General features: G+C 71.7%; 66 protein-coding genes (1 of these 66 running past the window's edge). 57 read left to right on the top strand and 9 right to left on the bottom strand.

Annotated features, from left to right (window positions below):
• From rplC to glmM, 35 genes are all read left to right on the top strand, one after another.
• Positions 1–375 carry the 3' portion of a 50S ribosomal protein L3 gene (rplC, locus tag OO48_RS09095; protein WP_033214020.1) on the top strand. 273 nt of this gene lie to the left of the window's left edge, so only the last 375 of its 648 coding nucleotides appear in the window; its start codon lies off the left edge, out of view; it ends in the stop codon at positions 373–375.
• 5 nt (positions 376–380) lie between these two features.
• Positions 381–1,058, top strand: a complete 678-nt coding sequence (gene rplD, locus OO48_RS09090) for a 50S ribosomal protein L4 (RefSeq protein ID WP_033214019.1) — start codon at positions 381–383, stop codon at positions 1,056–1,058.
• Positions 1,058–1,375 carry a 50S ribosomal protein L23 gene (gene rplW / locus OO48_RS09085; RefSeq protein WP_033214018.1) on the top strand — a complete coding sequence of 106 codons (318 nt, stop codon included), beginning with the start codon at positions 1,058–1,060 and terminating at the stop codon, positions 1,373–1,375. Before rplD ends, rplW begins: the two co-directional genes overlap by 1 nt.
• Positions 1,376–1,421: 46 nt before the next feature.
• Positions 1,422–2,258: a 50S ribosomal protein L2 gene (gene rplB / locus OO48_RS09080; RefSeq protein WP_033214016.1), complete on the top strand. Its 837-nt coding sequence runs from the start codon at positions 1,422–1,424 to the stop codon at positions 2,256–2,258.
• A gap of 11 nt (positions 2,259–2,269) precedes the next feature.
• Positions 2,270–2,551 (top strand): 30S ribosomal protein S19, encoded by a 282-nt coding sequence (rpsS, locus tag OO48_RS09075; protein ID WP_014136283.1) that lies wholly within the window; start codon positions 2,270–2,272, stop codon positions 2,549–2,551.
• 68 nt (positions 2,552–2,619) lie between these two features.
• Entirely contained in the window at positions 2,620–2,967 is a 348-nt protein-coding gene (gene rplV / locus OO48_RS09070; RefSeq protein ID WP_014136282.1) for a 50S ribosomal protein L22, read from the top strand.
• Positions 2,967–3,803, top strand: a complete 837-nt coding sequence (gene rpsC / locus OO48_RS09065) for a 30S ribosomal protein S3 (RefSeq protein ID WP_033214004.1) — start codon at positions 2,967–2,969, stop codon at positions 3,801–3,803. The genes rplV and rpsC overlap by 1 nt, the downstream gene beginning before the upstream one ends.
• Before the next feature lie 5 nt (positions 3,804–3,808).
• Positions 3,809–4,228 (top strand): 50S ribosomal protein L16, encoded by a 420-nt coding sequence (rplP, locus tag OO48_RS09060; protein WP_030457415.1) that lies wholly within the window; start codon positions 3,809–3,811, stop codon positions 4,226–4,228.
• Positions 4,228–4,452: a 50S ribosomal protein L29 gene (gene rpmC, locus OO48_RS09055; RefSeq protein ID WP_014136279.1), complete on the top strand. Its 225-nt coding sequence runs from the start codon at positions 4,228–4,230 to the stop codon at positions 4,450–4,452. Before rplP ends, rpmC begins: the two co-directional genes overlap by 1 nt.
• Entirely contained in the window at positions 4,452–4,724 is a 273-nt protein-coding gene (gene rpsQ, locus OO48_RS09050; protein ID WP_014136278.1) for a 30S ribosomal protein S17, read from the top strand. The genes rpmC and rpsQ overlap by 1 nt, the downstream gene beginning before the upstream one ends.
• A gap of 102 nt (positions 4,725–4,826) precedes the next feature.
• Positions 4,827–5,198: a 50S ribosomal protein L14 gene (gene rplN, locus OO48_RS09045; protein WP_030300391.1), complete on the top strand. Its 372-nt coding sequence runs from the start codon at positions 4,827–4,829 to the stop codon at positions 5,196–5,198.
• Between the two features lie 15 nt (positions 5,199–5,213).
• A complete protein-coding gene (gene rplX, locus OO48_RS09040) occupies positions 5,214–5,525 on the top strand; it encodes a 50S ribosomal protein L24 (RefSeq protein WP_033214113.1) in 312 nt (103 codons plus the stop codon).
• Positions 5,525–6,094, top strand: a complete 570-nt coding sequence (gene rplE, locus OO48_RS09035) for a 50S ribosomal protein L5 (protein ID WP_030457412.1) — start codon at positions 5,525–5,527, stop codon at positions 6,092–6,094. The genes rplX and rplE overlap by 1 nt, the downstream gene beginning before the upstream one ends.
• Before the next feature lie 3 nt (positions 6,095–6,097).
• A complete protein-coding gene (locus OO48_RS09030; RefSeq protein WP_008747480.1) occupies positions 6,098–6,283 on the top strand; it encodes a type Z 30S ribosomal protein S14 in 186 nt (61 codons plus the stop codon).
• Between the two features lie 284 nt (positions 6,284–6,567).
• Positions 6,568–6,975 (top strand): 30S ribosomal protein S8, encoded by a 408-nt coding sequence (gene rpsH, locus OO48_RS09025; RefSeq protein ID WP_033213994.1) that lies wholly within the window; start codon positions 6,568–6,570, stop codon positions 6,973–6,975.
• A 22-nt stretch (positions 6,976–6,997) separates the two neighbouring features.
• Positions 6,998–7,537, top strand: coding sequence for a 50S ribosomal protein L6 (gene rplF, locus OO48_RS09020; RefSeq protein ID WP_033213992.1), 540 nt, complete (start codon positions 6,998–7,000; stop codon positions 7,535–7,537).
• A gap of 3 nt (positions 7,538–7,540) precedes the next feature.
• Complete coding sequence (gene rplR, locus OO48_RS09015; protein ID WP_014136272.1) at positions 7,541–7,924, top strand: 50S ribosomal protein L18; 384 nt, start codon at positions 7,541–7,543, stop codon at positions 7,922–7,924.
• A 48-nt stretch (positions 7,925–7,972) separates the two neighbouring features.
• Positions 7,973–8,593 carry a 30S ribosomal protein S5 gene (gene rpsE / locus OO48_RS09010; protein WP_014136271.1) on the top strand — a complete coding sequence of 207 codons (621 nt, stop codon included), beginning with the start codon at positions 7,973–7,975 and terminating at the stop codon, positions 8,591–8,593.
• Positions 8,593–8,775 carry a 50S ribosomal protein L30 gene (rpmD, locus tag OO48_RS09005; RefSeq protein ID WP_014136270.1) on the top strand — a complete coding sequence of 61 codons (183 nt, stop codon included), beginning with the start codon at positions 8,593–8,595 and terminating at the stop codon, positions 8,773–8,775. The genes rpsE and rpmD overlap by 1 nt, the downstream gene beginning before the upstream one ends.
• 1 nt (position 8,776) lies before the next feature.
• Positions 8,777–9,232, top strand: coding sequence for a 50S ribosomal protein L15 (rplO, locus tag OO48_RS09000; protein ID WP_033213990.1), 456 nt, complete (start codon positions 8,777–8,779; stop codon positions 9,230–9,232).
• A gap of 259 nt (positions 9,233–9,491) precedes the next feature.
• The gene (gene secY, locus OO48_RS08995; RefSeq protein WP_033213988.1) at positions 9,492–10,799 is read left to right on the top strand and encodes a preprotein translocase subunit SecY; all 1,308 of its coding nucleotides are present in this window, start codon (positions 9,492–9,494) and stop codon (positions 10,797–10,799) included.
• Complete coding sequence (locus OO48_RS08990) at positions 10,799–11,458, top strand: adenylate kinase (RefSeq protein ID WP_033213986.1); 660 nt, start codon at positions 10,799–10,801, stop codon at positions 11,456–11,458. The genes secY and OO48_RS08990 overlap by 1 nt, the downstream gene beginning before the upstream one ends.
• A 114-nt stretch (positions 11,459–11,572) precedes the next feature.
• A complete protein-coding gene (map, locus tag OO48_RS08985; protein WP_033213985.1) occupies positions 11,573–12,409 on the top strand; it encodes a type I methionyl aminopeptidase in 837 nt (278 codons plus the stop codon).
• Positions 12,410–12,541: 132 nt separating this feature from the next.
• Positions 12,542–12,976 (top strand): large conductance mechanosensitive channel protein MscL, encoded by a 435-nt coding sequence (gene mscL, locus OO48_RS08980; protein WP_033213984.1) that lies wholly within the window; start codon positions 12,542–12,544, stop codon positions 12,974–12,976.
• Positions 12,977–13,140: 164 nt separating this feature from the next.
• Positions 13,141–13,362, top strand: a complete 222-nt coding sequence (infA, locus tag OO48_RS08975) for a translation initiation factor IF-1 (RefSeq protein WP_003956442.1) — start codon at positions 13,141–13,143, stop codon at positions 13,360–13,362.
• A gap of 35 nt (positions 13,363–13,397) precedes the next feature.
• On the top strand, positions 13,398–13,511 hold the full coding sequence (gene rpmJ / locus OO48_RS08970; RefSeq protein ID WP_003956441.1) for a 50S ribosomal protein L36: 114 nt from the start codon (positions 13,398–13,400) through the stop codon (positions 13,509–13,511).
• 177 nt (positions 13,512–13,688) lie between these two features.
• Positions 13,689–14,069: a 30S ribosomal protein S13 gene (rpsM, locus tag OO48_RS08965; RefSeq protein ID WP_033213983.1), complete on the top strand. Its 381-nt coding sequence runs from the start codon at positions 13,689–13,691 to the stop codon at positions 14,067–14,069.
• Between the two features lie 72 nt (positions 14,070–14,141).
• Positions 14,142–14,549, top strand: coding sequence for a 30S ribosomal protein S11 (rpsK, locus tag OO48_RS08960; protein ID WP_030232513.1), 408 nt, complete (start codon positions 14,142–14,144; stop codon positions 14,547–14,549).
• Positions 14,550–14,682: 133 nt separating this feature from the next.
• Positions 14,683–15,705 (top strand): DNA-directed RNA polymerase subunit alpha, encoded by a 1,023-nt coding sequence (locus OO48_RS08955; RefSeq protein ID WP_030457404.1) that lies wholly within the window; start codon positions 14,683–14,685, stop codon positions 15,703–15,705.
• Between the two features lie 126 nt (positions 15,706–15,831).
• Positions 15,832–16,332 carry a 50S ribosomal protein L17 gene (gene rplQ, locus OO48_RS08950; RefSeq protein WP_033213976.1) on the top strand — a complete coding sequence of 167 codons (501 nt, stop codon included), beginning with the start codon at positions 15,832–15,834 and terminating at the stop codon, positions 16,330–16,332.
• A gap of 121 nt (positions 16,333–16,453) precedes the next feature.
• Positions 16,454–17,344 (top strand): tRNA pseudouridine(38-40) synthase TruA, encoded by an 891-nt coding sequence (gene truA, locus OO48_RS08945; RefSeq protein ID WP_033214112.1) that lies wholly within the window; start codon positions 16,454–16,456, stop codon positions 17,342–17,344.
• A 42-nt stretch (positions 17,345–17,386) separates the two neighbouring features.
• Positions 17,387–19,045 (top strand): ABC-F family ATP-binding cassette domain-containing protein, encoded by a 1,659-nt coding sequence (locus OO48_RS08940; RefSeq protein ID WP_033213974.1) that lies wholly within the window; start codon positions 17,387–17,389, stop codon positions 19,043–19,045.
• Between the two features lie 237 nt (positions 19,046–19,282).
• Positions 19,283–19,726: a 50S ribosomal protein L13 gene (gene rplM / locus OO48_RS08935; protein ID WP_014136251.1), complete on the top strand. Its 444-nt coding sequence runs from the start codon at positions 19,283–19,285 to the stop codon at positions 19,724–19,726.
• Positions 19,727–19,773: 47 nt separating this feature from the next.
• A complete protein-coding gene (gene rpsI / locus OO48_RS08930) occupies positions 19,774–20,280 on the top strand; it encodes a 30S ribosomal protein S9 (protein ID WP_033213973.1) in 507 nt (168 codons plus the stop codon).
• Between the two features lie 136 nt (positions 20,281–20,416).
• Positions 20,417–21,781, top strand: a complete 1,365-nt coding sequence (glmM, locus tag OO48_RS08925) for a phosphoglucosamine mutase (protein WP_033213972.1) — start codon at positions 20,417–20,419, stop codon at positions 21,779–21,781.
• 49 nt (positions 21,782–21,830) lie between these two features.
• On the opposite strand, the gene OO48_RS08920 is transcribed toward glmM, so the two are convergent.
• The 3 genes from OO48_RS08920 to OO48_RS08910 are packed head-to-tail and all read right to left on the bottom strand — an operon-like array spanning position 21,831 to position 26,001.
• Positions 21,831–23,537, bottom strand: coding sequence for an ArnT family glycosyltransferase (locus OO48_RS08920; protein ID WP_081952004.1), 1,707 nt, complete (start codon positions 23,535–23,537; stop codon positions 21,831–21,833).
• Positions 23,537–24,544, bottom strand: coding sequence for a glycoside hydrolase family 26 protein (locus OO48_RS08915; protein ID WP_033213971.1), 1,008 nt, complete (start codon positions 24,542–24,544; stop codon positions 23,537–23,539). The genes OO48_RS08920 and OO48_RS08915 overlap by 1 nt, the downstream gene beginning before the upstream one ends.
• Positions 24,541–26,001: a glycosyltransferase family 2 protein gene (locus OO48_RS08910; RefSeq protein WP_425338524.1), complete on the bottom strand. Its 1,461-nt coding sequence runs from the start codon at positions 25,999–26,001 to the stop codon at positions 24,541–24,543. Before OO48_RS08910 ends, OO48_RS08915 begins: the two co-directional genes overlap by 4 nt.
• A gap of 378 nt (positions 26,002–26,379) precedes the next feature.
• On the opposite strand from OO48_RS08910, the gene OO48_RS08905 reads away from it, so the two are divergent.
• Positions 26,380–27,375 (top strand): hypothetical protein, encoded by a 996-nt coding sequence (locus OO48_RS08905; RefSeq protein WP_157845409.1) that lies wholly within the window; start codon positions 26,380–26,382, stop codon positions 27,373–27,375.
• 22 nt (positions 27,376–27,397) lie between these two features.
• On the top strand, positions 27,398–28,468 hold the full coding sequence (locus OO48_RS34980) for a glycoside hydrolase family 26 protein (protein WP_051731917.1): 1,071 nt from the start codon (positions 27,398–27,400) through the stop codon (positions 28,466–28,468).
• Positions 28,469–28,475: 7 nt separating this feature from the next.
• On the opposite strand, the gene coaA is transcribed toward OO48_RS34980, so the two are convergent.
• On the bottom strand, positions 28,476–29,468 hold the full coding sequence (gene coaA / locus OO48_RS08895) for a type I pantothenate kinase (protein WP_033213967.1): 993 nt from the start codon (positions 29,466–29,468) through the stop codon (positions 28,476–28,478).
• A gap of 99 nt (positions 29,469–29,567) precedes the next feature.
• On the opposite strand from coaA, the gene glmS reads away from it, so the two are divergent.
• The 7 genes from glmS (at position 29,568) to OO48_RS08860 (ending at position 36,921) form a co-directional block, all read left to right on the top strand.
• On the top strand, positions 29,568–31,424 hold the full coding sequence (gene glmS, locus OO48_RS08890) for a glutamine--fructose-6-phosphate transaminase (isomerizing) (RefSeq protein WP_033214107.1): 1,857 nt from the start codon (positions 29,568–29,570) through the stop codon (positions 31,422–31,424).
• Between the two features lie 62 nt (positions 31,425–31,486).
• Complete coding sequence (locus OO48_RS08885) at positions 31,487–31,855, top strand: holo-ACP synthase (protein ID WP_033213965.1); 369 nt, start codon at positions 31,487–31,489, stop codon at positions 31,853–31,855.
• A gap of 188 nt (positions 31,856–32,043) precedes the next feature.
• The gene (locus OO48_RS08880; protein ID WP_033213963.1) at positions 32,044–33,480 is read left to right on the top strand and encodes a bifunctional ADP-dependent NAD(P)H-hydrate dehydratase/NAD(P)H-hydrate epimerase; all 1,437 of its coding nucleotides are present in this window, start codon (positions 32,044–32,046) and stop codon (positions 33,478–33,480) included.
• 225 nt (positions 33,481–33,705) lie between these two features.
• Positions 33,706–34,890 carry an alanine racemase gene (gene alr, locus OO48_RS08875; protein ID WP_051731916.1) on the top strand — a complete coding sequence of 395 codons (1,185 nt, stop codon included), beginning with the start codon at positions 33,706–33,708 and terminating at the stop codon, positions 34,888–34,890.
• An 8-nt stretch (positions 34,891–34,898) separates the two neighbouring features.
• Positions 34,899–36,065 (top strand): alpha/beta fold hydrolase, encoded by a 1,167-nt coding sequence (locus tag OO48_RS08870; protein WP_033213961.1) that lies wholly within the window; start codon positions 34,899–34,901, stop codon positions 36,063–36,065.
• A gap of 61 nt (positions 36,066–36,126) precedes the next feature.
• Positions 36,127–36,639 (top strand): tRNA (adenosine(37)-N6)-threonylcarbamoyltransferase complex ATPase subunit type 1 TsaE, encoded by a 513-nt coding sequence (tsaE, locus tag OO48_RS08865; protein ID WP_033213959.1) that lies wholly within the window; start codon positions 36,127–36,129, stop codon positions 36,637–36,639.
• Between the two features lie 102 nt (positions 36,640–36,741).
• Positions 36,742–36,921, top strand: a complete 180-nt coding sequence (locus tag OO48_RS08860; RefSeq protein ID WP_033213957.1) for a hypothetical protein — start codon at positions 36,742–36,744, stop codon at positions 36,919–36,921.
• 25 nt (positions 36,922–36,946) lie between these two features.
• On the opposite strand, the gene OO48_RS08855 is transcribed toward OO48_RS08860, so the two are convergent.
• Positions 36,947–37,516 (bottom strand): L,D-transpeptidase, encoded by a 570-nt coding sequence (locus OO48_RS08855; protein ID WP_033213955.1) that lies wholly within the window; start codon positions 37,514–37,516, stop codon positions 36,947–36,949.
• 147 nt (positions 37,517–37,663) lie between these two features.
• Between OO48_RS08855 and tsaB the strand changes: the two genes are divergently transcribed.
• From tsaB to OO48_RS08830, 5 genes are all read left to right on the top strand, one after another.
• A complete protein-coding gene (gene tsaB, locus OO48_RS08850; protein ID WP_033213953.1) occupies positions 37,664–38,311 on the top strand; it encodes a tRNA (adenosine(37)-N6)-threonylcarbamoyltransferase complex dimerization subunit type 1 TsaB in 648 nt (215 codons plus the stop codon).
• Between the two features lie 54 nt (positions 38,312–38,365).
• Entirely contained in the window at positions 38,366–38,845 is a 480-nt protein-coding gene (gene rimI, locus OO48_RS08845; protein ID WP_033213951.1) for a ribosomal protein S18-alanine N-acetyltransferase, read from the top strand.
• Positions 38,838–39,923, top strand: a complete 1,086-nt coding sequence (tsaD, locus tag OO48_RS08840; RefSeq protein ID WP_033213949.1) for a tRNA (adenosine(37)-N6)-threonylcarbamoyltransferase complex transferase subunit TsaD — start codon at positions 38,838–38,840, stop codon at positions 39,921–39,923. Before rimI ends, tsaD begins: the two co-directional genes overlap by 8 nt.
• Positions 39,920–40,180: a hypothetical protein gene (locus tag OO48_RS08835; protein WP_033213943.1), complete on the top strand. Its 261-nt coding sequence runs from the start codon at positions 39,920–39,922 to the stop codon at positions 40,178–40,180. Before tsaD ends, OO48_RS08835 begins: the two co-directional genes overlap by 4 nt.
• 70 nt (positions 40,181–40,250) lie before the next feature.
• A complete protein-coding gene (locus OO48_RS08830) occupies positions 40,251–41,138 on the top strand; it encodes a polysaccharide deacetylase family protein (RefSeq protein WP_033213942.1) in 888 nt (295 codons plus the stop codon).
• On the opposite strand, the gene OO48_RS08825 is transcribed toward OO48_RS08830, so the two are convergent.
• Complete coding sequence (locus tag OO48_RS08825; RefSeq protein ID WP_033213941.1) at positions 41,114–42,292, bottom strand: class I SAM-dependent methyltransferase; 1,179 nt, start codon at positions 42,290–42,292, stop codon at positions 41,114–41,116. The two genes, OO48_RS08830 and OO48_RS08825, sit on opposite strands and share 25 nt — an antisense overlap.
• A 23-nt stretch (positions 42,293–42,315) precedes the next feature.
• A complete protein-coding gene (locus OO48_RS08820) occupies positions 42,316–42,630 on the bottom strand; it encodes a hypothetical protein (protein WP_157845408.1) in 315 nt (104 codons plus the stop codon).
• 281 nt (positions 42,631–42,911) lie between these two features.
• On the opposite strand from OO48_RS08820, the gene groES reads away from it, so the two are divergent.
• The 3 genes from groES to OO48_RS08805 all read left to right on the top strand — a co-directional run bounded on the left by groES (position 42,912) and on the right by OO48_RS08805 (position 46,091).
• Complete coding sequence (groES, locus tag OO48_RS08815; protein WP_014136232.1) at positions 42,912–43,217, top strand: co-chaperone GroES; 306 nt, start codon at positions 42,912–42,914, stop codon at positions 43,215–43,217.
• Positions 43,218–43,333: 116 nt separating this feature from the next.
• Positions 43,334–44,968: a chaperonin GroEL gene (groL, locus tag OO48_RS08810; protein WP_033213939.1), complete on the top strand. Its 1,635-nt coding sequence runs from the start codon at positions 43,334–43,336 to the stop codon at positions 44,966–44,968.
• A 121-nt stretch (positions 44,969–45,089) separates the two neighbouring features.
• Positions 45,090–46,091 carry a LysR family transcriptional regulator gene (locus OO48_RS08805; protein WP_033213937.1) on the top strand — a complete coding sequence of 334 codons (1,002 nt, stop codon included), beginning with the start codon at positions 45,090–45,092 and terminating at the stop codon, positions 46,089–46,091.
• A gap of 85 nt (positions 46,092–46,176) precedes the next feature.
• Here OO48_RS08805 and OO48_RS08800 read toward each other — a convergent pair whose 3' ends face one another.
• On the bottom strand, positions 46,177–46,503 hold the full coding sequence (locus tag OO48_RS08800) for a WhiB family transcriptional regulator (RefSeq protein WP_030457376.1): 327 nt from the start codon (positions 46,501–46,503) through the stop codon (positions 46,177–46,179).
• Between the two features lie 534 nt (positions 46,504–47,037).
• On the opposite strand from OO48_RS08800, the gene OO48_RS08795 reads away from it, so the two are divergent.
• From OO48_RS08795 to OO48_RS08780, 4 genes are all read left to right on the top strand, one after another.
• Positions 47,038–47,649, top strand: a complete 612-nt coding sequence (locus tag OO48_RS08795) for a response regulator transcription factor (protein ID WP_014136228.1) — start codon at positions 47,038–47,040, stop codon at positions 47,647–47,649.
• Between the two features lie 195 nt (positions 47,650–47,844).
• On the top strand, positions 47,845–48,567 hold the full coding sequence (gene shbA, locus OO48_RS08790; RefSeq protein ID WP_106970277.1) for an RNA polymerase sigma factor ShbA: 723 nt from the start codon (positions 47,845–47,847) through the stop codon (positions 48,565–48,567).
• 264 nt (positions 48,568–48,831) lie between these two features.
• On the top strand, positions 48,832–50,334 hold the full coding sequence (gene guaB / locus OO48_RS08785) for an IMP dehydrogenase (protein ID WP_033213935.1): 1,503 nt from the start codon (positions 48,832–48,834) through the stop codon (positions 50,332–50,334).
• 164 nt (positions 50,335–50,498) lie between these two features.
• Entirely contained in the window at positions 50,499–51,617 is a 1,119-nt protein-coding gene (locus tag OO48_RS08780) for a GuaB3 family IMP dehydrogenase-related protein (protein WP_033213933.1), read from the top strand.
• Between the two features lie 78 nt (positions 51,618–51,695).
• Here the strand turns inward: OO48_RS08780 and OO48_RS34975 are convergent, their stop codons facing one another.
• Positions 51,696–52,319 (bottom strand): hypothetical protein, encoded by a 624-nt coding sequence (locus tag OO48_RS34975; protein WP_051731915.1) that lies wholly within the window; start codon positions 52,317–52,319, stop codon positions 51,696–51,698.
• 231 nt (positions 52,320–52,550) lie between these two features.
• On the opposite strand from OO48_RS34975, the gene OO48_RS08770 reads away from it, so the two are divergent.
• Positions 52,551–54,218 carry a serine/threonine-protein kinase gene (locus tag OO48_RS08770; protein WP_033213931.1) on the top strand — a complete coding sequence of 556 codons (1,668 nt, stop codon included), beginning with the start codon at positions 52,551–52,553 and terminating at the stop codon, positions 54,216–54,218.
• Positions 54,219–54,311: the final 93 nt, after the last annotated feature.

Below are 54,311 nucleotides of genomic sequence, written 5' to 3'. Positions count from 1 at the left end.
GCGTCCGAGTACACCCTGGGCCAGGAAGTCACCGCCGAGACCTTCGAGGCGGGTGTCAAGGTCGACGTGACCGGCACCTCCAAGGGCAAGGGCTTCGCCGGTGTCATGAAGCGTCACAACTTCAAGGGCCTCGGCGCCGGTCACGGCACCCAGCGCAAGCACCGCTCGCCCGGTTCCATCGGTGGCTGCGCCACCCCGGGCCGTGTGTTCAAGGGCCTGCGCATGGCGGGTCGGATGGGCCACGAGCGTGTGACCACCCAGAACCTGACCGTGCACGCGGTCGACGCGGAGAAGGGTCTGCTCCTCATCAAGGGCGCGATCCCGGGTCCGAACGGCGGCCTCGTCCTCGTCCGCACCGCGGCGAAGGGGCTGTGAAGGATATGAGCACCATTGACATCCTGTCGCCCTCCGGCGACAAGGCCGGCAGCCTGGAGCTGCCCGCCGAGATCTTCGACGCCAAGGTCAGCGTTCCGCTGATGCACCAGGTCGTCGTGGCGCAGCTCGCCGCGGCTCGCCAGGGCACCCACAAGGTCAAGCGTCGTGGCGAGGTCCGCGGTGGCGGCAAGAAGCCGTACCGCCAGAAGGGCACCGGCCGCGCCCGCCAGGGCTCGACCCGCGCGCCGCAGTTCGCCGGTGGTGGCGTCGTGCACGGTCCCGTGCCGCGCGACTACTCGCAGCGGACCCCGAAGAAGATGATCGCCGCCGCCCTGCGCAGCGCGCTCACCGACCGGGCCCGCCACGAGCGCATCCACGTCGTGACCGGCGTGACCGCGACCGAGGCTCCGTCGACCAAGGCCGCCAAGGTCCTGTTCGGCAAGATCTCCGAGCGCAAGAACCTCCTCCTGGTGGTCGAGCGCGAGGACGAGCTGGGCATCCTGTCCGCTCGCAACCTGCCGAACGTGCACATCCTGGACGCCGGCCAGCTGAACACCTACGACGTGCTCGTCTCCGACGATGTGGTCTTCACCCAGGCCGCCTTCGAGCGTTTCGTGGCCGGTCCGGCCACGTCCGCCGAGGCCGTTGCTGCTGAGGGCGAGCTCGAAGGGACTGCCGCCTGATGAGCGAGATCACCTCCAAGACGTTCACGGACCCCCGTGACGTCCTGATCAAGCCGGTCATCTCCGAGAAGAGCTACTCGCTCCTCGACGAGAACAAGTACACGTTCGTCGTGGCTCCCGGTGCCAACAAGACCCAGATCAAGCAGGCCGTCGAGGCGGTCTTCTCGGTCAAGGTCGAGGCCGTGAACACGCTGAACCGCCAGGGCAAGCGCAAGCGCTCCCGCACCGGTTTCGGCAAGCGCAAGGACACCAAGCGCGCGATCGTGACGCTGGCCGAGGGCAACCGCATCGACATCTTCGGTGGTCCGGTCGCCTGACCCTCGGGGTCAGGGACTGCGATCGTCGTAAAGGACGAGGACAGAAATGGGTATCCGCAAGTACAAGCCGACTACGCCGGGCCGTCGTGGCTCCAGCGTGGCCGACTTCGTCGAAATCACGCGGTCCACGCCGGAGAAGTCGCTGGTTCGCCCGCTGCACAGCAAGGGCGGCCGTAACAACGCCGGTCGTGTCACCGCTCGCCACCAGGGTGGCGGTCACAAGCGCGCCTACCGCGTGATCGACTTCCGTCGTCACGACAAGGACGGCGTGCCGGCCAAGGTCGCGCACATCGAGTACGACCCGAACCGCACCGCGCGCATCGCGCTCCTGCACTACGCGGACGGCGAGAAGCGCTACATCATCGCCCCCCGCGGCGTCGCGCAGGGTGACCGGATCGAGAACGGCGCCGGCGCCGACATCAAGCCGGGCAACAACCTGCCGCTGCGCAACATCCCGGTCGGTACCACCATCCACGCGGTGGAGCTCCGTCCCGGCGGTGGCGCCAAGATGGCCCGCTCCGCGGGTGCCGGCATCCAGCTGCTCGCCCGTGAGGGCCGCATGGCGCACCTGCGCATGCCCTCCGGCGAGATCCGCCTGGTCGACGCGCGCTGCCGCGCGACCGTCGGCGAGGTCGGCAACGCCGAGCAGTCGAACATCAACTGGGGCAAGGCCGGCCGTATGCGCTGGAAGGGCGTCCGCCCGACCGTGCGTGGTGTGGCCATGAACCCGATCGACCACCCGCACGGTGGTGGTGAGGGTAAGACCTCCGGTGGTCGCCACCCGGTCTCGCCGTGGGGCAAGCCCGAGGGCCGCACCCGTCGCCCGAACAAGGCGTCGGACAAGCTCATCGTGCGCCGCCGCAAGACCAACAAGAAGCGCTAGGAGCAGGTCAGATGCCGCGCAGTCTCAAGAAGGGCCCCTTCATCGACGACCACCTTCAGAAGAAGGTGGACGTGCAGAACGAGGCGGGCACGCAGAACGTCATCAAGACCTGGTCCCGTCGTTCCGTGATCTCCCCGGCCATGCTCGGCCACACGATCGCGGTTCACGATGGCCGCAAGCACGTCCCGGTGTTCGTCACCGAGTCGATGGTCGGCCACAAGCTCGGCGAGTTCGCTCCCACGCGCACCTTCAAGGGGCACGTGAAGGAAGACCGCAAGTCGAAGCGTCGCTAGTCGCGGCCCGCTTCCACGAGCTGTAGCGCCAGAACGACAAAGTGACTTACTCCATTAAGGGGACAACCATGGAAGCCAGGGCCCAGGCGCGGTACATCCGCGTCACGCCCATGAAGGCCCGCCGCGTGGTGGACCTCATCCGTGGCCTGCCGGCCACGGAGGCCCAGGCGGTCCTGCGTTTCGCTCCGCAGGCCGCCACCGTGCCGGTCGGCAAGGTGCTCAACAGCGCCATCGCCAACGCCGCGCACAACTACAACCACTCCAACGTGGACGACCTCTACATCTCCGAGGCGTACGTTGACGAGGGTCCGACCCTGAAGCGGTTCCGTCCGCGCGCCCAGGGCCGTGCCTACCGGATCCGCAAGCGGACCAGCCACATCACCGTGGTCGTCAGCAGCAAGGAAGGGACCCGGTAATGGGCCAGAAGGTTAACCCGCACGGGTTCCGCCTCGGCATCAGCACGGACTTCAAGTCCCGCTGGTACGCCGACAAGCTGTACAAGGACTACGTCAAGGAAGACGTCGCCATCCGTCGTCTCATGACGAAGGGCATGGAGCGCGCCGGCATCTCGAAGGTGGAGATCGAGCGCACCCGTGACCGCGTCCGCGTGGACATCCACACCGCCCGTCCCGGCATCGTGATCGGCCGCCGCGGCGCGGAGGCCGACAAGATCCGGGGCAACCTGGAGAAGCTGACCGGCAAGCAGGTCCAGCTGAACATCCTCGAGGTCAAGAACCCCGAGCTGGACGCCCAGCTCGTGGCTCAGGGCGTCGCGGAGCAGCTGTCCTCCCGCGTCTCCTTCCGTCGCGCCATGCGCAAGAGCATGCAGTCGACCATGAAGGCCGGCGCCAAGGGCATCAAGGTCCAGTGCTCCGGTCGTCTCGGCGGCGCCGAGATGAGCCGTTCGGAGTTCTACCGCGAGGGCCGTGTGCCGCTGCACACCCTGCGCGCGAACGTCGACTACGGCTTCTTCGAGGCCAAGACCACCTTCGGCCGCATCGGCGTGAAGGTCTGGATCTACAAGGGCGACGTCAAGAACATCGCCGAGGTCCGCGCTGAGAACGCCGCCGCCCGCTCCGGCAACCGCCCGGCCCGTCCCGAGGGCGGCCGTCCCGCCCGCGGCGGCGAGCGCGGTGGCCGTGGTGGCGAGCGCGGTGGCCGTGGCCGTCGTCCCGCCGCTGCCGAGGCCCAGGCCCCGGTCGCCGCGGCGGAGGCTCCGGCTGCCGCTGAGAACACCGGAACGGAGGCCTGACCGCAATGCTGATCCCCCGTCGGGTCAAGCACCGCAAGCAGCACCACCCGAAGCGCCGCGGCGCGGCCAAGGGTGGCACCGAGCTGGCGTTCGGCCAGTTCGGCATCCAGGCCGTGACCCCGGCCTACGTGACGAACCGCCAGATCGAGTCCGCTCGTATCGCGATCACCCGTCACATCCGTCGTGGCGGCAAGGTCTGGATCAACATCTACCCGGACCGCCCGCTCACCAAGAAGCCGGCCGAGACCCGCATGGGTTCCGGTAAGGGTTCGCCGGAGTGGTGGATCGCGAACGTGCACCCGGGTCGGGTCATGTTCGAACTGTCGTACCCGAACGAGAAGATTGCTCGCGAGGCGCTCACCCGTGCCGCGCACAAGCTTCCGATGAAGTGCCGGATCGTTCGGCGCGAGGACGGTGAGAGCTGATGTCGGCCGCTACCAAGGCTGCTGAGCTTCGCGAACTGGACAACGAGGGCCTCGTTGCCAAGCTCCGTGAGGCCAAGGAGGAGCTGTTCAACCTCCGCTTCCAGGCGGCGACCGGGCAGCTCGACAACCACGGACGGCTCCGGCTGGTCCGTAAGGACATCGCGCGGATCTACACCCTGATGCGCGAGCGCGAGCTGGGCATCGAGACGGTGGAGAACGCCTGATGACTGAGAACACCAACGAGACGCGCGGTTTCCGCAAGACCCGTGAGGGTCTCGTCGTCAGCGACAAGATGGACAAGACCGTCGTCGTCGCCGTCGAGGACCGCGTCAAGCACGCGCTGTACGGCAAGGTCATCCGCCGTACCAACAAGCTGAAGGCGCACGACGAGCAGAACGCGTGCGGTGTCGGCGACCGTGTCCTCCTGATGGAGACCCGGCCGCTGTCCGCGACGAAGCGCTGGCGCGTCGTCGAGATCCTCGAGAAGGCCAAGTAACAAGGTTGTTCGCGGTACGGCCGTATGTGCACCAGGCCCCCAGGGGCGCGGGTGTGAGCAGCGGCCGGCCCGTCAACACTTGTTGACGATCAGGAGAAAGCTGTGATCCAGCAGGAGTCGCGACTGCGCGTCGCCGACAACACGGGTGCCAAGGAGATTCTCTGCATCCGCGTTCTCGGTGGCTCCGGTCGCCGCTACGCCGGTATCGGGGACGTCATCGTCGCCACCGTCAAGGACGCGATCCCCGGCGGTTCGGTGAAGAAGGGCGACGTCGTCAAGTGCGTCGTCGTTCGCACCGTCAAGGAGCGCCGCCGTCCGGACGGTTCGTACATCCGCTTCGACGAGAACGCCGCGGTTGTTCTCAAGAACACCGATGGCGACCCCCGCGGTACCCGCATCTTCGGCCCGGTGGGCCGCGAGCTGCGCGACAAGAAGTTCATGAAGATCATCTCGCTGGCGCCGGAGGTGCTCTAACCCATGGCGAACAGCATGAAGATCAAGAAGGGTGACCTGGTCCAGGTCATCACCGGCAAGGACAAGGGCAAGCAGGGCAAGGTCATCCAGGCCATCCCCGCCGAGAACAAGGTCCTGGTCGAGGGTGTCAACCGGGTCAAGAAGCACACCAAGCCGGGCCCCGGCACCCAGGGTGGCATCGTGACCGTCGAGGCCCCGGTGCACGTCTCCAACGTCCAGCTGGTCGTGGAGAAGGACGGCAAGAAGGTCGTCACCCGCGTCGGCTACCGCTTTGACGACCAGGGCAACAAGATCCGCGTTGCCAAGCGGACCGGTGAGGACATCTGATGTCTGAGACGACTGTTGAGAAGGTGACCCCCCGCCTCAAGGAGAAGTACCTCTCCGAGGTCAAGGGTCAGCTGCACGAGCAGTTCTCGTACGAGAACGTCATGCTGATCCCCGGCCTGGTCAAGGTCGTGGTCAACATGGGTGTCGGCGAGGCCGCCCGTGACAGCAAGCTGATCGAGGGTGCCATCAAGGACCTGACCGCGATCACCGGTCAGAAGCCGGCCGTCACCAAGGCCCGCAAGTCCATCGCGCAGTTCAAGCTGCGCGAGGGCCAGCCGATCGGTGCCCACGTCACCCTCCGTGGTGACCGCATGTGGGAGTTCGTGGACCGTCTGGTGTCGCTGGCTCTGCCGCGTATCCGTGACTTCCGCGGCCTCTCGCCCAAGCAGTTCGACGGCCGTGGCAACTACACCTTCGGTCTGACCGAGCAGGTCATGTTCCACGAGATCGACCAGGACAAGGTCGACCGTCAGCGCGGTATGGACATCACCGTCGTGACCACCGCTCAGACCGACGATGAGGGCCGGGCGCTGCTGCGCGCTCTGGGCTTCCCGTTCAAGGAGGCGTGAGCCATGGCGAAGAAGGCCCTGATCGCTAAGTCCGAGCGCAAGCCGAAGTTCGGCGTCCGGGCGTACACCCGGTGCCAGCGCTGCGGCCGTCCGCACTCGGTGTACCGCAAGTTCGGCCTGTGCCGTGTGTGCCTCCGTGAGATGGCGCACCGCGGCGAGCTGCCGGGCGTGACCAAGAGCTCCTGGTAATCCGCTTCTTCCCGAAGAGGAAACCGGCTGTTCTGCCATAGGCGAGCTGTGTGCCCGACCTCGACGCTTTTGGGTTCCCGGAAGGGATCCCGTAAGGTGTTGGGGTCGGGCCCCTGCTGCGGCGTTCCACCGGAGCGTTCCGCGGCCCTCTTTCGAGGGTCCGCACACACCCAGTCTTACTACGTCGCAGGTCCCCTGCGCTTGTGCCCCTTTCGCACTCTTCCGAGTGCGCGGAGGGGGACCTGGCGCGGAGAAACCACGGCGGGAGAGGCCTGAGGCCACCCATGACCATGACCGACCCCATCGCAGACATGCTCACGCGTCTGCGTAACGCGAACTCGGCGTACCACGACTCCGTGGCGATGCCGGCCAGCAAGATCAAGGCGCACGTCGCCGAGATCCTGCAGCAGGAGGGGTACATCTCCTCCTACAAGGTTGAGGAGCCCACCGAGGGCGAGGTCGGCAAGAAGCTGACCATCGAGCTCAAGTTCGGCCCCAACCGCGAGCGTTCCATCGCCGGCATCAAGCGCATCAGCAAGCCGGGTCTGCGTGTGTACGCAAAGTCCACCAACCTGCCGAAGGTGCTCGGCGGCCTGGGCGTGGCGATCATCTCCACGTCCTCCGGCCTCCTGACCGACAAGCAGGCCGCCAAGAAGGGCGTAGGCGGAGAAGTTCTCGCCTACGTCTGGTAATTCGGGAAACGGAGGTACAGCAATGTCGCGCATTGGACGGCTGCCCATCCAGGTTCCCGCTGGTGTGGACGTCACCATCGACGGCCAGACGGTCACGGTGAAGGGCCCCAAGGGCTCGCTCACTCACGTCGTCGCCGCGCCGATCGAGATCGGCAAGGGCGAAGACGGCACTCTGGTCGTCACCCGCCCCAACGACGAGCGTCAGTCGAAGGCCCTGCACGGCCTGTCGCGCACGCTGGTGGCGAACATGATCACCGGCGTGACCGCGGGCTACCGCAAGTCGCTGGAGATCAGCGGCGTCGGCTACCGAGTCACGGCGAAGGGCTCCGACATGGAGTTCGCGCTGGGCTACAGCCACCCGATCCTGGTCACCGCGCCGGAGGGGATCTCCTTCGTCGTCGAGACGCCCACCAAGTTCCACGTGGACGGCACCGACAAGCAGAAGGTCGGCGAGATCGCCGCGAAGATCCGCAAGCTGCGCAAGCCCGACCCGTACAAGGCCAAGGGCGTCAAGTACGCGGGCGAGGTCATCCGCCGCAAGGTCGGAAAGAGTGGTAAGTAAGCGATGAGCGTCTCTGTCAAGATCGGCAAGGGCAACGCCTACAAGAACGCCGCCCGCAAGCGCCGCGCCATTCGCGTTCGCAAGCGCGTCGTCGGCACCGAGGTGCGTCCGCGCCTCGTCGTGACGCGTTCGAACCGCCACATGGTCGCCCAGGTCATCGACGACGCCAAGGGTCACACCCTGGCGTCGGCGTCCACCCTCGACGTGTCCATCAAGGGCACCGAGGGCGACAAGACCGAGCTGGCCAAGAAGGTCGGAAGCCTGGTCGCCGAGCGCGCCAAGGCCGCCGGCGTCGAGTCGGTCGTCTTCGACCGCGCGGGCAACCGGTACGCCGGCCGCATCGCCGCCCTGGCGGACGCGGCCCGCGAGTCCGGGCTCGACTTCTAAGCCGCTCGTCGACTCTGTCGGCGGACGTAAACGAGAGAGGTAATTCCAATGGCTGGACCCCAGCGCCGCGGTAGCGGCGCCGGCGGCGGCACCGGTGGCGAGCGGCGCGACCGCAAGCGGGACGACCGGGGCGGCGCCCCCGTCGCCGAGAAGACCGCTTACGTCGAGCGCGTCGTCGCGATCAACCGCGTCGCCAAGGTTGTCAAGGGTGGTCGTCGTTTCAGCTTCACCGCGCTGGTCGTGGTGGGCGACGGTGACGGCACCGTGGGTGTCGGTTACGGCAAGGCGAAGGAGGTTCCGGCCGCCATCGCCAAGGGTGTTGAGGAGGCCAAGAAGAACTTCTTCAAGGTCCCCCGTATCCAGGGCACCATCCCGCACCCGATCCAGGGCGAGAAGGCCGCCGGCGTCGTGCTGCTGAAGCCGGCGTCCCCCGGTACCGGCGTCATCGCCGGTGGCCCGGTGCGTGCCGTCCTCGAGTGCGCCGGCGTTCACGACATCCTGTCGAAGTCGCTCGGCTCGGACAACGCGATCAACATCGTGCACGCCACCGTGGCCGCTCTGAAGGGCCTCGTGCGCCCCGAGGAGATCGCCGCCCGTCGTGGCCTGCCCCTGGAGGACGTGGCCCCGGCCGCGCTGCTCCGGGCCCGTGCGGCTGGGGTGAGCGCCTGATGGCTCGCCTGAAGGTCACCCAGACCAAGTCGTACATCGGTAGCAAGCAGAACCACCGTGACACCCTCCGTTCGCTCGGCCTCAAGCGGCTGAACGACACCGTGGTGAAGGAGGACCGCCCGGAGATCCGCGGCATGGTCCACACCGTTCGCCACCTGGTCACGGTCGAGGAGGTGGACTGAAATGGCGGACAACTCCCCCATCAAGATCCACAACCTGCGTCCGGCGCCCGGCGCCAAGACCGACAAGATCCGCGTCGGTCGTGGTGAGGGCTCCAAGGGTAAGACCGCAGGTCGTGGTACCAAGGGCACCAAGGCCCGCTACCAGGTTCCGCAGCGCTTCGAGGGTGGCCAGATGCCCCTCCACATGCGCCTGCCGAAGCTGAAGGGCTTCAAGAACCCGGCCCACAAGCAGTTCCAGGTCGTGAACCTGGACCGCCTGGCCGAGCTCTACCCGAACGGTGGCGAGGTCACCGTGGCCGACCTGATCGAGAAGGGCGCCGTTCGCAAGAACGAGCTCGTCAAGGTCCTCGGCCAGGGCGACATCGCGGTGGCGCTGCAGGTGACGGTCGACGCCGTCTCCGGCTCCGCCGCCGAGAAGATCACCGCGGCCGGCGGTTCGGTCACCGAACTGCTCTGACGCGGTCGATCCGACGCACGGACAGACACCGGGCCCCGGCCCCTCTTGCGAAAGGGGGGCCGGGGCCCGGTGCCGTTGCCGCCCCTTGCACACGCTCGATTTGTGTGTCAAACCCGGGCAAGCCGTACCCCGTGAGTGGGGGAGCGGCCGCACGCGCTTCTGTCCGGGACCCGGGCACTGTTAGAGTCCGTGAAGTTCCCTTTCCCCACATCAGGACCGACCCTTCCGCCGACGACGCGCGGGAGGCGCAGGAGGCACCGTGCTCAGTGCGTTCGCGCGGGCGTTCCAGACGCCCGACCTGCGCAAGAAGCTGCTGTTCACGCTGGGCATCATGGTGCTGTTCCGGCTGGGCGCCCACGTTCCGATGCCCGGAATCAACTTCCAGGCCGTTCACGCGTGCGTGAAGGGCCAGAACCAGGGGTTGTTCGGGCTGGTCAACCTGTTCAGCGGCAACGCGCTGCTGCAACTGACCGTCTTCGCGCTCGGCATCATGCCGTACATCACGGCCAGCATCATCCTGCAACTCCTCACCGTGGTCATCCCGCGGTTGGAGGCCCTGAAGAAGGAGGGGCAGGCCGGAACCGCGAAGATCACGCAGTACACCCGGTACCTGACCATCGCCCTCGCCGTGCTGCAGGGCACCGGCATCCTGGCGACCGCGTCCAGCGGCGCCCTGTTCTCGGGCTGCCCCGAGGGCGGCAACATCGTGCCGGACCAGTCGATCTTCCGGATCGCCACCATGGTCATCATCATGACCGCGGGCACCACCGTGATCATGTGGCTGGGTGAGCTCATCACCGACCGCGGCATCGGCAACGGCATGTCCATCCTGATCTTCACCTCGATCGCGGCCGGCTTCCCCGGCTCGATGTGGGCGATCAAGGAGTCCGGCACGCTGCTGGACGGCTGGGGCGAGTTCGTCTCCGTCATCGCGGTCGGCATCATCGTGGTCTGCCTGGTCATCTTCGTCGAGCAGGCCCAGCGCCGGATCCCGGTGCAGTACGCGAAGCGGATGGTGGGCCGCCGGTCCTTCGGCGGCACCTCGACCTACATCCCGCTGAAGGTCAACCAGGCCGGCGTGATCCCGGTCATCTTCGCCTCCTCGCTGCTGTACATCCCCGCGCTGGTGGTGCAGTTGACCAACTCCCAGGCGGACTGGGCGGTCTGGATCAGGAACCACTTCGTCAAGGGCGACCACCCGGTCTACATGGCGACCTACTTCGTCCTGATCGTCTTCTTCGCCTTCTTCTACGTCGCGATCTCCTTCAACCCCGAAGAAGTCGCCGACAACATGAAGAAGTATGGTGGGTTCATCCCGGGCATCCGGGCCGGCCGACCGACGGCCGAGTACCTGAACTACGTGCTGACCCGCATCACGTGGCCGGGTTCCCTCTACCTGGGCCTCATCGCGCTGATCCCGATGGTCGCCCTGGTCGCCTTCGGGCAGCAGACCAACTTCCCGTTCGGCGGCACCTCCGTGCTCATCGTCGTCGGCGTCGGACTCGAAACTGTGAAGCAGATCGAGAGCCAACTCCAGCAGCGCAATTACGAAGGGTTCCTCCGCTGATGCGAATCGTCCTCGTCGGACCCCCCGGGGCCGGGAAGGGTACTCAGGCGCACGTCCTGGCCAAGACCCTGTCCATTCCCCACATCTCCACCGGTGACCTGTTCCGTGCCAACATCAGCCAGGGCACCCCGCTGGGTGTCGAGGCGAAGTCCTACATGGACGCCGGGCGCCTGGTGCCCGACGAGGTCACCATCGGGATGGCCAAGGACCGCATGCTCCAGCCGGACGCCGCGAAGGGCTTCCTGCTGGACGGCTTCCCGCGCAACCTGGGCCAGGCCGAGGCGCTCGACGCCTTCCTGGCCGAGCAGGGCATCGCGCTGGACGGCGTGCTGGACCTGGAGGTCTCCGAGGACGAGGTCGTCAAGCGGATCGCCGGCCGCCGGCTGTGCCGCAACGACGGCGCCCACGTGTTCCACGTGGTGTACAACCCGCCGAAGACCGAGGGCGTCTGCGACGAGTGCGGCGGTGAGCTGTACCAGCGCTCGGACGACACCGAGGAGGCCGTGCGGGTCCGGCTGGAGGAGTACCACTCCAAGACCGAGCCGATCATCGGCTACTACCAGGAGCAGGGCCTGCTGGTCACCATCCCCGCCCTCGGCAAGGTGGACGAGGTGACCGAGCGCGCGGTCGCCGCCCTGGAGCAGAAGAAGAACGCCTGACGCCACGACGCGTCGAGAGACGGCCGGGTAGCCCCGAAGCGGGCGGCCCGGCCGTCTCGTGCGTCGTACGGTGGAGGGCAGTCCGAGATTCAGAACGTGGAAGGCGTTGACCAGATGGTGGAGATCAAGACCCCCGAGCAGATCGCCAAGATGCGGGCGGCCGGGCTGGTCGTCGCCGAGGCGCTGAAGGCCTGCCGCGAGGCGGTCGCCCCGGGGGTGACCACCGGGGAGCTGAACGACATCGCCGACGCGGTCATCGCCAAGCACGGCGCCACCTCCAACTTCCGCGCCGACCACGGCGGTCTGTGGTTCCCGGGCGTGATCTGCGCCTCGGTCAACGAGGAGGTCGTGCACGGCATCCCCGGCGAGCGGGTGCTGAAGGCCGGCGACCTGATCTCGATCGACTGCGGGGCGATCCTGGACGGCTGGCACGGCGACGCGGCGATCACCGTCGCGGTCGGCGAGACCGCCGCCGAGAACGTGATGCTGTCGAAGGTCACCGAGGGCTCGATGTGGGCCGGCATCGCCCAGATGAAGAAGGGCAACCGGCTGGTCGACGTCTCCCGGTCGATCGAGGGCTTCATCCGCCGCCAGCCGCTGCCGCCGAAGGGCAAGTGGGGCATCACCGAGGGCTACGGCGGCCACGGCATCGGCACCGCGATGCACATGGAGCCGCACGTGCTGAACTACGTGGCCGGCCGCGGCAAGGGCATGAAGCTGGTCCCCGGCACCGTGCTGGCGATCGAGCCGATGGTCTCGCTCGGCACCCCGCACACCGAGGTGCTGGCGGACGACTGGACGGTCGTCACCACCGACGGGACGTGGGCCTCGCACTGGGAGCACTCGGTGGCCGTCACCGAGCAGGGCCCGCTGGTGCTGACCGCCTTCGACGGCGGTCGGGCCGAGCTGGCCAAGCTGGGCGTCACCGCGGCGCCGGACCCGCTGGGCTGAGCGCCCCCGGGCGCCCCGCGGGCTGAGGCACTTCTCTCACCGGGGCCGGATCGGGGCCCGGGGGTTTGGACCTCCGGGCCCCTTGTCCTATTTTCGTCAGCTGACACCCGCAGCAACCCCAGGGGAGAGACAGTGCTCAAGGGCTTCCGCGACTTCATGATGCGCGGCAACGTCATCGACATGGCCGTAGGCGTGGTCATCGGTGCCGCGTTCACCGGCGTGGTCACCGGCTTCGTCACCGCCTTCCTCACCCCCGTGGTCGGCGTGGTGGTCGGCGCGGCCGGCGACTTCAGCGCCTACACCTTCTCGGTGGCCGGCGTCACCTTCCCGTACGGCCAGTTCCTGAACGTGCTGATCGCGTTCGTGCTGACCGCCGCGGTGCTGTACTTCTGCGTGGTGCTGCCGGTCTCCAAGGCCACCGCCCGCTACCTGCCGAAGAAGCCCGCGGTGCCCAAGCGCCCCTGCCCCGAGTGCCTGACCGAGATCCCGGAGGCCGCCCGCCGCTGCTCGGCGTGCACCGCCGTGGTGCAGCCGGTCATCCCGGTCCAGGTCGCCGTGAAGCGCTGATTTCGCTCCAGTGCGGTGCTTGGTTTACGATGGTGCGTCGGCTCTCTCGTAGCGTGTTCCCGCACGCCCTCCGTCCAGGGGAACCCCTCGGACCGAGGTGAAGCCTGGTTCGCACGAGCGTTCCGCATACGGTAGCCGGACCCGAAGGGTGGATCTCGCAGTTCATGGCTAAGAAGCAAGGCGCCATTGAGATCGAGGGCACCGTGATCGAGTCTCTTCCGAACGCGATGTTCAAGGTCGAGCTGCAGAACGGTCACAAGGTCCTCGCACACATCAGCGGCAAGATGCGCATGCACTACATCCGCATCCTCCCGGATGACCGGGTCGTGGTGGAGCTCAGCCCCTACGACCTGACCCGCGGCCGGATCGTCTACCGCTACAAGTAACAACCGCCAGATCTAGACCCCGGAGAACCTGAATCATGAAGGTCAAGCCGAGCGTCAAGAAGATCTGCGACAAGTGCAAGGTGATCCGCCGCCACGGCCGGGTCATGGTGATCTGCGACAACCTGCGCCACAAGCAGCGCCAGGGCTGATCCACCCCCCGCATTTCTCGTAGTACCTTCGCGCGACGCGCACCAACGTCACAAGCGGGCCGCCCGATCCGTCCGTCCGGACGGACTGCCACCCCCGGTCAGAGGCCGGGGCTCCCTGTCGAGAGACAGCGAGTAGGCGGCGCGTCAGACCTCTGAGAAGAAACACAGGAGCCTTGAATGGCACGCCTTTCCGGCGTTGATCTCCCCCGCGAGAAGCGGATCGAGATCGCCCTCACCTACGTGTACGGCATCGGCAAGACCCGCGCCCAGCAGGCGCTGGCCGAGACCGGTGTGAGCGGCGACATCCGCGTGCGCGACATCACCGAGGACGACCTCGTCAAGCTGCAGAAGTTCGTCGACGCGAACTTCGAGGTCGAGGGTGACCTCCGCCGCCAGGTCGCCGCCGACATCCGCCGCAAGGTCGAGATCGGCTGCTACGAGGGCCTGCGCCACCGCCGCGGCCTGCCCGTCCGCGGCCAGCGCACCCACACCAACGCGCGTACCCGCAAGGGCCCGCGTCGCGCGATCGCCGGCAAGAAGAAGCCGGGCAAGAAGTAGTCCGTCCCGTCACCGGACATCCCTCCGGCCCGCGGGATAGCGGACCGACCACCTCAGTAGGAGAACAGACTTATGCCCCCCAAGGGTCGTCAGGCTGCCGGCGCGAAGAAGATCCGCCGCAAGGAGAAGAAGAACGTCGCCCACGGGCACGCTCACATCAAGAGCACGTTCAACAACACCATCGTTTCGATCACCGACCCCGCGGGCAACGTGATCTCCTGGGCCTCCGCCGGTCACGTCGGTTTCAAGGGCTCGCGCAAGTCGACCCCGTTCGCCGCGCAGATGGCCGCCGAGGCCGCTGCCCGTCGCGCGCAGGAGCACGGCATGCGCAAGGTCGACGTCTTCGTCAAGGGTCCGGGCTCCGGCCGTGAGACCGCGATCCGCTCGCTCCAGGCCACCGGCCTGGAGGTCGGCTCGATCCAGGACGTCACCCCTACCCCGCACAACGGCTGCCGTCCGCCGAAGCGCCGCCGCGTCTGACGCGACGCCTGGGTTCACCAGGCGGCCGGTGTTTTAAACCTGGTACGGGGTCCCGTTCTCTGCGGGACCCCGTACGCTTGAGTTCTATCGGCATCAAATAGTGGGTGCCGAAGACAACTGGAGGATCCAGAACATGCTGATCGCTCAGCGTCCGTCGCTGACCGAAGAGGTCGTCGACGAGTTCCGCTCGCGGTTCGTGATCGAGCCGCTCGAGCCGGGCTTCGGCTACACCCTCGGCAACTCGCTCCGCCGCACGCTCCTCTCCTCGATCCCCGGTGCCGCCGTCACCAGCATCCGGATCGACGGCGTCCTGCACGAGTTCACCACCGTGCCGGGCGTCAAGGAGGACGTCACCGACCTCATCCTGAACATCAAGCAGCTGGTCGTCTCCTCGGAGCACGACGAGCCGGTCGTGATGTACCTGCGCAAGCAGGGCCCGGGTGTGGTCACCGCCGCCGACATCGCGCCCCCGGCCGGTGTCGAGGTGCACAACCCCGAGCTGGTCCTCGCCACGCTGAACGGCAAGGGCAAGCTGGAGATGGAGCTGACCGTCGAGCGCGGTCGCGGCTACGTCTCCGCCGTGCAGAACAAGGCGTCGGGCCAGGAGATCGGCCGCATCCCGGTCGACTCCATCTACAGCCCGGTGCTCAAGGTCACCTACAAGGTCGAGGCGACCCGTGTCGAGCAGCGCACCGACTTCGACAAGCTGATCGTCGACGTCGAGACCAAGCCGGCCATGCGTCCGCGCGACGCGATGGCGTCGGCCGGCAAGACCCTGGTCGAGCTGTTCGGCCTGGCCCGCGAGCTGAACGTCGACGCCGAGGGCATCGACATGGGCCCGTCCCCGACGGACGCAGCCCTGGCCGCGGACCTGGCGCTGCCGATCGAGGAGCTGGAGCTCACCGTCCGCTCCTACAACTGCCTCAAGCGCGAGGGCATCCACACCGTGGGTGAGCTCGTCGCCCGCTCGGAGGCCGACCTGCTCGACATCCGCAACTTCGGTGCGAAGTCGATCGACGAGGTCAAGGCGAAGCTGGCCGGCATGGGCCTGGCCCTCAAGGACAGCCCGCCCGGGTTCGACCCGACCGCCGCCGCCGACGCCTTCGGCGCCGACGACCTGGACGACCAGGGCTACGCGGAGACCGAGCAGTACTGAGTTTCGACACCGGGGGCGGTCCTCGCCGGACCGCCCCCGGTGGCGTGAGAAGTCGTGCGGACGCGGTGTCCGCACGCCCGCTGCGGTACCTGGTACGGCCGTAGTCGGAGATTCGAGGAGCTGAACATGCCCCGTCCCACCAAGGGTGCCCGTCTCGGCGGCGGCCCGTCCCACGAGCCGCTGCTGCTGGCCGGCCTGGCCCGCGAGCTGTTCCAGTACGGCCGCATCACCACCACCGAGGCCAAGGCCCGCCGCCTGCGCCCGCTGGCGGAGAAGCTGATCACCAAGGCGAAGAAGGGCGACATCCACAACCGTCGCCTGGTGCGCAAGACCATCACCGACGTGTCGGTGCTGCACACCCTCTTCACCGAGATCGCCCCGCGGTTCGAGAACCGCCCCGGCGGCTACACCCGCATCACCAAGATCGGCGGCCGCCGCGGCGACAACGCGCCGATGGCCGTGATCGAGTTGGTCGAGGGCGAGATCGCCACCAAGGCGACCGTCGCCGAGGCCGAGGCCGCCACCAAGCGCTCCGTCAAGGAGGCCGAGACCAAGGCCGCCGAGACCAAGGCCGCTGAGGCCGAGGAGACCAAGGCCGACGAGGCCGCCGAGACCACCGAGGCCTGAGCTTCGTCGTAGGTCTTCGTCCGGGCCCGTTCTCCCGCTCGCCGGGGGAGCGGGCCCGTTCGCATCTCAGCTACGGGACAGGGGAGTTGGAGTGGTGAACGACTGCGCGGAGCTGCCGCCGGTGAAGGACGGCCCGGCGGACGGGCACACCCGGATCAGGCTGGACCTGGCCTACCACGGCGCCGAGTTCTCCGGCTGGGCCCGGCAGCGCGAACGGCGCACCGTGCAGGGCGAGTTGGAGGACGCGCTGCGGATCGTGCTGCGCAGCGAGGAGAACTTCCCGCTGACCGTGGCCGGCCGCACCGACGCCGGGGTGCACGCCCGCGGCCAGGTGGTGCACGTCGACCTGCCGGACGCGCTGTGGGCCCAGCACGGCGCGAAGCTGCTGCGCCGCCTGGCCGGGCGGCTGCCCGCCGACGTCCGGGTGTACCGGGTCTCCGAGGCGCCGCACGGCTTCGACGCCCGCTTCGCCGCGATCTGGCGCCGCTACGCGTACCGGGTGGCCGACCACCCGGGCGGGGTCGACCCGCTGCTGCGCGGGCACGTGCTGTGGCACGACCGGCCGCTGGACCTGGAGAGGATGAACGAGGCGGCGGCGCTGCTGGTCGGCGAGCACGACTTCGCGGCGTACTGCAAGAAGCGCGAGGGCGCCACCACCATCCGCACCCTGCTGGAGCTGCGCTGGGACCGGGTGCCGATCGACCCGTACGCGGCCCAGGAGGGCTCGCTGGCGGTGGCCACGGTGCGGGCGGACGCCTTCTGCCACAACATGGTGCGCGCGCTGGTCGGGGCGATGCTGCTGGTCGGCGACGGGCACCGGCCGGTGGAGTTCCCGGGCGAGGTGCTGGCCGGCGGGGTGCGCAACTCGGCGGTCAACGTGATCCGGCCGCACGGGCTGACCCTGGAGGAGGTCGGCTACCCGGCCGACGAACTGCTCGCGGAGCGCAACCGGGTCTCGCGGCGGCTCAGGACGCTGGGGGAGGCCGCCGCCGGGGCGGCGACCGGCGGCTAATCCGTTTTGTCGCGGGGTGGGGGCTTGGCACAATTCCGAAGCATGGGACACGTCGAGATTTCGCACCTTGAGTACTACCTGCCGGACGGGCGGGTGCTGTTCGACGACGCGTCCTTCCGGGTCGGCGAGGGCGCGGCCGTCGCGCTGGTCGGCGCCAACGGCGCGGGCAAGACCACGTTGCTGCGCATGATCGCGGGCGACGTCCAGCCGCACGGCGGCTCGGTGACGGTCTCCGGCGGCCTGGGCGTGATGCGCCAGTTCGTCGGCACCACCGGCCGGGAGAGCGCCGAGGACGCCCCGGGCGCGCTGCCCGCCGACGCCTCGGTGCGCGACCTGCTGGTCTCCGTCGCCCCCCGGCGGATCGCCGACGCGGCCCGCGCGGTGGACGCCGCGGAGCTGGCGATGATCGCCCAGGACGACGAGAAGTCGCAGATGGCGTACGCCCAGGCGCTGTCCGACTGGTCGGACGCCGGCGGCTACGAGTACGAGGCCGACTGGGACGTGTGCACGGTGGCCGCCCTCGGCATGCCGTTCGACCGGGCCCAGTGGCGCGGCCTGAACACCCTCTCCGGCGGCGAGCAGAAGCGGCTGGTGCTGGAGGCGCTGCTGCGCGGCCCGGACGAGGTGCTGCTGCTCGACGAGCCGGACAACTACCTGGACGTGCCGGGCAAGCGCTGGCTGGAGGAGGCCATCCGGGCCACCGGCAAGACGGTGCTGTACATCTCGCACGACCGCGAACTGCTCTCCCGCACCGCCGAGAAGATCATCGCGGTGGAGTCCGGCGCGAGCGGCTCCAGCGTCTGGGTGCACGGCGGCGGCTTCGACACCTTCCACGAGGCGCGCAAGGCCCGCTTCGAGCGCTTCGAGGAGCTGCGCCGCCGCTGGGACGAGGAGCACGCCAAGCTGAAGAAGCTGGTGGTCACGCTCCGGCAGGCGGCCGCGGTCAGCCACGAGATGGCCTCCCGGTACGCCGCCGCGCAGACCAGGCTGAAGAAGTTCGAGGACGCCGGGCCGCCCGAGGCGCCGCCGCGCGAGCAGTCCATCAGCATGCGGCTCAAGGGCGGCCGCACCGGCGTGCGGGCCTTCACCATGCAGGGCCTGGAGCTGTCGGGGCTGATGAAGCCCTTCGACCTGGAGGTCTTCTACGGCGAGCGGGTCGCCGTGCTGGGCTCCAACGGCTCCGGCAAGTCGCACTTCCTGCGGCTGCTGGCCGGGGACGGGTCGGTGCGGCACGGCGGCACGTGGAAGCTCGGCGCCCGGGTGGTGCCGGGGCACTTCCGGCAGACCCACGCCCACCCGGAGCTGCTCGGCCGCACGGTGCGCTCGATCGTCGAGGAGGAGCACGCGCTCTCCCGCGGCGCGGCGATGTCCGCGCTGCGCCGCTACGAGCTGGACCGGCAGGAGGAGCAGAAGTTCGAGTCGCTCTCCGGCGGGCAGCAGGCCCGGCTGATGATCCTCAAGCTGGAGCTGTCCGGCTCCACCGCGCTGCTGCTGGACGAGCCGACCGACAACCTGGACCTGGAGAGCGCCGAGGCGCTGCAGCAGGGCCTGGAGGCGTTCGACGGCACCGTGCTGTGCGTCACCCACGACCGCTGGTTCGCCCGGAGCTTCGACCGCTTCCTGGTGTTCGGCTCGGACGGCCGGGTCTACGAGTCCCCGGAGCCGGTCTGGGACGAGACCCGGGTCGTCCGCGACCGCTGACCCGCCTGTTCGGTGCCCCCGGCGCCGGGCCGGTTTGGAATCCGCGCCACCGGCCCGGTATCGTTGGCCGCTGTTGTGCGTATTGGCTCGCTCTATCTCACGTGAGAGGTCGGTACGCCGGAGACGACAGGCCGAACTCCAGCGGCTGCCCGAATTGCGTCCGGGCGGATCGGCTGGAGGCCCCGGGCCTTGGTGCTCCTGTCAGGACACACTCACTGAAAAGCGAAGGCTACGACCGTGCGTACGTACAGCCCCAAGCCCGGCGACGTCCAGCGTCAGTGGCACGTCATCGACGCGACCGACGTCGTGCTCGGCCGCCTGGCCTCCCAGGCCGCCAACCTCCTGCGGGGCAAGCACAAGGCGATCTACGCGCCGCACGTTGACACTGGTGACTTCGTCATCATCATCAACGCGGACAAGGTGCACCTCTCGGGCAACAAGAAGACCCAGAAGCTGGCCTACCGCCACAGCGGCTTCCCGGGCGGTCTCCGCTCGGTCCGCTACGACGACCTGCTCGCGAACAACCCCGAGAAGGCCGTCGAGAAGGCCATCAAGGGCATGGTCCCGAAGAACAGCCTGGGCCGTCAGATGCTCTCGAAGCTGAAGGTGTACTCGGGCGACCAGCACCCGCACGCTGCCCAGCAGCCGGTGCCGTTCGAGATCACCCAGGTCGCGCAGTAATTCCGGCCACCCACACCCCAACTGACGTAGAAGAGCTGAGGAACACCGTGGCCGAGACTGCCATCGAGAGCACCCTCGAGGTCGACTTCGACGACGAGAACGTCGACGAGTACACCACCGAGACCGAGTACACCACCGAGTCGCTGGCCGGCCGCTTCGGCGAGGCCGTCCCCGGCGCCGGCCTCGGCCGCCGCAAGGAGGCGATCGCCCGCGTGCGCATCGTCCCCGGCACCGGCCAGTGGAAGATCAACGGTCGCACCCTGGAGAACTACTTCCCCAACAAGGTGCACCAGCAGACCGTGAACGAGCCCTTCAAGCTCCTCGAGCTGGACGGCCGTTACGACGTCATCGCCCGCATCGCCGGCGGCGGCGTCTCCGGTCAGGCCTACGCGCTGCGCCTCGGCGTGGCCCGTGCGCTGAACGAGGCGGACGTGGACAACAACCGCGGCCCGCTCAAGAAGGCCGGCTTCCTGACCCGCGACTCGCGCGCCGTCGAGCGCAAGAAGGCCGGTCTCAAGAAGGCCCGCAAGGCGCCGCAGTACAGCAAGCGCTAATCGCACCCTTCATGCGATCCTCGCCCCGGAGCACTCCAGTGCTCCGGGGCGTTGTGCCTCCCGGACCGGTGCGCAGTCCGCGGGGGCGGCACACACGAGCCCACCACACGCGCGACAGGACGGGACGAACGCGAACATGGCACGACTCTTCGGTACGGACGGGGTGCGCGGGGTGGCCAACGAGGGCCTGACCGCAGAGCTGGCGCTGGGCCTGTCGGTGGCCGCCGCCCATGTGCTCGGCGACGCCAACGCGTTCGAGGGGCACCGGCCGGTGGCCGTGGTCGGCCGCGACCCGCGGGCCTCCGGAGAGTTCCTGGAGGCCGCCGTGATCGCCGGCCTGGCCAGCGCCGGCGTGGACGTGCTGCGGGTCGGCGTGCTGCCCACCCCCGCCGTGGCGTACCTGACCGGCGCCCTCGGCGCCGACTTCGGCGTGATGCTCTCCGCCAGCCACAACGCGATGCCGGACAACGGCATCAAGTTCCTCGCCCGCGGCGGCCACAAGCTGGACGACGCGCTGGAGGACGCCATCGAGGCGCACTACCACCGCTACGGCGCCGGCGACGAGAGCTGGAAGCGCCCCACCGGCGCGGCGGTCGGCCGGGTCCGCCAGTACAGCGAGGGCTTCGACCGGTACGTGGCGCACCTGGTCGCGGTGCTGCCGAACCGGCTCGACGGGGTGCGGGTGGTCATCGACGGCGCGCACGGCGCGGCCGCCCGGGTCGCCCCGGAGGCGTTCGCCCGGGCCGGCGCCGAGGTGGTGTACACCCTGGGCACCGAGCCGACCGGCCTGAACATCAACGACGGCGTCGGCTCCACCCACCTGGAGAAGCTGCGCGCCGCGATGAAGGAGCACCGGGCCGACCTGGGCGTCGCCCTGGACGGCGACGCCGACCGCTGCCTGGCCGCCGACGCGGAGGGCAACGAGGTCGACGGCGACCAGATCATCGCGATCCTGGCGGTCGGCATGAAGGAGGCCGGCACGCTGCGCCGCAACACGGCGGTGGCCACCGTGATGTCGAACCTGGGCTTCACCCTGGCGATGGAGCGCGAGGGGATCGAACTGGTGCGCACCGCGGTCGGCGACCGGTACGTGCTGGAGGAGATGAAGCGGCACGGCTACGCGCTGGGCGGCGAGCAGTCCGGGCACGTGATCCTGCTGGACCACGCGACCACCGGCGACGGCACCCTGACCGGCCTGATGCTGGGCGCCCGGCTGGCCGCCACCAAGCAGCCGCTGGCGGACCTGGCCTCGGTGATGACCCGGCTCCCGCAGGTGATGATCAACGTCAAGGACGTGGACAAGGACCGGGTGGAGACCTGCGCCGAGCTGCAGGCCGCGGTCGCCGGGGCGGAGGCCGAGCTCGGCACCACCGGCCGGGTGCTGCTGCGCAAGTCCGGCACCGAGCCGCTGGTGCGGGTGATGGTCGAGGCGGTCGGCCACGAGCAGGCGCAGGACGTCTGCCAGCGGCTCGCCGACGCGGTGCGGCTGCACCTGGGCTGAGCCCGGGCGGCCGGGGGAGGGCCGGGCCCTCCCCCCGTCCCGGCGGCGCCTACGGCTGCTGCTGCGGGGCGTTCTTCTTCACCGGGATCCACACCTGGTAGAAGCCGTTGCCGTAGCTGTTGTGGTACGGGATGCTGACCAGCAGCCGGTACTTGCCCTCGCTGCGCAGCTGCTTGGTGAGCTTGTCGTCGAGGGCCCCGGTGACCGTCCGGTCGAGCACCACGACGTCGAAGTAGCTGTCGGTGAGGGCGGCCTTGAAGCCCGCCTCGCCGGTGAGCACCTTCTTGTCCTTGGTCTGGTAGGTGATCGTGTACGTGGACGTCCACTGCCCGAAGTCGACCTGCCGGCGCAGGTAGTAGCGGGGCACCGAGTTCGCCTCGACCAGGTAATGGCCGTCGGGCACCAGCTGCCGGTTCAGCGTGGTGATCAGCTGGTCGGAGTTGGGCCAGGCGTGGTAGAGGCTGGTGGACTGCACCATGCCGAGCACCAGCATGGTGACCCAGGCGAGGATGCCGAGCTGCGGGTGGCGGAAGTGCGAGCCGACCACGCGGGTGATGCCGAGGGCGGCCATCGGGGCGGCGAAGAGCAGGCCGTAGCCGATGTGCTTGTGCAGCGAGACGCTCTCGTGGATCCAGATCTGGTAGGCCGGGGCGAGCAGCGCGGTGCCGGTCAGCAGCAGGCCCATCAGGACGCGCCAGAGCCTGCGTGGCACCCGGACCGCCTGCAGGGTCGGGGCCTCGCTCATCCGGCCCTTGAGGGCGTACAGGACGGCGCCCAGCAGGGCGAGGGCGAACAGCAGGCCGCCCCACTCGGCGCAGTCGCGGAGCATGTCCAGCCGGACGCCGTGGCCGACGGCCCGGCCGGTGGTGGTGGACCGCAGCCCCTTCAGCACGTCGGAGCCGGTGAGCCGCAGCGCGGCGTAGGCGCCGCCGACCGCGACGGCGGGGATCAGGAACAGCCGCAGCAGCGACCGCCAGGCGTGGTACGGGACGGCGGCCAGGCAGGCCAGCGCGACCACGACCGGGGCGTACATCAGCGAGGCGTACTTGACCGCGACGGCCAGCAGCAGGACCGGCGGGATCGTCAGGGTGCTCAGCCACCAGCCGCGCCGGGCGGTGCGCACCGCGAGCCAGGCGGCGAGCGCGAGCAGGAACAGCGCCAGCGCGTCGTAGGTGGCCAGCGCGCCCATGAAGAGGGTGGACTGGGTGACCGCGAAGCAGGCCGCGGCGACCAGGGCGACCCGCTCGTTGAACAGCCGGCGGGTCATCATGTACAGCAGCGCGGTGGCGCCCAGCATGAACGCCAGCGACAGGGCGCGGGCGCCGGCCAGGCCGAAGTACGCGTCGGCCGCGGCGGCCAGCGGCGGGTACAGCAGCGGCGAGCCGGAGAAGTACGAGGCGAAGGAGTCCGGCAGCGGCGGGCCGCCCTGCAGGTGGTGCAGCTGGAGGTGGCCGGCGTACAGGTACAGGGCCTCGTCCTCGAAGGCGCTGTTGCCCAGCCGGAGCGTCAGCAGCGCCTGGACGACCAGGACGACGAGCAGCACCAGGCGGCTGACCCAGGTGCGGCGGCCGCTGGGCAGCGGGTCCCAGCCGACCTCGGGGACGTCGGGGAGGGTGTATCCGGGCTTGGCGGCCGGCGGCGGCTGCTCCTGGGGCTGGGGTTCGACGGTGAACCAGCCGAAGTCCCGCTCCTCGTGGTAGCGGTCCTCCTCGGCCGGGGCCCCGGGGCGGTGGGTGTCGTCGCGCTGCTGCGTCATCAGGGGTTTCTCGGGTCGAAGCCGTACTGCGGGTCGGCGGCGTGCTCCTTGAACGCCTTGAGCGAACTGGGCGTCTTCTCCAGCCGCCAGTCCGCGCGCTTGCTGATGTTGAACCAGACGAAGCCGAGCACGTCCGGGTGCTTCCCCACACCGGTGAACAGCTCGGTGACGAACGAGGACGCCTTCTTGCCGGGCTCGGCGGCGGTCTCGCTGATGATGAACGGCTTGGGGCTGAACTTGCGGACCTGATCCATGGTCGGGCCGTAGAGCTGTTCGAAGTCCCTGTCGCAGCACTCGGTCCAGTAGCCGACCATGCCGACCCAGTCGACGTAGCCGTCCCCCGGGTAGTACGGCTGGAGCGGGATCTGCTGCACCGGGTTGACGATGTTCGGGCTCCACACCCAGATGACGTTGGAGGCGCCGCGGTCCTGGAAGATGTCGTGGATCCGGCGCCACGCCGTCACGAAGTCCTCGGCGCTGTTGGTCTTGGTGCCCCAGTCGTACCAGTGGCCGTTCATCTCGTGCGCGAAGCTGATCGCCACCGGCACGTTGGTCTTCTGCACGGCGGTGGCGAACGCCTTGACGTACGCGTCCGAGCCGCCCTTGGCGATGTCCGCCAGCGGCGTCCCGTGCGGCTCCCAGGCGATGTACGGCAGGGCGCCGTTCTGCCAGGTCAGCCGGACGCCGGTGGAGTCGAACTGGTCGCCCCAGCCGGAGTAGTTCTCGATGACGTTGGGCTGCTTGCCGACCATCTCGGTGTACTTCTGCACCGGGTCCCAGGAGGCCGGGGCGCCGTCCAGCGCGACGCCCAGGTACTTCTTCTGCGGCTGCAGCAGCGGCGTCAGGTCGACCGGGGCCCGGGTGGGGTCGGCGGAGGCGACCTGGGTGCTCCCGGCGCCGAAGGCGTCGCCGCCGGAGGAGGAGCCGGGCCGGTCGCAGCCGGTCAGCAGGGCGAGCGTCGCGGCCAGGATCAGGCAGGCGGTTCTGGCTCGACGGGTCGGGTTCACGCGGCCTTCTCGCTTCGGGGCTGGATGAGGGTGCGGCCGACCACCAGGGCGTAGAACAGCCCGGAGGCGAGCACCAGGGCGTAGTCCGGCGGGTAGCCGGTGAGGATGCGCCAGACGGCGACGCCGACCCAGGCCAGCGCGGTGCCGCCGCCCCACACGGACAGCCCGACCCAGAGCCGGCGGGTCCGGTTCTTCTTGGCGGTGCTGGAGCCGGTGGGCTGCCAGGCCATCCGCTTGCGGCGCAGGATGTCCCAGATCGCGAAGAAGTGCGCCCAGCCGTACATCATCCGGCAGGACCAGGCCTCCAGCCGGTACGGGACGCGGTGCCAGAGCGGGAAGATCATCGTGGTGTACACCAGGCTGGGCAGCACCAGCCACAGCCGCTCGACCAGGAACATCTCCGGGTGCCAGATCAGCAGGGTGAGCGGGATCACCGGCGACAGGAAGATGAAGATCGCGGTGTGGATGTAGTAGAAGAAGCCCGACATGTAGCACAGCCGGCTGCTCCAGCGGAGCTTGGTGTCCCAGAACTTGCGGCTGCCGAGCAGGCTCATCGAGCCGGAGCACCAGCGGTACTGCTGGTTGTAGAAGGCGCCGGCGGTGTCCGGGCAGACGCCGGTGGCCAGCGCCAGCGGGACGTAGCGCAGGCCCCAGCCCAGGCGGCGCAGGTCGAAGCCGGTGTGCACGTCCTCGGAGTGCTCGATCAGGGTGGTGCCGCCGTTCTCCTCCAGCGCGGCCCGCCGGTAGACGGCGCAGCTGCCGACGCAGATGGCGCCGTCCCTGGCCTGCCGGGAGACCTGCACGGAGCGGTAGAACAGCTCCTGGACGGCGCCGGCGCCGCGCTCGACCCAGCTCTGCGAGTCCAGCACCCGGAAGTACTGCGGGGACTGCACGATGCCGAGCTTCGGGTCGGCGGCCAGGTGCGGGAGCAGTTCGGTCAGCAGGTCGGCGCGCGGGGTGAAGTCGGCGTCCAGGATGAGGATGAACTCGCCGTCGGAGTTGTCGAACCCGAAGTGCAGGTTGCCGGCCTTCTTGTACCAGCCGCGGTTCGGACGGGTGCCGTAGCGGAAGCCGAAGTCGGCGGCCATCGCTTCGAGTTCGGGGCTGGCCGAGTCGTCGAGCACGTAGGGCATGCACAGCCCGGGGTAGCTGTCGGCCATCTCCCGCACGTGCGTCCAGGTGTTGTGCAGGATCTCGATGGGCTCGCCGCACACCGGCAGGAAGACGTCGACCGTCGGGTACTCGGCCGGGCGCCAGGAGCGGACCAGTTGGCGGTGGCCCTTGAGGTCGAAGTCGCCGTTGAGGCCGGTGACCCGCAGCGAGATCAGGTAGTAGACCACGGTGAACAGCAGGAACGGCGCGTAGAACCACAGCCAGGGCGAGCCCAGCAGCAGGGTGGTCTGGCTGAAGGCGAGGCAGCCGAAGCTGATCAGCGAGCTGAGCGTCAGCACCCACAGGTGGCGCTTGGTGTACGCGAACTTCTCGCTGTAGTCCGGGGGCTGCGGCAGCAGCCCGACCCGGGGAACCGGTCCGGGCCTCCGCCGGCGCTGCGCGGGGACGGCTGCCCGGCGCCGGTCGCGGCGCGTCGATTCGATGCTGCTGGACAAGATGGCCCCCGTCGTGGCCGTGCTTCGGACTCGATTCGGCCTGCCTGCGCGGCGGTTCGACGTGAGCCGGCGGCCGCTAGAGTCTAGCCGACGGCTTTTGCCCGATCGGCGCGAGGTAGTGACGCTTTCATTACGGTGGGCGGTGACGCGGCCTCAGAAAGCGGACATTTCGGTTTGCTGTGGAGGCGGCATCACCGAATGGGCGCACATGCCCTAGCATTCACGCACATGAGCGATGGGATGGGTGTACCGCAGAGTCCGAACACTCCGGACGGCCAGCCGCAGCAGCCCCATGGCGGCGCGCAGCAGGCGCCCGGCCAGCCTTCGGTCCAGGGCGCGCCGCCGTTCCCGCAGCAGCCCCAGCCCCAGCAGTGGCAGCAGCCCACACAGTACTCCTATCCGGGTCCGCCGCCGGTGCAGTCCGGCCCGCCGGTCCCGCCCGGCCCGTCGCCGGTCCCGCCGGTGCAGCCCGGCCCGCCGCTGCAGCCGCCGCCCGCGCCGGACTGGCAGCAACTGGCCGACCAGCGCGAGGCGCAGGCGCGGCGCAAGCGGATGCTGCTCACCGTCGGCATCGGGGCCGGCGTCCTGCTGCTCGCCGCGGGCGGCGTCTCCGTCGCCCTGCTGAACCAGAACGACAAGGACCCGGCCCCGGTCGCCTCCGGCTCGGCCTCGCCGTCCGCCCCGGCCACCGGCTCCCCGGCGGCCAGCGGCTCCCCGAAGCCGTCCGGCAGCGCCTCGCCGGCCAAGCCGCTGCCGCCGGCGGTCACCTCCGACGTGCTGTTCAACGACCAGTCGCTGAACATCGCCGGGCACAACTACGTGCGCAAGACCGTCGGCAACACCGACACGTGCTGGAAGGCAACCGGCGGCGGCCTCGGCGACGTCCTCAGCGGTGCCAACTGCAACCGGCTGATGCGGGCCACCTACTTCTCCGGCAACACGGCGGTGACGGTGGGCGTCGCGGTCTTCAAGGACGAGGCGGACGCGAAGAAGGCGGGCAGCGGGGTCAAGGGCCAGATCCAGGCGCTGTTCGGACAGGACGACGTCGCCGTGTTCTGCCGCGACGTCCCCTGCGCGCTGACCAACCGGGTCGAGGGCCGCTACGTGGTGTTCACGGTCGCGGGTCCGATCGGCGGCGGCGCCGGCGACCAGGACCCGGTCGCCCAGAGCTCCGGCAGGGAACTCGACGGCTACTTCGACCAGTTGCTGACCAAGGGGGCCTGACCTCCGGCCGAGGGAGGAACGGATGAACCGCCGATCGTGGTGCCGGGGCGCGGCGGCGCTGGTGCTGCTCGCCACCGGGGTGTCGTGCTCGGCGCAGTCCGAGGGCACCGGCCCGGCCGGCGCCCTGTTCGGCGAGGACCGGGACCAGTCCGCGCCGTCCCCCGCCGGCACCGCCCCGCGGTCCCCGGCCGTCCCGCCGACCAAGGCCGACCTGATGCGCCCCGACGGGGTGTACTTCGGGGTGAGCACCTACCAGACGCCGCTGGCCGCCGAGACCGACGCGGTCGCGGCGGCGGCCGGCAGGCAGCCGACGATGCTGCAGTACTTCCTGGACTGGCGCAAGGAGTTCGACCCGGAGACGGTGCGGGAGATCTACCGGCAGGGCGCGGTGCCGATGCTCACCTGGGAGCCCGGGGACGCCCCGTACCAGGCCGACCAGTCCGGGTACACCACCCGCCGGATCGCCGACGGCGAGTTCGACGCGTACGTCACCCGCTTCGCCCGGGCGGTGCGCGACCAGCAGTGGCCGGTGGTGCTGCGGTTCGCGCACGAGATGAACGGCGACTGGTACCCGTGGGCGGCGAACGTCAACGGCAACCGGCCGGGCGACTACGCGGCGGCCTGGCGGCACGTGCACGACGTCTTCACCCGGGAGCACGCGGACAACGTGATCTGGCTGTGGAGCCCGAACGTGCTGCGCGGCACCTCCGCGGACCTGCGCCCCCTCTACCCGGGCGACGCGTACGTCGACTGGCTGGGCATGGACGGCTACGGCTTCGGCGAGGCCACCGCCGGCGAGGTCCTCGACCCGACGTACGTCCGGCTGCGCGAGATCGCCGACAAGCCGGTGTTCGTCTCCGAGACCGGCGCGATGCCGGGGGCCGGCAAGGCCGACTGGATCACCGACATGTTCCGCTGGATCGCCGCGCACCCGAAGGTGCCCGGCTTCGTCTGGTTCGAGCACAGCGTCGAGGAGGGCGGCCGCTACGACTACCGCTTCACCGCCGACCAGTCCACCCGCAAGGCGTTCGCGGACGGCCTGGGCACCCTGAAGCTGCGCGGCTGGCCGGTGGCGGACCGGCCCGCGTCCTGACGCCCGCTCAGAGCTTGCGCAGCAGCGCCCGGCGGACCTTGTGGTCCTGGCCCTTCTGCAGGACCAGGGTGGCCCGGCCGCGGGTGGGCAGCACGTTCTCCAGCAGGTTCGGCCGGTTGATGGTCCGCCAGACCTGGCGGCCGTAGTCCATCGCCTCCTCCTCGGGCACCTCGGTGAAGCGCCGGAAGTAGGAGTTCGGGTCCTGGAAGGCGGTCTGCCGCAGCTTGCGGAACCGGTCCAGGTACCAGGCCTCGATGTCGTCGGTGCGGGCGTCCACGTAGATCGAGAAGTCGAAGTAGTCGGCGACCGCCATCCTGGTCCGGCCGTCGGTGCCGGGCAGCGCCGGCTGCAGCACGTTCAGGCCCTCGACGATCAGGATGTCGGGGCGCTCCACCACCAGCCGCTCGCCCGGCACGATGTCGTACACCAGGTGCGAGTACACCGGCGCCGTCACCCGGTCCTTGCCGGCCTTCACGTCCGCGACGAAGCGCACCAGCGCGCGCCGGTCGTACGACTCGGGGAAGCCCTTGCGGGCCATCAGGCCGCGCCGGCGCAGCTCCGCGTTGGGCAGCAGGAAGCCGTCGGTGGTGACCAGTTCCACCCGCGGGTGCTCCGGCCAGCGGGCCAGCAGCGCCTGCAGCAGGCGGGCGGTGGTGGACTTGCCGACCGCGACCGAACCGGCCACGCCGATGATGAACGGGGTGCGCACCCGCTCGGTGTCGGGCGTGTCGAGGAAGCTACCGATCGCGCCGCGCAGCTCGTGGGTGGCGTGCACGTACAGGTTCAGCAGCCGCGACAGCGGCAGGTAGACGTCCCGGACCTCGTCCAGGTCCAGGGCGGTGCCGAGCCCGCGCAGGCGCTCGACCTCCTCGGCGGTCAGCGGCAGCGGGGTGCGCTCGCGAAGCGCGCTCCATTCGGCGCGGTCCAGATCCACGTACGGGGAGGGAGTGGACGCGGGAGGAGCGCCCTTCGTACAGAGTTCGGTCAGCACGGTGTCCATTGTGGGCCGTCCGCGGGGTGCCGGGTGTTGTGGTGTCGGTCACCCGGTGTGGTCATCCGACCGCTCGGTGGTCGAACGTCCGCACATATGCTGGCGCTCATGTGCGGAATTGTTGGATATACGGGGCCGCAGGCGGCCCTGGACGTAGTGATCGCAGGTCTGCGGAGGCTGGAGTACCGGGGCTACGACTCGGCCGGCGTCGCGGTCCAGACCGAGGGGGCCGACGGGCAGTGGCTCCTGACCACCGACAAACGGGCCGGGAAGCTCGTCAACCTCGAGAAGTCGCTGGCCGAGACCCCTCTCCCGGCCGGCACCACGGGCATCGGGCACACCCGCTGGGCCACCCACGGCGGCCCCACCGACGCCAACGCCCACCCCCACCTGGACGACCACCGCAAGGTCGCGGTCGTCCACAACGGCATCATCGAGAACTTCGCCAAGCTGCGCGCCGACCTCGCCGACCGGGGCCACACCCTCCGCTCCGAGACCGACACCGAGGTCGTCGCGCACCTGCTCGCCGAGGCCTACGACGGCGACCTCGCCGAGGCCATGCGCACCGTCTGCCGCCAGCTCGACGGCGCCTTCACCCTCGTCGCGGTGCACGCCGACGCCCCCGGCACGGTGGTCGGCGCCCGCCGCAACTCCCCGCTGGTGGTCGGCGTCGGCGACGGCGAGAACTTCCTCGCCTCCGACGTCGCCGCGTTCATCGCGCACACCCGCGAGGCCGTCGAGCTCGGCCAGGACCAGGTCGTCGAGCTGCGCCCCGACGGCGTGACCGTCACGAACTTCGACGGCACGCCCGCCGAGGTCCGCGAGTACCACGTCGACTGGGACGCCTCCGCCGCCGAGAAGGGCGGCTACGACTACTTCATGCTCAAGGAGATCGCCGAGCAGCCCAAGGCCGTCGCCGACACCCTCCTCGGCCGGATCGGCACCGACGGCCGGCTCACCCTCGACGAGCTGCGGATCCCCGACCAGGTGCTGCGCGAGGTCGACAAGGTGGTGATCGTCGCCTGCGGCACCGCGTTCCACGCCGGCATGATCGCCAAGTACGCGATCGAGCACTGGACCCGGATCCCCTGCGAGGTCGAGGTCGCCAGCGAGTTCCGCTACCGCGACCCGATCATGGACGACCGCACCCTGGTCGTCGCCATCTCGCAGTCCGGCGAGACCATGGACACCCTGATGGCGCTGCGGCACGCCCGCGAGCAGGGCGCGAAGGTGCTGGCGATCTGCAACACCAACGGCTCGACCATCCCGCGCGAGTCCGACGCCGTCCTCTACACCCACGCCGGCCCCGAGGTCGCGGTCGCCTCCACCAAGGCGTTCCTCACCCAGCTGGTCGCCTGCTACCTGGTCGCCCTCTACCTGGGCCAGGTGCGCGGCACCAAGTGGGGCGACGAGATCTCCTCCGTCATCCGCGAGCTCGGCGACGCCCCCCGGCAGGTCGAGCAGGTCCTCGGCACCATGGAGCCCGTCCGCGCCCTCGCCCGCTCGCTGGCCGACGCCCGCTCGGTGCTCTTCCTCGGCCGGCACGTCGGATACCCGGTCGCCCTCGAAGGCGCGCTCAAGCTCAAGGAGCTCGCCTACATGCACGCCGAGGGCTTCGCCGCCGGCGAGCTCAAGCACGGCCCGATCGCCCTGATCGAGGAGGGCCTGCCGGTGGTCGTGGTGGTGCCCTCGCCGCGCGGCCGCTCGATCCTGCACGACAAGATCGTCTCCAACATCCAGGAGATCAGGGCCCGCGGCGCCCGGACCATCGTGATCGCCGAGGAGGGCGACGAGGCCGTCGTCCCCTACGCCGACCACCTGATCCGCATCCCCGCCACCCCCACCCTGCTCCAGCCCCTGGTCTCCACCGTCCCGCTCCAGGTCTTCGCCTGCGAGCTGGCCACCGCCAAGGGCCACGAGGTCGACCAGCCGCGCAACCTCGCCAAGTCCGTCACCGTCGAGTAGCCCGCGTATCGTCCATCCCCGGGGCGGTCGGGCCGCCCCGGGGACGGACGGAGGAGTACGCGGTGATCATCGGGGTCGGCATCGACGTGGCGGACATCGGACGGTTCGAACAGTCCCTGGAACGCACCCCCGGGCTCGCCGAACGCCTCTTCACCCCCGCCGAACTCACCCTCCCCTCCGGCCGGCGCCGCGGCACCGCCTCGCTGGCCGCCCGCTTCGCCGCGAAGGAGGCCGTCGCCAAGGCCCTCGGCGCCCCGGCCGGCCTGCGCTGGGAGGACGCCGAGGTCCGGGTCGAGGAGTCCGGCCGCCCCGTCCTCCACATCACCGGCACCGTCGAGGCCCGCGCCGCCGCGCTCGGCGTCACCTCCTGGCACGTCTCGCTCAGCCACGACGCGGGCGTCGCCTCGGCGGTGGTCATCGCCGAGGGCTGAGACTCTTCGGCCGGCGAGGGGGAACGATCCAGGGGCCCGGGGAACGGCGAGTCCGCGCCGCCGGTGGGCGGAGCCCGCCGAGGGGCCGTGCCGCCGCGCCGCGGTGACAGGACCGGAAGCGGACGCGCACCGTCAGCAGACCGGGCCCCACCGTTCCCCGGGCCCCGGACCACGAGGAGGAGACCCCCATGCGCCACGCCCACACCGTCGAGCAGGTCCGTTCCGCCGAGGCCGCGCTGATGGCCCGGCTGCCGGAGGGCACGCTGATGCAGCGGGCCGCCGCCGGGCTGGCCGCCGTCTGCGCCGGGCTGCTGCCCCGGGTGTACGGGAGCCGGGTGCTGGTGCTGGCCGGATCGGGCGACAACGGGGGCGACGCCCTCTTCGCGGCGGCGCGGCTCGCCCGCCGCGGCGCCCGGGCCGAGGCGCTGCTGCTGGACCCGGCGAAGGCGCACGCCGAGGGCCTGGCCGCGCTGCTCGCCGCCGGCGGCCGGCTCACCGCGGACCCGGACGCGTTCACCCGGGCCGACCTGGTGCTGGACGGCATCGTCGGCATCGGCGGCCGCGGCCCGCTGCGCCCCGCCGCCGCCCCGTTCGCCACCATGCCGCGCCGCGGCCGCCTGGTCGCCGTGGACGTCCCGTCCGGCGTGGACCCCGACACCGGCGAGGTCGCCGGGCCCGCGCTGAGCGCCGACGCCACGGTCTGCTTCGGCACCCACAAGCCCGGCCTGCTGATCGACCCCGGCGCGCGGTACGCGGGCGTCGTCCACCTGGTCGGCATCGGGCTCGACCTGCCGCCCGCCCCCGTCGAGGCGCTCCAGCACGCCGACGCGGCCGCGCTGCTGCCCGTCCCCGGCGCGGAGAGCGACAAGTACCGGCGCGGGGTGGTCGGCGTCGCCGCCGGGTCGGCCCGCTACCCGGGCGCGGCGGTGCTGGCCGTCGCCGGTGCGCTGCACGGCGGGGCCGGGGCGGTGCGCTACACCGGGCACGCGGCGGCCGAGGTGGTCCGCCGGCATCCCGAGACGCTGGTCACCGAGGACGGCCCGGCCCGGGCCGGGAAGGCCCAGGCCTGGGTGGTCGGCCCCGGCGGCGGCGAGGACGCGGAGCGCACCCTGCGCGAGGCGCTGGACACCGGCGTGCCCGTCCTGGCCGACGCCGACGCGCTCACCGAACTCGCCCGCCTCGGCCCCTCCGCGCTGGCCGGCCGCGACGCGCCCGTCCTGCTCACCCCGCACGCCGGGGAGGCCGCCCGGCTGCTCGTCGGCGTCGGCGAGGACGCCGACGCCGGGACGGTCGCCGCGCGGCGGCTGTGGGCGGCCCGGCTGCTCGCCGCGAGGTACGGCGCGACCGTGCTGCTCAAGGGCTCCACGACGGTCGTCGCCGACCCGGACGGCCGGGCCCGGGTCAACTCCACCGGCACCGGCTGGCTCGGCACCGCGGGCAGCGGCGACGTCCTCTCCGGCCTGGCCGGCTCCCTGCTCGCCACCGGCCTCACCCCCCTGGACGCCGCCTCCGCCGCGGCCTACCTGCACGGCCTGGCCGGCCGGCACGCAGCGGGGAGCGGCGGCCCCATCACGGCGCTGGACCTGGCCGCGACGCTCCACCGGGCGTGGACCTCGCTCAGCTGAGCGGGCGGGGGCGGGAGACGGGTACCCGGGGGCCCGGGGAACGGGGAACGGCGGGGCGGTGGCCGCTGCCGGCCCACTGCTCGTGCGCGGCCTCGGCTCCGGGTCCTGTTCCCGGCCCGGAGCAGCACGGACCCCCGGCGGGCCCCGGCCGCCGCGCAGCCCGGACCCGCCGTTCCCCGGGCCCCTGACCGGGCCTTCGGGCGTTGTCTGGGAGACTGATACGCGATGACGACTGCGAACACCACCGGGACGCCCGCCCTGGCCCAGGGGGCACGGGCCGAGGTGACCATCGACCTGGCCGCGCTGCGCGACAACCTGGGCGCGCTGCGGGCCCGCACCAACGGGCCCGAGCTGATGGCCGTGGTCAAGGCGGACGCCTACGGCCACGGCGCGCTCAGGTGCGCCCGGGAGGCCGTCGCGGCCGGGGCCGGATGGCTGGGCACGGCGACGCCGGAGGAGGCGCTCGCGCTGCGCGCGGCGGGCATCGGCCCGGAGCGGGCCCGGATCCTGTGCTGGCTGTGGACGCCCGGCGGGCCGTGGGCGCGGGCGCTGCGGGAGTCGGTGGACATCTCGGTCAGCGGCCAGTGGGCGCTGGACGAACTGCTCGCCGCCGTCCGCGAGACCGGCGTCCCGGCCCGGGTGCACCTGAAGGCGGACACCGGCCTGGGCCGCAACGGCTGCCAGCCGCACGACTGGCCGGACCTGGTGGAGAACGCGGTCAAGGCGCAGGCCGACGGCCTGCTGCGGGTGGTCGGCGTCTGGTCGCACTTCGCGGCCGCCGACGAGCCCGGCCACCCCTCGATCCAGGCCCAGCTGGACTCGTTCGCACAGGCCCTGGCGTTCGCCGAGCGGGCCGGCGTCGACCCCGAGGTGCGCCACCTGGCGAACTCCCCGGCGACGCTGCTGCTGCCGCAGTCGCACTACGACCTGGTCCGCCCGGGCCTGGCGATGTACGGCCTGTCGCCCGTCCCGGACGTCGGCGCGCCCGCCGACTTCGGGCTGCGCCCGGTGATGTCGCTGGCGGCCCGGCTGGCGCTGGTCAAGCACGTCCCCGGCGGCCACGGCGTCTCGTACGGGCACCACTACACGACCCCGGGGCCGACCACGCTCGGCCTGGTCCCGCTCGGCTACGCGGACGGCGTGCCGCGGCACGCCAGCAACACCGGCCCGGTGCAGATCGGGTCGACCCGGTACCGGGTGGCCGGCCGGGTCGCGATGGACCAGTTCGTCGTCGACCTCGGCGGGGACGTCCCGGAGGTCGGCGAGGAGGTGCTGCTGTTCGGCGCCGGCGACCGGGGCGAGCCCACCGCCGAGGACTGGGCGCGGGCCTGCGGCACCATCGCGTACGAGGTCATCACCCGGATCGGGGGCCGGGTCCCGCGCCGCTACGTCGACGGACTGCGGGGGTGAGGTGAGCGGTGGCTGAGGAGTCCTCCTCCGGCGGGGTGTCCCGGGCCGGACTGATCGGGATCTCGCTGGGCGTGCTGGCGGCCGGCGCCGCCGCCGGAGTGGCGGTCGAACGGCTGACGGTCGGGAGAGCGATGCGCAAGCGGGCCCGTGAGGAACTGGACGCCGCGGCCGCCTTCGGCTCGCTGCGCGGCACCGCGACGACCGTGCCCGCCGCCGACGGCACCGGGCTGTACGTCGAGGTCGACGAGGCGGCCGGGGCCCCCGGCCCCACCGTGGTGTTCTGCCACGGCTACTGCCTCAACCAGGACGGCTGGCACTTCCAGCGGGCCGCCCTGCGCGGCAAGCTGCGCACCGTCTTCTGGGACCAGCGCAGCCACGGCCGCTCCGAGCGCTCCCGCTCGTACCTGGACGGCGAGGCGGCCTCGATCGACCGGCTCGGCGCGGACCTGGAGGCGGTGCTGGACGCGGTCGTGCCCGAGGGGCCGGTCGTGCTGGTCGGGCACTCGATGGGCGGGATGACGGTGATGGCGCTCGCCGACCGGCGCCCCGAGCTGTTCGGCCCCGGCGGCCGGGTGGCCGGCGTGGCGCTGATCGGCACCCTGGCGGGCGACTGGGACGCGGTGCCGCTGGGCCTGCCCGCCGTCGGCGCCAAGGTGGTCAAGCGGGTCGTGCCCGGGGTGATAAAGGCGCTGGGCCGCCAGGTCCAGCTGGTCGAGGCCACCCGGCGCTGGGGCTCCGACCTGGCCGCGGTGTTCTACCGGCGGTTCTCGTTCGGCGGCCGGGACGTCGACCCGGCGGTCGTCCGGTTCGCCGAGCAGCTGCTGGACGCCACCCCGATCGACGTGGTCGCCGAGTTCTACCCGACGTTCTCCGCGCACGACAAGCGCGCCGCGCTGGCCGCCCTGGACGGCCTGCCCGTCCTCGTCCTGGCCGGCACCAAGGACCTGCTGACCCCGCCCGAGTACTCCGAGGCGATCGCCGCCGCACTGCCCGGCGCCCGGCTGGTGCTGGTCGAGGGCGCCGGGCACCTGGTGATGCTGGAGCGCCCCGGCACCGTCGACCGGGAGCTCGCCGCGCTGCTGGAGCGCGCCGCCGAGCACGCCGGCGCCGGCCCGCTGCCGGACGCCCTGCGGGAGCTGGCGCGGGAGCCGGCGCGGGAGCCGGCCGAGGACTGAGCGGAGCGCTCCGCCCGGTGTGGCACCTTAGGAGCGGCCGCAACGATCGAAGAAGGACGCCATGGGTTCGCAGACCACTCTGACCGTCGAAACCGCGGAGCGGATGACCGGCCTCGGCCGGCGCCTGGCCGCCCTGCTGCGCCCCGGCGACCTGGTGCTGCTGTCGGGGGAGCTGGGCGCGGGCAAGACCACGCTGACCCGCGGCCTGGGCGAGGGCCTGGGCGTGCGCGGCGCGGTCACCTCGCCGACCTTCGTGATCGCCCGGGTGCACCCCTCGCTGACCGGCGGCCCGGCGCTGGTGCACGTGGACGCGTACCGGCTGGGCGGCGGGCTGGAGGAGATGGAGGACCTCGACCTGGACGTGTCGCTGCCCGAGTCGGTGGTGGTCGTCGAGTGGGGCGAGGGCAAGGTCGAGGAGCTGTCCGAGGACCGGCTGGAGATCCGGATCGAGCGGACCCTCGGCGGCGAGGCGGTGGACGGGCTGGACGCGGAGGCGGACGGGCGGCGGGTCGTGCTGACCGGGCTGGGCGCCCGCTGGGACGACGCGGACCTCACCGGATTGGGTGAGAACTGACCCCGGTTTCCGACACCCTGTCGGGAAACGGTTGCGGCGCACCGCGCGGGCGTGATGGGATGGTGTCAGCAGGTTAGGTATGCCTAACTAGGGAGGCGCCCGATGCCGAGCACACCCCCCACGAACACCGAGGACCGCCCGCAGCGGACTCCGGCCCCGGCCCAGGCCCCGGTGGCCGAGCCGGAGCGCACCGCCGCCGCGCCCGTGCCGATGCGCGCCCTGCTGGCGTCCTGCCGGGCCGCCGAGGCGGTCTCCACCCCGCCGGAGCGGCGCGCCGCGTAGCGCCGCCGCGCGGACGGCGCCCGGGTCAGGCGACCACGACCACCCGGGTGCCGCTCGGCGCGAAGTCCCACAGCAGCTGGCCGTCCGCCCGGGTGGCCCGGATGCCGCCGGTCCTGGTCTTCGGGTCCACCGACGGGGCCGGGGCCTTCTCGTCCACCAGCGCGCTGAAGCCGAACACCGTCCCGGACTGCTGGGCGAACCGCACCACGTGCTCGATCTGCCGCCCGTCCGTGCCGGTGCCCGCCGCGGTCCGGCTGGCGACGCTGTAGGTGCCCGCCGCCGGCAGGGTGTTGCCCGGCACCACCTTGAACGAGGCCACCACCGGGTTCGGCTTCTTCGGGTCGACCAGCCACACCTGCTGGTCCTTCAGCGAGTACACCACCCGCAGGCCCGAGCCGGACTCGGCGGGCAGCGGCGGCGCGGTCGGCCGGGGGCTCTCCTGGGCGGAGGCCGAGGGGGCGGCGCTCGACGCGGACGGCGCCGCCGCGACCGCGCGCGAGGCCGCGCCGTTCGCCTGGAAGGCCAGCAGACCGATCACCGCCAGGGCGCCCAGGGTCAGCCCGCCGACCACCGCACCAGGACCCAGCTTCGCCACGTCAGCTCCTCAACGCTCCGCGTCTCACCTTCGGGAAGGCCCATCGTGCCAGGTGCGGCCCGCCGTTCCGGCCTCTTGCCGGTCGTGTGTTCCCGCCGCGGCGGGCGCGGTGCGGGCCCCCGCGCCGGACCCTCTAACCTTGGACCCGTGCTCCTCCTCGCCTTCGACACCGCCACTCCCGCCGTCACCGCCGCCATCCACGACGGCGAACGGGTGCTCGCCGAGTCCTACGAGGTCGACGCCCGGCGGCACGGCGAACTGCTGCTGCCCACCATCGCGGCCGTGCTGCGCGCCGCCGGGGTGGACAAGCGCGAGCTCACCGCCCTCGCGGTCGGCGTCGGCCCCGGCCCGTACACCGGCCTGCGGGTCGGCCTGGTCACCGCCGCCGCCCTCGGCGACGCGCTCGGCCTGCCCGTGCACGGCGTCTGCACCCTGGACGCGATCGCCCACCAGGCCCGCGCCGAGGGCCTGGCCGGCGCGTTCGCGGTGGCGACGGACGCCCGCCGCAAGGAGGTCTACTGGGCCTCGTACGACGCCGACGGCGCCCGGACGGGCGGCCCCTCGGTGGACCGCCCGGCGGAGGTCGAGCCCGGTGCCCGGACGGTCGGCGCGGGCGCCCTGCTGTACGGCCTGCCGGCGGCGAGCGGCCCCGAGCACGTCTCGGCGGGCGCGCTGGCCGACTTCGCGGTCCGCGAGCTGGCCGCCGGCCGGGAGCTGCTGCCGAACGCGCCGCTGTACCTGCGGCGGCCGGACGCGCAGGTGCCGGCGGGCTACAAGGCGGTGCTTCCGGCGTGAGCGGCCCTCGCGGCGGGACGGCCGGCCGGCGTGGCTAAGTACGCGCTGCGTCCCATGCGCTGGTGGGACGTCGAGCCGGTCATGGCGCTGGAGCACCGGCTGTTCCCCGAGGACGCGTGGTCGCGGGGGATGTACTGGTCGGAGCTGGCCGAGGCGCACCCGGGCGGGAGCCGGCACTACGTGGTGGCGGTGGACGGCGCCGGAGCGGTGGTCGGGTACGCCGGGCTGATGGCGGTCGGCGCGGACAGCGACGTGCAGACCATCGCGGTGGACTCCGGGCACCAGGGGGCGGGGCTCGGGGCGGTGCTGCTGGCCGAGCTGACCGCGGAGTCGGTCCGGCGCGGCTGCGCCGAGCTGCTGCTGGAGGTGCGGGTGGACAACCTGCGCGCGCAGCGGCTGTACGAGCGGTTCGGGTTCGAGCCGGTCGGCATCCGGCGGGGCTACTACCAGCCCGCCAACGTGGACGCACTGGTGATGCGTCTGGACCACCTGGCAAGTGACGAAAGCGATCTGAAGGATCATCACAATGGCTGACGAACCCCTCGTCCTCGGCATCGAGACCTCCTGCGACGAGACCGGCGTCGGCATCGTCCGCGGCACCACCCTGCTGGCCGACGCGGTCGCCTCCAGCGTCAACGACCACGCCAGGTTCGGCGGCGTCGTGCCGGAGATCGCCAGCCGGGCGCACCTGGAGGCGATGGTCCCGACCATCCGGCGGGCGCTGGAGACCGCCGGGGTGAAGGCGAGCGACCTGGACGGCATCGCCGTCACCGCCGGCCCGGGCCTGGCGGGCGCGCTGCTGGTCGGGGTGAGCGCGGCCAAGGCGTACGCGTGGGCGCTGGACAAGCCGCTGTACGGGGTGAACCACCTGGCCTCGCACATCTGCGTGGACCAGCTGGAGCACGGCCGGCTGCCGGAGCCGACGATGGCGCTGCTGGTCTCGGGCGGACACTCCTCGCTGCTGCTGAGCGGCGACATCACCTCCGACGTGCGGCCGCTGGGCGCGACCATCGACGACGCGGCGGGCGAGGCGTTCGACAAGGTGGCGCGGGTGCTCGGCCTGGGCTTCCCGGGCGGCCCGGTGGTGGACCGGATGGCCCGGGAGGGCGACGGGAGCGCGATCGCCTTCCCGCGCGGCCTGAACAACGCGGGGGACCCGGCGTACGACTTCTCGTTCTCCGGCCTGAAGACGGCCGTGGCGCGCTGGGTGGAGGCCAAGCGGCGGGCCGGGGAGCCGGTGCCGGTGGCGGACGTCGCGGCGTCCTTCCAGGAGGCGGTCACCGACGTGCTGACCCGCAAGGCGGTGCGGGCGTGCAAGGACAACGACGTCGACCACCTGATGATCGGCGGCGGCGTGGCGGCCAACTCGCGGCTGCGCGAGATGGCGCAGCAGCGCTGCGACAAGGCGGGCATCGTGCTGCGGGTGCCGCGGCCGGGCCTGTGCACCGACAACGGCGCGATGGTGGCGGCGCTCGGTGCCGAGATGGTGTGGCGGGGCCGCACCCCGTCCTCCTTCGACCTGTCGGCGGACTCCTCGCTGCCGGTCACCGAGACCCACGTGCCGGGCGAGCACGGCAGCTTCCACGCGCACGCGCACGAGGCGCTGAAGTGACCCTGGCGGCGATGTGGGAGGCCCGGGCGGCGGACGGCCGGGGCGGTGAACTGCACGCCTGGGCACGGGAGTCCGCGCTGCCCGCGGTGCGCGGGGCGGCCGGCCTGGAGCGGGTGGAGCTGTTCACCGCGCCGGGCGAGCGGGTGCTGCTGATCGCCCTGTGGGCGGGGGAGCCGCAGCCGGTGCCGGAGCCGCCCGCCGAGCTGCTGGCCCGCCCGGTGCACCGCTGGACCTTCACCCGCACGGACGCGGGGTAGCAACCGAGTAGCCGATTCCGATCGTCCTATTATCGACACGCGTGTCGAGGACGAGCGGGGGACATCGGTGATGCAGCGGCGGGTACGGACCGGGTACGGGGCGGGCGCGCTCGCGGTGCTGCTGGCGGCGAGCGGGTGCGGCGGCGACCCCGCGCCGGCCGGCCCCGCGCCCGTCCCGGCCAAGCCGGTCGCCGCCGCCTCCCCGGCCCCCTCGGCCCCCGGCTCGCCGTCGACTCCCGCGCAGGACGCCGTCCCTGACGCCGCGTGGGCGAAGTGGGGCCTCAAACCGCTGACCAAGGCGCCCGCGCCGCCCGCCGACCGGCCGATCAAGCTCACCCGGTCCGGGCCGGTGCCGGTCTTCAGCGAAGTCCCGACCTCCGACAGGGTCGTGTTCATCACCATCGACGACGGGGCCGAGAAGGACCCGAAGTTCGTCGAGATGCTCACCGAGCTGAAGGTGCCGATCACGATGTTCCTGACCAAGGACATCGTCAAGAACGACTACGCCTACTTCAAACCGCTGCAGGCGCTCGGCAACAGCGTCCAGAACCACACCGTCAGCCACCCGGTGATGAGCAAGCTCCCGGCCGCCCAGCAGAAGTCGCAGATCTGCGACGACCAGGCGGCCCTGACCGAGCAGTACGGCACCGCCCCGTACCTGTTCCGGCCGCCCTACGGCGACGGCGCCGACACCCCGGCCCTGAACACCGCCGTCCAGGAGTGCGGGCCGCGCGCCGTCGTGCTGTGGCGGGAGTCCATGCAGATCCACGACATGCAGTACCAGGCCGCCGACAAGAAGCTGAAGAACGGCGACATCATCCTCGCCCACTTCCGCGGCCCGTCCGAGCTCAAGGGCGAGACCATGACCCGGATGTTCGGCGAACTGCTCTCCCGGATCCAGGAGCAGGGCTTCGCGGTCGCCCGCCTCGACGACTACGTCGCCAAGCCCGCCGGCTGACCCAGCATCATCACCGGGCCGGCCGCGGTGCGGGCCACGATCACCGTCACCGCGTTCGGCCCGGCCGGCTTCAACTGCCGCCGCAGCTCCTCCGGGACGACCGACGCCCCGCGCTTCTTGATCACCACGGTGCCGATCCGGCGCTCCTTCACCAGCGCCTTCAACCGCTTCACCTGGAACGGCAGCACGTCGGTCAGCTCGTACGCCCGCGCGTACGGCGTCGGCCGCAGCTCGTCCGAGGTGACGTACGCGATCATCGGGTCGATCAGCCGCCCGTTCACCGCCGCCGCCACCTCCGCGACCATCCGGCCCCGGATCACCGCGCCGTCCGGCTCGTACAGGTAGCGGCCCACCGGGCCCACCGGCGGGTCGGGCAGCGCGCCGCCGGACAGCGAGTGCGGGCCGGGCAGCAGCGTCGCCCGGTACGGCTCGGCGGCGGCCGTGCCGAACCACAGCACCGCCTCCTTCACCTCGCCCCGGTCCGACACCCACTCCGCCTCGGCGCCCTCCGGCACCAGCTCGTGCGGGATGCCCGGCGCCACCTTCAGCGCCCCGAACGGCGCCCGCCGGGCCGCCTCCACCGCCCAGGACAGCGGCGGCGAGTACGCCTCGGGGTCGAACACCCGGCCGTGCGAGGTGCGCCGGGCCGGATCGGTGAACACCGCGTCGAAACCGGCGGTGTCCACGTCCGCGACGTCCGCGCGGCGCACCTCCACCAGCTCCGCCACGCCCAGCGCCGCCGCGTTCGCCCGCGCCACCTCGCAGGTCAGCTCGTCCCGGTCGACCGCCAGCACCGCGATGCCGGCCCGGGCCAGCGCGACCGCGTCCCCGCCGATCCCGCAGCACAGGTCGGCCAGCCGCCGCACCCCCAGCGCCGCGAACCGGCCCGCCCGCCACTCGGCGACCGCCCGCCGGGTGGCCTGCTCCACCCCGTGCTGGGTGAAGTACATCGAGGCGGCGTCCGTCCCGAACTTGGCCTCCGCCCGCTGCCGCAGCCGGGCCTGCTCGAACGCCGCCCGCACCAGCTCCGCCGGGTACTCCCGCCGCAGCCTGGTCGCCAGCGCCAGCTCCCCGGCGGCCGTGAACCCCCGCAACTCGGCCAGCAGCGCCTGCCCCTGCTCGGTCAGCAGCGCCCGGAACGACTCGATCTCCACCCGGCCATTGTCGCCGCTCGCGGTCAGTGCCCGAGCACCCCGAGCACCGCCGCGGCCAGCACCGGACCGGCCAGCCCGAGCGAGAGCGGCGCGACCCGGTACCCCCGCCGGGCGGTGGCCACCAGCGCCGTCAGCGGCACCGCCAGCCCCACCGCCATCACCGCGACGCACAACGCCACCGTCGCGCCCGCCCCGCCCCCGCGCTCCGACGCCGCGGCCCGGACGGACACCAGTGCCATGAACGCGTACGGCACCGCGCACAACAGCGGCACCTCCAGGGCCACCAGCCACACCGCCCGGCCCACGTCCCGCCGCACGGACGGTCGGATCCTCGTCATGTCCCCACTCTCACCGGGAAGTCGGCGCACCACCTGAGTACCGGCACTCAATCCGCTCGGGGGCGGACACCCGTTCCGGGGGCGCGGGGCGGGAAACCCGACACGGCGTCGTTGGCACTCTGGTTGACTGAGTGCTAACGGCGTCCTAAGGTCGTACCTGGCACTCACCCCAGGGGGAGTGCTAACGCGATGAGGCGTGTCCGACCCCCGCGACGGCGGCCGCGCAGACTTCGCCACCCACCTGTTAGACAACCCCGTAATCTCCGAAGGGGAGCTCGGACGTGACCACCAGCAGCAAGGTTGCCATCAAGCCGCTCGAGGACCGCATCGTGGTCCAGCCGCTCGACGCCGAGACCACCACCGCCTCCGGCCTGGTGATCCCGGACACCGCCAAGGAGAAGCCCCAGGAGGGCGTCGTCCTGGCGGTCGGCCCGGGCCGCTTCGAGGACGGCCAGCGTCTGCCGCTCGACGTCGCCGTCGGTGACATCGTCCTGTACTCGAAGTACGGCGGCACCGAGGTCAAGTACCAGGGCGAGGAGTACCTCGTCCTCTCGGCCCGCGACGTCCTCGCGATCATCGAGAAGTAAGACGTCCGCGCAGTAAGACGTCCCAGCCCCGCCCCGGAACCGTGTCAGCACTGACAGGGGCCCGGGGCGCGGTTGTTGCTCCACGCACGCAGACCTACCCCTGAGGAAACGGGACCATGGCGAAGACCCTGCAGTTCGACGAGGACGCCCGCCGCTCGCTGGAGCGCGGCGTCAACAAGCTGGCCGACACCGTCAAGGTGACCATCGGCCCCAAGGGCCGCAACGTCGTCATCGACAAGAAGTTCGGCGCCCCCACCATCACCAACGACGGTGTGACCATCGCCCGCGAGGTCGAGCTCGACGACCCGTACGAGAACCTCGGCGCGCAGCTGGTCAAGGAGGTCGCCACCAAGACCAACGACGTCGCGGGCGACGGCACCACCACCGCCACCGTGCTCGCCCAGGCCCTGGTCAACGAGGGTCTGCGCAACGTCGCCGCCGGTGCCGGCCCGGCCGCCCTGAAGAAGGGCATCGACAAGGCCGTCGCCGCCGTCTCCGCGCACCTGCTCTCGGTGGCCCGCGAGATCGACGGCAAGGACGACATCGCCGCCGTGGCCTCCCTCTCCGCCCAGGACACCCAGGTCGGCGAGCTGATCGCCGAGGCGATCGACAAGGTCGGCAAGGACGGTGTGATCACCGTCGAGGAGTCCAACACCTTCGGCGTCGAGCTCGAGTTCACCGAGGGCATGCAGTTCGACAAGGGCTACCTGTCGCCGTACTTCGTCACCGACGCGGAGCGCCAGGAAGCGATCCTGGAGGACCCGTACGTCCTGATCAACCAGGGCAAGATCTCCTCCATCCAGGAGCTCCTGCCGCTGCTGGAGAAGGTCCTGCAGGCCGGCGGCTCCCGCCCGCTGCTGATCATCGCCGAGGACGTCGACGGCGAGGCCCTCTCCACCCTGGTGGTCAACAAGATCCGCGGCACCTTCAACGCGGTCGCGGTCAAGGCCCCCGGCTTCGGCGACCGCCGCAAGGCCATCCTCGGCGACATCGCCACCCTCACCGGCGGCCAGGTCGTCTCCGAGGAGGTCGGCCTCAAGCTCGACCAGGTCGGCCTGGAGGTGCTCGGCACCGCCCGCCGGATCACCGTCACCAAGGACGAGACCATCGTCGTCGACGGCTCCGGCGACTCCGCCGAGGTCGCGGGCCGGGTCGCCCAGATCAAGGCCGAGATCGCCAACACCGACTCCGACTGGGACCGCGAGAAGCTGCAGGAGCGCCTCGCCAAGCTGGCCGGCGGCGTCTGCGTGATCAAGGTCGGCGCGGCCACCGAGGTCGAGCTCAAGGAGCGCAAGCACCGCCTGGAGGACGCCATCTCGGCGACCCGCGCCGCGGTCGAGGAGGGCATCGTCGCCGGCGGCGGCGCCTCGCTCGTCCACGCCGCGAAGGTCCTGGCGGACGGCCTCGGCCTGTCCGGCGACGAGGCCACCGGTGTCGCCGTGGTCCGCAAGGCGCTCGCCGAGCCGCTGCGCTGGATCGCCCAGAACGCCGGCCTGGAGGGCTACGTCATCACCTCCAAGGTCGCCGAGCTGGAGCCCGGCCAGGGCTACAACGCCGCCACCGGCGAGTACGGCGACCTGGTCAAGGCCGGCGTCATCGACCCGGTCAAGGTCACCCGCTCCGCCCTGGAGAACGCCGCCTCCATCGCCTCCCTGCTGCTCACCACCGAGACCCTCGTGGTGGAGAAGAAGGAAGAGGACGAGTCCGCGGGCCACGGCCACTCGCACGGCGGCCACGGCCACAGCCACTGAGGCGCCGGCCGCCGGGCACCGGAGGGGCGCGAGGAACCGCGCGACCGACCACGCACTCCCGTAGTGCGGGGCTCGGCCGCCGGGGCCTCGCGCCCCTTCCGCGTTCCGTACAGTTGACGGCGTGATCGAAGCCCGCCACCTCCGTGTCCTGCACGCCGTCGCCCGGACCGGGTCGTTCTCCGCCGCGGCGCGCGAACTGGGGTGCACGCAGCCCGCGGTGAGCCAGCAGATGAAGGCGCTGGAGAAGGCGGTGGACACCCCGCTGGTGGTGCGGGCGGGCCGGGAGATGCAGCTGAGCGAGGCCGGGCGGGTGCTGCTGCGGCACGCGGACGGGATCCTCGCGGGGCTGTCGGCCGCCGAGGAGGAGGTCGCGGCGATCGCCGGGCTGCGGGCCGGCCGGGTGCGGCTGGTCTCGTTCCCGACGGCCAGTTCGACGCTGGTGCCGCGGTCGGTGGCGCAGGTGCGGGCGGCCCACCCCGGGGTGCGGGTCTCGCTGGTGGAGGCGGAGCCGACCCAGGCGCTGGCGATGCTGCGCGGCGGCGAGTGCGAGGTGGCGCTGGCGTTCCGGTACCCGGACTCGCAGGGCGGCCTGAGCCTGCCCTCCCCGCACGCGACGCTGCGCGAGGCGCGGGCCGAGGCGGCGCTGGAGGCGGCGGCGACGGCGGCCGCAAACGACTGGTCGGAGCTGGTGGCGCGCCCGCTGCTGGACGACCCGCTGGTGGGCCTGGTCCCGGCGGGGCACCCGCTGGCCGGCCGGGGCGAGGACGAGCCGGTGGACCTGGCCGAGCTGGCGGGGGAGCAGTGGATCGCGGGCTGCCCGCAGTGCCGGGGGCACCTGGTGGAGCTGTGCGCGGAGGCGGGTTTCGCGCCGGTGATCGAGTTCGCGACGGACGACTACCCGGCGGTGGTGGGCCTGGTGGGCGCGGGCCTGGGGGTGGCGGTGCTGCCGGGGCTGGCGCTGGAGTCGGTGCGGCACCCGGGGGTGGCGGCGGTGCCGGTGCGGGTGGCGTCCGGGGAGCCGGCCCGGCGCGAGGTGGTGGCGCTGACCCTGCCGGACCTGGAGGGGGTTCCGGCGGTGGCGCTGATGCTGGAGCAGCTCGCGGCGGCGGCCGCCGCCCGCTGAGCGCGGCGCCGGCCGGGGACGGGCGGGCGGCGCGTCCGCGAGGTGCGGTCCGCTGCGGCGGGGACGGCCGCGGCGGGGCGGTTCCTCAGCGGCGGATGGTCTGCGGCATCGCCAGCGGGACTTCGGCCAGGCGGTTGCGGGAGCGGCCGAGCAGTTCCTCGCGCTCGTCCTCCGTCATGCCGCCCCACACCCCGTAGGGTTCGCGGACGGCCAGGGCGTGGGCCGCGCACTGGGTGCGGACCGGGCAGCGCATGCAGACCTCCTTGGCGCTCGTCTCGCGGGAGGTCCTGGCCGCGCCGCGCTCGCCCTCGGGGTGGAAGAACAGCGAGCTGTCGACGCCGCGGCAGGCGGCGGAGAGCTGCCAGTCCCAGAGGTCTGCGTTGGGGCCTGGGAGGCGGGAGAAATCTGCCATGGCTCGTTCCCTTCATGGCTCGGGACCTGGCGGCTCGGTCGCGGTCACTGCGGCGAGGCTGCACCGGGCCGGTACGGACACCTGGAAATATGACTTAAGCCCACTACACGGACAAGTCACCCACAGACCGACGAATCAGTCAATGACCTGACAGAAGCTATAAAAACGGACAAAAGGGGCGATAGGTTTGAACCCGAATGCTGCACCGATCGGGTGTCCGAACCGGCGCGGACGGCCCACGGAGGGCGTGCAGGGCGCGGACACCGCGTGCGAGCTGCACAAAAGTGCGGCGCGTGCACCGCGAGGTGGCTCCTGTGTGATGGGTCGGCCACGTACAGTGGTGGATATGGACGTGAAGCCGTAACTCATTCGAGTGACGGTCGTTGGTAGTACGGAGGCGGTCGGAGGGCGCAGGACATCGGGAACGGTCGCGCAGCGAGGCGATCGGAACGGGTCCCGTCCCGGGGCCGTGTCGGAGAGGTTCGTACCAGCCAGGAGGCTCAACGTGACGCGGATCAGCTGCGGAGGACGGTCATGACATCCGTACTCGTCTGCGACGATTCCCCGCTCGCCCGGGAGGCGCTTCGCCGTGCGGTGGCGACCGTGCCCGGCGTGGACCGGGTGACCACTGCGACGAACGGTGAGGAGGTCCTCCGCCGCTGGGTGGCCGACCGTTCCGATCTCGTTCTGATGGACGTCCGGATGCCCGGCCTCGGCGGGGTGGAGACGGTCCGCCGGCTGCTGTCGGCCGACCCGGGCGCCCGGATCATCATGCTCACCGTCGCCGAGGACCTGGACGGGGTGGCCCTCGCGGTCGCCGCCGGGGCCCGCGGCTACCTGCACAAGGACGCCTCGCGCGCCGAGCTGCGGGCCACCGTCACCCAGGCGCTGGCCGACCCGACCTGGCGCCTGGCGCCGCGCCGGCTCCGCAGCCCGGACATGGGCGCCGCACCGACCCTGACGGCCCGTGAGATCCAGGTGCTGGAGGGGATGAGCCACGGCCGTTCCAACGCCGAGATCGGCCGCGAGCTGTTCCTGTCCGAGGACACCGTGAAGACGCACGCCAGGCGGCTGTTCAAGAAGTTGGGCGCCTCGGACCGCGCGCACGCGGTGGCGCTGGGCTTCCGTTGGGGCCTGGTCCGCTGAGCGGGCGCGCGAACTGCGCTCGCTCGGACGTGTGACGTTGTGGTCCCGAGGCTGCACCATGGAGTAGTGGAGCACCTCGGGGACCAGCGGACAGGCAGGGGAGGCGGCACGGTGCACGCGGCGACGGATAACGTTCCGATGCACAAGTCCGGACGCGGTGCCGCGTTTTCCGGCCCGACCAGGCACCATGGACCGATGCGTGACGACGAGGAGGCCGCCGGGCCCGACCCGGTGCAGCCCGCCCCCGGGGGTGCGGCTGCCGATCCGTCGTCGGCACCGGGCGGCGCGGTGACCGGATCCGACGGCCCGCCGGGAGCGGCGGCCCGCCCGCCCGTCCTCGGCACGGGGACGTCACCGGAGGTCGCCGAGCTGGTCGCGGCGGCGGTCCGCGGGGACGGCCCGGCGATCGAGTCGCTGCTCGGCTACGTGCTCCCGCTGGCGCTGCGGTACTGCCGCGGCCGGCTGCTGCGGCTGCCCGGCGGGGCCCGCCACCACGTGGACGACGTGGCCCAGGAGGTCTGCGTGGCGGTGCTCTGCGCGCTGCCCCGCTACCGGGACACCGGGCGCCCGTTCGAGGCCTTCGTGTACGGGATCGCCGCGCACAAGATCGCCGACCTGCAGCGGTCCGCGATGCGCGGGCCCGGCTCGACGGTGATCCCGCCGGACGACCTGCCGGAGACGCCGGACGAGTCGCTCGGCCCCGAGGAGCGGGCGCTGCTGTCCAGCGACGCCGAGTGGATCAAGGAGCTGCTGTCGTACCTGCCGGCCCGTCAGCGCGAGCTGGTGCTGCTGCGGGTGGCGGACGGGCTGTCGGCGGAGGAGACCGGCGAGGTGCTCGGGATGTCCCCGGGCGCGGTGCGGGTCGCCCAGCACCGGGCGCTGTCGCGGCTGCGGGCGCTGGCGGAGGAGAGCGGCTGATCCGGTCCGCCCTGCTGGACGCGCGTGGACGGCCGGGCGGCCGCGGGCGGAAGAAGCGCGGGCGGTCGGGCGTTGTCAAGAGGGCGCGACGACCCACCCCGGACCACCAGTACCATGGGGTATCGGCGCCTGGTCGGGTCGCCAAAGTTTCTCCGGTGCGCACGGGGTTCCGTTGGAGGTTCCTCCGAAGCGCCGGGCGTCCTTGGCGGCCGAGACAGCCGGGCGCCCGTGCGCAGAACGACGGCCCGCCACGGAAGGTTCCCCATGTCTTACAACGCCGCCGGCGTACCCGAGAAGTTCGCGATGCTCGGACTCACGTACGACGACGTCCTGCTGCTGCCCGGGGCCTCCGAGGTGCTGCCCAACCAGGTCGATACCTCCTCGCGGATCTCCCGGAACGTGCGGGTCAACATCCCGCTGCTGTCGGCGGCGATGGACAAGGTCACCGAGTCGCGGATGGCGATCGCGATGGCCCGTCAGGGCGGCGTCGGCGTCCTGCACCGCAACCTCTCGATCGAGGACCAGGTCAACCAGGTCGACCTGGTGAAGCGCTCCGAGTCCGGCATGGTCACCGACCCGATCACGGTCGGCCCGGAGGCGACGCTGGCCGAGGCCGACGCGCTGTGCGCCCGGTTCCGGATCTCCGGCGTGCCGGTGGCCACGGCGGAGGGCAAGCTGCTGGGCATCGTCACCAACCGCGACATGGCCTTCGAGACCGACCGCAGCCGCAAGGTCTCCGACATCATGACGCCGATGCCGCTGATCACCGGCAAGGTCGGCATCTCCGGCGAGGACGCGGTGGCGCTGCTGCGCCGCCACAAGATCGAGAAGCTGCCGCTGGTCGACGACGAGGGCCGGATCAAGGGCCTGATCACCGTCAAGGACTTCGTCAAGGCCGAGAAGTACCCGAACGCCGCCAAGGACGCCGAGGGCCGGCTGCTGGTGGGTGCCGCCGTCGGCGCCTCCGCCGAGGCCTTCGACCGCGCCCAGGCGCTGGTCGGCGCGGGCGTGGACTTCCTGGTCGTCGACACCTCGCACGGGCACTCGCACAACGCGCTGTCCTGGATCTCCAAGATCAAGTCCGCGGTGCCGGTGGACGTCGTCGGCGGCAACGTCGCCACCCGGGACGGCGCCCAGGCGCTGCTCGACGCCGGCGTGGACGGCGTGAAGGTCGGCGTGGGCCCCGGCTCGATCTGCACCACCCGCGTGGTCGCCGGCGTCGGCGTCCCGCAGGTCACCGCGATCTACGAGGCCGCCCAGGCCTGCCAGGACGCGGGCGTCCCGATCATCGGCGACGGCGGCCTGCAGTACTCCGGCGACATCGGCAAGGCGCTGTGCGCCGGTGCCGACACCGTGATGCTCGGCTCGCTGCTGGCCGGCTGCGAGGAGTCGCCGGGCGAGCTGCTGTTCATCAACGGCAAGCAGTTCAAGTCGTACCGCGGCATGGGCTCGCTGGGCGCGATGCAGACCCGCGGGCAGGCGAAGTCCTTCTCCAAGGACCGCTACTTCCAGGCCGAGGTCTCCTCGGACGAGAAGCTGATCGCCGAGGGCATCGAGGGCCAGGTGCCCTACCGCGGCCCGCTCTCCGCGGTGCTGTTCCAGCTGGTCGGCGGCCTGCGCCAGACCATGGGCTACGTGGGCGCGGCGAGCATCGGCGAGATGCAGACCAAGGGCCGGTTCGTCCGGATCACCTCGGCGGGCCTCAAGGAGAGCCACCCGCACGACATCCAGATGACCGTCGAGGCGCCCAACTACAACGCGCGCTAGGACGACCGGGACCGCCCGGCCGCGGCTCGACCGCGGCCGGGCGGTCCCGTGCTGTCCGGGAGCGGGCGCGCCCCTGGCGGGGCAGGTGGGGACGCGTACGGGATACTTGGGGGCGTGGCCGGGGGGACCCGGTCGAGAGATGGAAAGCAGCAGAAGGGCTCGAAGTGACTGAGATCGAGATCGGGCGAGGCAAGCGCGGCCGCCGGGCGTACTCCTTCGACGACATCGCCGTCGTCCCCAGCCGCCGTACGCGTGACCCGAAGGAGGTCTCGATCGCTTGGCAGATCGACGCCTACCGGTTCGAACTGCCGTTCCTGGCCGCGCCGATGGACAGCGTGGTGTCGCCGCAGCAGGCCATCGCGATCGGGCAGCTGGGCGGCCTGGGCGTGCTGAACCTGGAAGGGTTGTGGACGCGGTACGAGGACCCGCGGCCGCTGCTGGAGGAGATCGCCGCGATCGCCGACGAGGCGGCGGCGACCCGGCGCCTGCAGGAGATCTACGCGGAGCCGATCAAGGCCGAGCTGATCAAGGAGCGGATCAAGGAGGTCCGTGACTCCGGCGTCGTGACCGCCGCGGCGCTCTCGCCGCAGCGCACCGCCGAGTTCTCCAAGGCCGTGGTGGACGCCGGCGTCGACGTGTTCGTGATCCGCGGCACCACCGTCTCCGCCGAGCACGTCTCGGGCGCGGCCGAGCCGCTGAACCTGAAGCAGTTCATCTACGAGCTGGACGTCCCGGTGATCGTCGGCGGCTGCGCCACCTACACCGCCGCGCTGCACCTGATGCGCACCGGCGCGGCCGGCGTGCTGGTCGGCTTCGGCGGCGGCGCCGCGCACACCACCCGGGGCGTGCTGGGCATCCAGGTGCCGATGGCCACCGCCGTGGCGGACGTCGCGGCCGCCCGCCGCGACTACATGGACGAGTCCGGCGGCCGGTACGTGCACGTGATCGCGGACGGCGGCGTCGGCTACAGCGGCGACATCCCCAAGGCCGTCGCCTGCGGCGCGGACGCGGTGATGATCGGCGCCGCGCTGGCCCGCGCCACCGACGCGCCCGGCCGGGGCTACCACTGGGGCATGGAGGCCGTCCACGAGGAGCTGCCGCGCGGCAAGCGGGTCCACCTGGGCACCGTCGGCACCACCGAGCAGATCCTGGCCGGCCCGTCGCACACCCCCGACGGCACCATGAACCTGTTCGGCGCGCTGCGCCGGGCGATGGCCACCACCGGCTACACCGAGCTCAAGGAGTTCCAGCGGGTCGAGGTCACGGTCAACCCCGGCCGCTGACGCCCCGCCGGGTGACGGACGGAGGGCCCCCGCCGCAGGTCGCGGCGGGGGCCCTCCGGCTGCGGGGGAGGAGCCCGCTCAGGAGTCGCCGGCCTTCTTGGTCGTGGTGAAGCCGACGATCAGGCCGACCACGATGAAGAGCACCGAGTAGGCGTCGAAGTCGTCCTTCCAAGCGTCGACCAGGACGCCGGAGTGCTTGGTGAAGACGTCCATCGTCGACAGTTCGACGCCGTACTTCGTGGCCTTGTCGCTGATCAGCATCGCGGTGGCCAGGAACTCGCCGACGAGCAGGCCGACCACGGCGAACAGCGAACCGAAGAACGGCAGCACCGGGTTCCTGCCGCCGAGCTTGCCGATGGTGAAGCCGACCAGGGCGGCGATGCCGATCACGGCGTAGTTGAACTCGCGTTCGGTGGCCTTCACGATGAAGGCGTACACGACGCCGACCACCACGGCCACGGCCAGGCCGGTGAGGATCGCGACGGCGCTGTTCTTCGGCTCGCCCTGGGCCGGCACCGGCACGGCCGCGCCCCAGGGCTGACCGCCCGGCACGCCCTGCTGCGGCGGGACGCCGTAGCCCGGGGCGCCGGGGGGCTGCGCCTGCGGGGCGCCCCAGCCCTGGGCGGGCGGCGGGCCTTGCGGCGGGCCCTGCGGCGGCGCGGCGTACGGGTTGTAAGGGCTGTTCGGGCCGGGCGTGCTCATCGTGGTCTCCCCCGTGTGTTCGGTGGTGTCAAGAGGGCGCAGAGGCTAGCAGGCCGGACGGACGCTCGGACAGCCTCGACGGGCCGGGGAAGGGGCGGGTGGCCGGGGCGGTGCGGGACAGGGGATGATGGGTGTCCGGCGTGCGACCGCCACCCTCGGCGGTCCGACATGCCGTCAGGTCACGGCCGGGGTGCCCGCCGCGGGCCGCAACACCATGGGGAGAGCGCACCGATGACGCAGCCGCAGGAACCGACCGGCCGACTGCTGGCGGACCGATACCGGCTCGGAGAGGTGCTCGGGCGCGGTGGCATGGGCACCGTCTGGCGGGCCGAGGACGAGATGCTGGGCCGGATCGTCGCGGTCAAGGAACTCCGGATGACCGGCACCGTCGACGAGATCGAGAAGCACCGGCTGGTCGTCCGCACCCTGCGCGAGGCCAAGGCCACCGCCCGGATCCGGCACACCTCCGCCGTCACCGTCTTCGACGTGGTCGAGGAGGACGACCGGCCGTGGATCGTGATGGAGCTCGTCTCCGGCCGCTCGCTGGCCGACGTGATCGCCGAGGACGGCGTGCTCACCCCAGAGCGGGCCGCCGCGATCGCGCTCGACCTGCTCGGGGTGCTCGGCGCCGCGCACCGCCAGGGCATCCTGCACCGGGACGTCAAGCCGTCGAACGTGCTGATCGGCGAGGACGGGCGTACCGTGCTCACCGACTTCGGCATCGCCAGCGTCGAGGGCGACACCTCCATCACCTCCACGGGCATGCTGGTCGGCGCCCCCTCCTACATCGCCCCCGAGCGCGCCCGCGGCAAGCTGCCCGGCCCGCCCTCCGACCTGTGGTCGCTGGGCGGCACGCTGTACGCGATGGTCGAGGGCGTGCCGCCGTACGACCGGGGCGACGCGCTGGCCACCCTCACCGCGGTGATGACCGAACCGCTGCCCGTGCCGCGCAACGCCGGGCCGCTGCGGGGCGTCATCGAGGGCCTGCTGGAGAAGGATCCGGACAAGCGGATGGACGCCGACACGGCCCGCCCGCTGCTCGAACTGATCGCCGCCGGGAAGCCGCTGCCGGAGGCCGAGACGGTGGCCGTCCCGGTCCCGCCGGCCGCGCCGGTCCCCGCCGGGGACCGGGAGGCCGGGCGGACGCCCGCGGTCCCGCCCGCGGGCGGGCCGTTCGGCTCGCGGCGGCGCGCGGTGCTGGCCGGGGCGGCGGTGGTCGCGGCGCTGGTGCTGGTCGCGGCGCTGGTGGCGTTCTGGCCGAAGGACGACGGGGACGGCGCCACCGGCTCCGCGGCCGGAGCCGGGGCGACGTCGCCGGCGGCGGTGCCGCCGGCCGGCCCCTCCGCGTCGGCGTCCGGTTCGGCGTCGGCCTCGGCTTCGGCCCCGGCGTCCGACCAGGCGTCGGCTCCGGCCGGCGGGTCGCCGTCGCCGTCGGCCTCCGGGGGGCAGGTGCCCGCCGGGTACCGGGTGTACAAGGACCCGTCGGGGTTCAGCATCACGCTGCCCGAGTGGATGGCCGACCAGGGGCCGGACTACCGCTCCACCAGCCGGCGCTTCGAGGGGCGCGGGCTCCGGCTGGTCGTCGACTGGCAGAGCCCCGCCGGGGACAGCGCGCTGAAGGACTGGCAGGCCTCCGACCGCAACGCGAAGATGACCAACTACCGCAAGGTCAGGGTGGAGGCCATCGCGTACCGGGACTGGAGCAACGCCGCCGACTGGGAGTGGACGTACACCGGCAAGAGCGGCACCCTGCTGCACTCGCTCAACCGCGGCTTCGTCACCGGGAACGGCAAGTACGGGTACGCGATCTACTGGACCATGCCCGAGGAGGTGTGGTCGGCGCCGGAAGGCTCGCAGGCGAGGCAGGTCTCGTTCGAGAGCTTCCAGCCCGCGCCGTAGCGCGCCGCGGGCGCCCGCGGCGCGGGCGGGCGGACGGTCGCCTCCGGCGGCGCGGGGGGCGGGAGTTGGGGCTGCCGGGGGGCGGCTCCGGGG

The organism is Kitasatospora phosalacinea (assembly GCF_000716545.1).
Lineage (GTDB): Bacteria > Actinomycetota > Actinomycetes > Streptomycetales > Streptomycetaceae > Kitasatospora > Kitasatospora phosalacinea.
This window is presented reverse-complemented; position numbering and strand designations above follow the sequence as displayed.

Coding starts and splice junctions, on each gene's coding strand:
- rplD (WP_033214019.1), top strand. CDS start 381: ATGAGCACCATTGACATCCTGTCGCCCTCCGGCGACAAGGCCGGCAGC.
- rplW (WP_033214018.1), top strand. CDS start 1,058: ATGAGCGAGATCACCTCCAAGACGTTCACGGACCCCCGTGACGTCCTG.
- rplB (WP_033214016.1), top strand. CDS start 1,422: ATGGGTATCCGCAAGTACAAGCCGACTACGCCGGGCCGTCGTGGCTCC.
- rpsS (WP_014136283.1), top strand. CDS start 2,270: ATGCCGCGCAGTCTCAAGAAGGGCCCCTTCATCGACGACCACCTTCAG.
- rplV (WP_014136282.1), top strand. CDS start 2,620: ATGGAAGCCAGGGCCCAGGCGCGGTACATCCGCGTCACGCCCATGAAG.
- rpsC (WP_033214004.1), top strand. CDS start 2,967: ATGGGCCAGAAGGTTAACCCGCACGGGTTCCGCCTCGGCATCAGCACG.
- rplP (WP_030457415.1), top strand. CDS start 3,809: ATGCTGATCCCCCGTCGGGTCAAGCACCGCAAGCAGCACCACCCGAAG.
- rpmC (WP_014136279.1), top strand. CDS start 4,228: ATGTCGGCCGCTACCAAGGCTGCTGAGCTTCGCGAACTGGACAACGAG.
- rpsQ (WP_014136278.1), top strand. CDS start 4,452: ATGACTGAGAACACCAACGAGACGCGCGGTTTCCGCAAGACCCGTGAG.
- rplX (WP_033214113.1), top strand. CDS start 5,214: ATGAAGATCAAGAAGGGTGACCTGGTCCAGGTCATCACCGGCAAGGAC.
- rplE (WP_030457412.1), top strand. CDS start 5,525: ATGTCTGAGACGACTGTTGAGAAGGTGACCCCCCGCCTCAAGGAGAAG.
- OO48_RS09030 (WP_008747480.1), top strand. CDS start 6,098: ATGGCGAAGAAGGCCCTGATCGCTAAGTCCGAGCGCAAGCCGAAGTTC.
- rpsH (WP_033213994.1), top strand. CDS start 6,568: ATGACCATGACCGACCCCATCGCAGACATGCTCACGCGTCTGCGTAAC.
- rplF (WP_033213992.1), top strand. CDS start 6,998: ATGTCGCGCATTGGACGGCTGCCCATCCAGGTTCCCGCTGGTGTGGAC.
- rplR (WP_014136272.1), top strand. CDS start 7,541: ATGAGCGTCTCTGTCAAGATCGGCAAGGGCAACGCCTACAAGAACGCC.
- rpsE (WP_014136271.1), top strand. CDS start 7,973: ATGGCTGGACCCCAGCGCCGCGGTAGCGGCGCCGGCGGCGGCACCGGT.
- rpmD (WP_014136270.1), top strand. CDS start 8,593: ATGGCTCGCCTGAAGGTCACCCAGACCAAGTCGTACATCGGTAGCAAG.
- rplO (WP_033213990.1), top strand. CDS start 8,777: ATGGCGGACAACTCCCCCATCAAGATCCACAACCTGCGTCCGGCGCCC.
- OO48_RS08990 (WP_033213986.1), top strand. CDS start 10,799: ATGCGAATCGTCCTCGTCGGACCCCCCGGGGCCGGGAAGGGTACTCAG.
- map (WP_033213985.1), top strand. CDS start 11,573: ATGGTGGAGATCAAGACCCCCGAGCAGATCGCCAAGATGCGGGCGGCC.
- infA (WP_003956442.1), top strand. CDS start 13,141: ATGGCTAAGAAGCAAGGCGCCATTGAGATCGAGGGCACCGTGATCGAG.
- rpmJ (WP_003956441.1), top strand. CDS start 13,398: ATGAAGGTCAAGCCGAGCGTCAAGAAGATCTGCGACAAGTGCAAGGTG.
- rpsM (WP_033213983.1), top strand. CDS start 13,689: ATGGCACGCCTTTCCGGCGTTGATCTCCCCCGCGAGAAGCGGATCGAG.
- rpsK (WP_030232513.1), top strand. CDS start 14,142: ATGCCCCCCAAGGGTCGTCAGGCTGCCGGCGCGAAGAAGATCCGCCGC.
- OO48_RS08955 (WP_030457404.1), top strand. CDS start 14,683: ATGCTGATCGCTCAGCGTCCGTCGCTGACCGAAGAGGTCGTCGACGAG.
- rplQ (WP_033213976.1), top strand. CDS start 15,832: ATGCCCCGTCCCACCAAGGGTGCCCGTCTCGGCGGCGGCCCGTCCCAC.
- OO48_RS08940 (WP_033213974.1), top strand. CDS start 17,387: ATGGGACACGTCGAGATTTCGCACCTTGAGTACTACCTGCCGGACGGG.
- glmM (WP_033213972.1), top strand. CDS start 20,417: ATGGCACGACTCTTCGGTACGGACGGGGTGCGCGGGGTGGCCAACGAG.
- OO48_RS08920 (WP_081952004.1), bottom strand. CDS start 23,537: ATGACGCAGCAGCGCGACGACACCCACCGCCCCGGGGCCCCGGCCGAG.
- OO48_RS08905 (WP_157845409.1), top strand. CDS start 26,380: ATGAGCGATGGGATGGGTGTACCGCAGAGTCCGAACACTCCGGACGGC.
- OO48_RS34980 (WP_051731917.1), top strand. CDS start 27,398: ATGAACCGCCGATCGTGGTGCCGGGGCGCGGCGGCGCTGGTGCTGCTC.
- coaA (WP_033213967.1), bottom strand. CDS start 29,468: ATGGACACCGTGCTGACCGAACTCTGTACGAAGGGCGCTCCTCCCGCG.
- glmS (WP_033214107.1), top strand. CDS start 29,568: ATGTGCGGAATTGTTGGATATACGGGGCCGCAGGCGGCCCTGGACGTA.
- OO48_RS08880 (WP_033213963.1), top strand. CDS start 32,044: ATGCGCCACGCCCACACCGTCGAGCAGGTCCGTTCCGCCGAGGCCGCG.
- alr (WP_051731916.1), top strand. CDS start 33,706: ATGACGACTGCGAACACCACCGGGACGCCCGCCCTGGCCCAGGGGGCA.
- tsaE (WP_033213959.1), top strand. CDS start 36,127: ATGGGTTCGCAGACCACTCTGACCGTCGAAACCGCGGAGCGGATGACC.
- OO48_RS08860 (WP_033213957.1), top strand. CDS start 36,742: ATGCCGAGCACACCCCCCACGAACACCGAGGACCGCCCGCAGCGGACT.
- rimI (WP_033213951.1), top strand. CDS start 38,366: ATGCGCTGGTGGGACGTCGAGCCGGTCATGGCGCTGGAGCACCGGCTG.
- tsaD (WP_033213949.1), top strand. CDS start 38,838: ATGGCTGACGAACCCCTCGTCCTCGGCATCGAGACCTCCTGCGACGAG.
- OO48_RS08830 (WP_033213942.1), top strand. CDS start 40,251: ATGCAGCGGCGGGTACGGACCGGGTACGGGGCGGGCGCGCTCGCGGTG.
- OO48_RS08820 (WP_157845408.1), bottom strand. CDS start 42,630: ATGACGAGGATCCGACCGTCCGTGCGGCGGGACGTGGGCCGGGCGGTG.
- groL (WP_033213939.1), top strand. CDS start 43,334: ATGGCGAAGACCCTGCAGTTCGACGAGGACGCCCGCCGCTCGCTGGAG.
- OO48_RS08800 (WP_030457376.1), bottom strand. CDS start 46,503: ATGGCAGATTTCTCCCGCCTCCCAGGCCCCAACGCAGACCTCTGGGAC.
- OO48_RS08795 (WP_014136228.1), top strand. CDS start 47,038: ATGACATCCGTACTCGTCTGCGACGATTCCCCGCTCGCCCGGGAGGCG.
- shbA (WP_106970277.1), top strand. CDS start 47,845: ATGCGTGACGACGAGGAGGCCGCCGGGCCCGACCCGGTGCAGCCCGCC.
- guaB (WP_033213935.1), top strand. CDS start 48,832: ATGTCTTACAACGCCGCCGGCGTACCCGAGAAGTTCGCGATGCTCGGA.
- OO48_RS34975 (WP_051731915.1), bottom strand. CDS start 52,319: ATGAGCACGCCCGGCCCGAACAGCCCTTACAACCCGTACGCCGCGCCG.
- OO48_RS08770 (WP_033213931.1), top strand. CDS start 52,551: ATGACGCAGCCGCAGGAACCGACCGGCCGACTGCTGGCGGACCGATAC.